The organism is Caldithrix sp. (genome assembly GCF_056497305.1).
The window spans coordinates 1-52,334 of the sequence record NZ_JBSMDE010000159.1; the positions used below are offsets into that span (position 1 = coordinate 1).

General features: G+C 46.0%; 39 protein-coding genes. 10 read left to right on the forward strand and 29 right to left on the reverse strand.

Annotation, left to right across the window (positions count from 1 at the left end; translation table 11 throughout):
• On the forward strand, positions 1-228 hold a 228-nt coding region (locus ACWB0I_RS13175; protein WP_479388534.1), incomplete at its 5' end, for a hypothetical protein.
• A 144-nt stretch (positions 229-372) separates the two neighbouring features.
• Here ACWB0I_RS13175 and ACWB0I_RS13180 read toward each other — a convergent pair.
• The gene (locus ACWB0I_RS13180; protein ID WP_479388535.1) at positions 373-1,179 is read right to left on the reverse strand and encodes an ABC transporter ATP-binding protein; all 807 of its coding nucleotides are present in this window, start codon (positions 1,177-1,179) and stop codon (positions 373-375) included.
• 328 nt (positions 1,180-1,507) lie between these two features.
• Between ACWB0I_RS13180 and ACWB0I_RS13185 the strand changes: the two genes are divergently transcribed.
• The 7 genes from ACWB0I_RS13185 (at position 1,508) to ACWB0I_RS13215 (ending at position 8,960) form a co-directional block, all read left to right on the forward strand.
• Positions 1,508-3,328 carry a carbamoyltransferase family protein gene (locus tag ACWB0I_RS13185; RefSeq protein WP_479388536.1) on the forward strand — a complete coding sequence of 607 codons (1,821 nt, stop codon included), beginning with the start codon at positions 1,508-1,510 and terminating at the stop codon, positions 3,326-3,328.
• Positions 3,321-3,725 carry an SxtJ family membrane protein gene (locus ACWB0I_RS13190; RefSeq protein WP_479388537.1) on the forward strand — a complete coding sequence of 135 codons (405 nt, stop codon included), beginning with the start codon at positions 3,321-3,323 and terminating at the stop codon, positions 3,723-3,725. The genes ACWB0I_RS13185 and ACWB0I_RS13190 overlap by 8 nt, the downstream gene beginning before the upstream one ends.
• Before the next feature lie 23 nt (positions 3,726-3,748).
• Entirely contained in the window at positions 3,749-3,907 is a 159-nt protein-coding gene (locus ACWB0I_RS13195; protein ID WP_479388538.1) for a DUF5989 family protein, read from the forward strand.
• A gap of 60 nt (positions 3,908-3,967) precedes the next feature.
• Complete coding sequence (locus ACWB0I_RS13200; RefSeq protein ID WP_479388539.1) at positions 3,968-5,020, forward strand: adenylate/guanylate cyclase domain-containing protein; 1,053 nt, start codon at positions 3,968-3,970, stop codon at positions 5,018-5,020.
• Between the two features lie 105 nt (positions 5,021-5,125).
• Positions 5,126-5,656 (forward strand): cob(I)yrinic acid a,c-diamide adenosyltransferase, encoded by a 531-nt coding sequence (locus ACWB0I_RS13205; RefSeq protein ID WP_479388540.1) that lies wholly within the window; start codon positions 5,126-5,128, stop codon positions 5,654-5,656.
• Between the two features lie 169 nt (positions 5,657-5,825).
• Positions 5,826-8,315: an adenosylcobalamin-dependent ribonucleoside-diphosphate reductase gene (locus tag ACWB0I_RS13210; protein ID WP_479388541.1), complete on the forward strand. Its 2,490-nt coding sequence runs from the start codon at positions 5,826-5,828 to the stop codon at positions 8,313-8,315.
• A 21-nt stretch (positions 8,316-8,336) separates the two neighbouring features.
• Entirely contained in the window at positions 8,337-8,960 is a 624-nt protein-coding gene (locus tag ACWB0I_RS13215) for a TSCPD domain-containing protein (RefSeq protein WP_479388542.1), read from the forward strand.
• 291 nt (positions 8,961-9,251) lie between these two features.
• On the opposite strand, the gene ACWB0I_RS13220 is transcribed toward ACWB0I_RS13215, so the two are convergent.
• The 28 genes from ACWB0I_RS13220 to ACWB0I_RS13355 form a co-directional block, all read right to left on the reverse strand.
• Positions 9,252-11,180, reverse strand: coding sequence for a FlgD immunoglobulin-like domain containing protein (locus ACWB0I_RS13220; RefSeq protein ID WP_479388543.1), 1,929 nt, complete (start codon positions 11,178-11,180; stop codon positions 9,252-9,254).
• A gap of 286 nt (positions 11,181-11,466) precedes the next feature.
• Positions 11,467-13,383 carry a heavy metal translocating P-type ATPase gene (locus tag ACWB0I_RS13225; RefSeq protein ID WP_479388544.1) on the reverse strand — a complete coding sequence of 639 codons (1,917 nt, stop codon included), beginning with the start codon at positions 13,381-13,383 and terminating at the stop codon, positions 11,467-11,469.
• A gap of 239 nt (positions 13,384-13,622) precedes the next feature.
• Entirely contained in the window at positions 13,623-13,958 is a 336-nt protein-coding gene (locus tag ACWB0I_RS13230) for a P-II family nitrogen regulator (protein WP_479388545.1), read from the reverse strand.
• A 54-nt stretch (positions 13,959-14,012) separates the two neighbouring features.
• Complete coding sequence (locus ACWB0I_RS13235; RefSeq protein WP_479388546.1) at positions 14,013-17,120, reverse strand: efflux RND transporter permease subunit; 3,108 nt, start codon at positions 17,118-17,120, stop codon at positions 14,013-14,015.
• Positions 17,121-17,239: 119 nt separating this feature from the next.
• Entirely contained in the window at positions 17,240-18,184 is a 945-nt protein-coding gene (locus tag ACWB0I_RS13240) for an efflux RND transporter periplasmic adaptor subunit (RefSeq protein ID WP_479388547.1), read from the reverse strand.
• 23 nt (positions 18,185-18,207) lie between these two features.
• Positions 18,208-19,545, reverse strand: coding sequence for a TolC family protein (locus ACWB0I_RS13245; protein ID WP_479388548.1), 1,338 nt, complete (start codon positions 19,543-19,545; stop codon positions 18,208-18,210).
• 198 nt (positions 19,546-19,743) lie between these two features.
• On the reverse strand, positions 19,744-20,208 hold the full coding sequence (locus ACWB0I_RS13250) for a hypothetical protein (RefSeq protein WP_479388549.1): 465 nt from the start codon (positions 20,206-20,208) through the stop codon (positions 19,744-19,746).
• Positions 20,186-20,554: an ArsR/SmtB family transcription factor gene (locus ACWB0I_RS13255; RefSeq protein ID WP_479388550.1), complete on the reverse strand. Its 369-nt coding sequence runs from the start codon at positions 20,552-20,554 to the stop codon at positions 20,186-20,188. The genes ACWB0I_RS13250 and ACWB0I_RS13255 overlap by 23 nt, the downstream gene beginning before the upstream one ends.
• Positions 20,555-21,376: 822 nt before the next feature.
• Complete coding sequence (locus ACWB0I_RS13260) at positions 21,377-23,821, reverse strand: heavy metal translocating P-type ATPase (protein WP_479388551.1); 2,445 nt, start codon at positions 23,819-23,821, stop codon at positions 21,377-21,379.
• 286 nt (positions 23,822-24,107) lie between these two features.
• A complete protein-coding gene (gene upp, locus ACWB0I_RS13265; protein ID WP_479388572.1) occupies positions 24,108-24,734 on the reverse strand; it encodes a uracil phosphoribosyltransferase in 627 nt (208 codons plus the stop codon).
• Between the two features lie 95 nt (positions 24,735-24,829).
• Complete coding sequence (metK, locus tag ACWB0I_RS13270) at positions 24,830-25,966, reverse strand: methionine adenosyltransferase (protein ID WP_479388552.1); 1,137 nt, start codon at positions 25,964-25,966, stop codon at positions 24,830-24,832.
• 74 nt (positions 25,967-26,040) lie between these two features.
• Entirely contained in the window at positions 26,041-27,081 is a 1,041-nt protein-coding gene (locus ACWB0I_RS13275) for a bifunctional phosphoglucose/phosphomannose isomerase (RefSeq protein WP_479388553.1), read from the reverse strand.
• A 9-nt stretch (positions 27,082-27,090) separates the two neighbouring features.
• Positions 27,091-28,866 (reverse strand): phosphoenolpyruvate--protein phosphotransferase, encoded by a 1,776-nt coding sequence (gene ptsP, locus ACWB0I_RS13280; RefSeq protein WP_479388554.1) that lies wholly within the window; start codon positions 28,864-28,866, stop codon positions 27,091-27,093.
• Positions 28,853-29,122 carry an HPr family phosphocarrier protein gene (locus ACWB0I_RS13285; RefSeq protein WP_479388555.1) on the reverse strand — a complete coding sequence of 90 codons (270 nt, stop codon included), beginning with the start codon at positions 29,120-29,122 and terminating at the stop codon, positions 28,853-28,855. The genes ptsP and ACWB0I_RS13285 overlap by 14 nt, the downstream gene beginning before the upstream one ends.
• Complete coding sequence (locus ACWB0I_RS13290) at positions 29,119-29,892, reverse strand: PTS system mannose/fructose/sorbose family transporter subunit IID (protein WP_479388556.1); 774 nt, start codon at positions 29,890-29,892, stop codon at positions 29,119-29,121. The genes ACWB0I_RS13285 and ACWB0I_RS13290 overlap by 4 nt, the downstream gene beginning before the upstream one ends.
• Positions 29,876-30,571: a PTS sugar transporter subunit IIC gene (locus ACWB0I_RS13295; RefSeq protein WP_479388557.1), complete on the reverse strand. Its 696-nt coding sequence runs from the start codon at positions 30,569-30,571 to the stop codon at positions 29,876-29,878. The genes ACWB0I_RS13290 and ACWB0I_RS13295 overlap by 17 nt, the downstream gene beginning before the upstream one ends.
• A 17-nt stretch (positions 30,572-30,588) precedes the next feature.
• Entirely contained in the window at positions 30,589-33,417 is a 2,829-nt protein-coding gene (locus tag ACWB0I_RS13300; RefSeq protein WP_479388558.1) for a S8 family serine peptidase, read from the reverse strand.
• A gap of 225 nt (positions 33,418-33,642) precedes the next feature.
• Entirely contained in the window at positions 33,643-34,437 is a 795-nt protein-coding gene (gene cas6 / locus ACWB0I_RS13305; RefSeq protein ID WP_479388559.1) for a CRISPR-associated endoribonuclease Cas6, read from the reverse strand.
• Positions 34,438-34,613: 176 nt separating this feature from the next.
• On the reverse strand, positions 34,614-35,675 hold the full coding sequence (locus ACWB0I_RS13310; RefSeq protein ID WP_479388560.1) for an Mrp/NBP35 family ATP-binding protein: 1,062 nt from the start codon (positions 35,673-35,675) through the stop codon (positions 34,614-34,616).
• A 133-nt stretch (positions 35,676-35,808) separates the two neighbouring features.
• Positions 35,809-36,468 carry a hypothetical protein gene (locus ACWB0I_RS13315; protein ID WP_479388561.1) on the reverse strand — a complete coding sequence of 220 codons (660 nt, stop codon included), beginning with the start codon at positions 36,466-36,468 and terminating at the stop codon, positions 35,809-35,811.
• Between the two features lie 65 nt (positions 36,469-36,533).
• The gene (gene recN / locus ACWB0I_RS13320) at positions 36,534-38,267 is read right to left on the reverse strand and encodes a DNA repair protein RecN (protein WP_479388562.1); all 1,734 of its coding nucleotides are present in this window, start codon (positions 38,265-38,267) and stop codon (positions 36,534-36,536) included.
• A gap of 2 nt (positions 38,268-38,269) precedes the next feature.
• Positions 38,270-40,654: a two-component regulator propeller domain-containing protein gene (locus ACWB0I_RS13325; protein ID WP_479388563.1), complete on the reverse strand. Its 2,385-nt coding sequence runs from the start codon at positions 40,652-40,654 to the stop codon at positions 38,270-38,272.
• A 19-nt stretch (positions 40,655-40,673) separates the two neighbouring features.
• A complete protein-coding gene (gene ribH / locus ACWB0I_RS13330; protein WP_479388564.1) occupies positions 40,674-41,135 on the reverse strand; it encodes a 6,7-dimethyl-8-ribityllumazine synthase in 462 nt (153 codons plus the stop codon).
• A 20-nt stretch (positions 41,136-41,155) separates the two neighbouring features.
• Positions 41,156-42,376 (reverse strand): bifunctional 3,4-dihydroxy-2-butanone-4-phosphate synthase/GTP cyclohydrolase II, encoded by a 1,221-nt coding sequence (locus tag ACWB0I_RS13335; RefSeq protein WP_479388565.1) that lies wholly within the window; start codon positions 42,374-42,376, stop codon positions 41,156-41,158.
• A gap of 202 nt (positions 42,377-42,578) precedes the next feature.
• Positions 42,579-43,226, reverse strand: a complete 648-nt coding sequence (locus ACWB0I_RS13340) for a riboflavin synthase (protein ID WP_479388566.1) — start codon at positions 43,224-43,226, stop codon at positions 42,579-42,581.
• A 31-nt stretch (positions 43,227-43,257) separates the two neighbouring features.
• Complete coding sequence (gene ribD / locus ACWB0I_RS13345; RefSeq protein ID WP_479388567.1) at positions 43,258-44,352, reverse strand: bifunctional diaminohydroxyphosphoribosylaminopyrimidine deaminase/5-amino-6-(5-phosphoribosylamino)uracil reductase RibD; 1,095 nt, start codon at positions 44,350-44,352, stop codon at positions 43,258-43,260.
• Between the two features lie 413 nt (positions 44,353-44,765).
• Positions 44,766-46,274, reverse strand: a complete 1,509-nt coding sequence (amrB, locus tag ACWB0I_RS13350) for an AmmeMemoRadiSam system protein B (protein WP_479388568.1) — start codon at positions 46,272-46,274, stop codon at positions 44,766-44,768.
• Positions 46,275-46,962: 688 nt separating this feature from the next.
• The gene (locus ACWB0I_RS13355) at positions 46,963-49,200 is read right to left on the reverse strand and encodes a CARDB domain-containing protein (protein ID WP_479388569.1); all 2,238 of its coding nucleotides are present in this window, start codon (positions 49,198-49,200) and stop codon (positions 46,963-46,965) included.
• A 335-nt stretch (positions 49,201-49,535) separates the two neighbouring features.
• Between ACWB0I_RS13355 and ACWB0I_RS13360 the strand changes: the two genes are divergently transcribed.
• Both ACWB0I_RS13360 and ACWB0I_RS13365 read left to right on the forward strand, forming a co-directional pair.
• Entirely contained in the window at positions 49,536-51,404 is a 1,869-nt protein-coding gene (locus ACWB0I_RS13360; RefSeq protein WP_479388570.1) for a DNA topoisomerase IV subunit B, read from the forward strand.
• A 24-nt stretch (positions 51,405-51,428) separates the two neighbouring features.
• Positions 51,429-52,334, forward strand: a 906-nt coding sequence (locus ACWB0I_RS13365; protein WP_479388571.1) for a DNA gyrase subunit A, incomplete at its 3' end; no start/stop codon positions are given.

Sequence of the window (52,334 nt, forward strand, 5' to 3'; positions counted from 1 at the left end):
ACACCTGAGCTGCAAACGCCTTTGCTGATCACAAAACCGACAATTTTAATACACTGCAGGCCTTCATCTTTAAGGCAGCAGAGCCTAAACCAACAACATTTCTGCGCTGGGATTAAAGCAACCACAGAGAGCGCCGAGAAGTCACAGAGAGCTCAAAAAATTAATTTTAATAAAAAATTACTAATTACGAATTATTTTGCGAAGGGGCAACTTATGCCCAGGCGGTGAGGAACCGTGCCGGCATGTCATTCTGAAAATCCCTTACATTGGTAGACCATTCGAAAGAGCAATGTAACTCGTGCTTTAGCTCGAGATCTGCCCTGGCCGGCTGAATCTCCCCCTCGCCAGTGCATCAGAATTCTAAAAAAAGAGTTACTCCCCATTCTCTCCTCTTTTTACATCGTAAGGTAAGATGTAAATCGAATTGGTAAAGGGATTGATATCGATGTACACATTAACGCCGTAAACCTGCTGAATCAAATTGAACTGCAGCACTTCGCGCGGCGGACCGGATTTCAAAATCTGGCCTTCATTGAGCAGCAGAAGGCGATCACAAAACTGAGCAGCCAGATTGACCTCGTGCGTAACCAGAACCACGGTCTTTTTTTCGTTAAGGCTCAACTGTTTCAACAGTTTTAAAATGGCGATCTGGTGTTTTAAATCCAGTGAAGCGGTGGGTTCGTCCAGCAGAACGATGGGCGTGTTCTGGGCCAAAACGCTGGCAATAATCACGCGCTGTTTTTCCCCTCCGCTCAGCGAAGAGAACATGCGTTGTTCCAGACCGTGCAAATCGGTTAGCTCAATGGCCTTCCGCACAAAGGGCTCGCCCTGCGGGTCGCCGCCGATGATTCCCGTAAAGTAAGGGTAGCGTCCCATTTCGATCACCTGGCGCACGGTAAAGGGAAAGGTTAGATCCACGCTCTGCGGCACATAGCCGATGGTTCGCGCAATGGCTTTACGTTTCCAGCTTTTCAGATTTTTACCAAACAACTGGTAAGTTCCCTGAGTGGGAGGGTAGAGCGCAGCCATCACTTTGAGTAAAGTCGATTTGCCAACACCATTAGGTCCGATAATACCGACAAATTCCCCGCCGGCAATTTCCAGATCGATATGTTGCAGCACAGGCTCCTCCAGATAGGCAAAGGTAACCCTGTGCAGACGCATGACCGTTTCTTCCATGGAAATCCTGCCCTGAATGTTTTGTCCATGAACAACTTACTATTTTTTAATGGTTGAATGCAACTGCCGCATCCGCCTGTCATTTCGAATCCCGATTCATCGGGATTTTACACTTGCAAACAATTGGTAAGCGCAAGGTTACTCGAGCTTTAGCTCGAGCCGCGCACTGGCACCCCGAACAAATGTCCCGCCTAAATGTAGCGTAACCTGAACTTCAGCTTGAGACTTTCAATTTCTTTAGAAAATGTTTCAGAAGCTTCTGCCCTGCATTTTAAGGACGCTTCAAATTTATTTTTACGTTAATCCCATTCTTGCGTAATTTATTGCGATGAGTGAGTACATTTTAGGTATTTCGGCCTTTTACCATGATTCGGCAGCGGCCCTGTTAAAAGATGGGCAAATCGTAGCTGCAGCACAGGAAGAGCGTTTTTCGCGCAAAAAACACGATCACGCTTTTCCCCTTCAGGCTATTCGATATTGCTTGCAGGAGGCCAGGATTAAAACGGACAGGCTGGATCATGTCGCTTTTTATGAGAAGCCTTTCCTCAAATTTGATCGTATTCTGGAAACCTATTTAACCACAGCCCCTCTGGGATTGCGTTCATTCCTGATGGCCATTCCCCTGTGGATTTCCGAAAAGCTCTGGATTCCGGATTTAATTCAAAAGAAATTGAATTACAACGGTCCGCTCTATTTTGCAGAACATCACGAGTCGCACGCCGCCTCCGCTTTCTTCCCTTCGCCTTTTAAACAGGCGGCCATTTTGACCATGGACGGAGTGGGCGAATGGACCACCAGCTCCATCGGGCGCGGAGAAGGAAACACAATTGAACTAATGATGGAACAAAAATTTCCGCATTCGCTGGGTTTGCTCTACTCTGCTTTTACCTATTTTACCGGATTCAAAGTTAATTCCGGCGAGTACAAGTTGATGGGCCTGGCTCCTTATGGTCAACCCCGCTTTGTGCAGACGATTTTAGATGAATTGCTGGACCTCAAAGAAGACGGTTCGTTCAAATTGAACATGAAGTATTTTAACTATCTGGGCGGTTTGACCATGACCGGCCGCCGGTTTGCCAGATTGTTTGGCGGCCCGCCGCGCAAACCGGAAGCAGCTTTAACGCAGCGTGAAATGGATCTGGCAGCTTCGATCCAGCGCGTTACGGAAGAGATTGTGCTACGCATGGCGCGTTACGTAAAACGGCTTACCGGTCAGAAAAAGCTCTGCCTCGCCGGGGGCGTGGCTCTAAACTGCGTGGCCAATGGCAAATTACTGCGAAGCGGGTTGTTCGATGACTTATGGATTCAACCGGCTGCCGGAGACGCCGGTGGCGCGCTGGGCGCCGCTTTACTGGTCCATCACCACTATTTGAAACATCCGCGTCAGGCTGATGAAATCCATGATCAGCAAAAGGGATCGTACCTGGGGCCATGGTTTTCAGATGCGCGGATTGAAGCCTTTTTACGAAAAACAGGCGCGCCCTACGTCAGGCTCTCAGATGAACATCTGTTTGAAATGGTGGCCGCTGAACTGGAAAAGGGGAAAGTCGTAGGCTGGTTTCAGGGACGAATGGAGTTTGGCCCGCGCGCCCTGGGCAATCGCTCCATTTTAGGCGATCCCCGCCACCCACAAATGCAGCGCAAAATGAATCTGAAAATCAAATTTCGCGAGAGTTTCCGCCCATTTGCTCCAGCCGTTCTGGAAGAGGATGCCAGGAACTGGTTTCAGATTGACCGTCCCAGTCCTTACATGTTACTGGTGGCGCCGGTACACCCTCTTAAGCGAGTGGCCTCTGAACAACAGGGGCCGGCCCAGGGTCTGGAGCGCCTGCACATCAAACGTTCGCATATTCCGGCTGTGACCCATGTGGATTATTCGGCGCGTTTGCAAACGGTTCACTCCCAAACCAATCCGCGTTTTTACCGGCTGTTGCAAGCCTTTAAAGAAAGAACAGGTTATCCGCTACTCATCAATACTTCTTTTAATGTGCGCGGCGAACCGATTGTGGCCTCTCCGGCCGATGCCTATTACTGTTTTTTACGCACGGAGATGGATCTGCTGGTTCTGGGCAATTATCTCTTACGTAAAGAAAATCAACCCACGCAACAAATCGAGAAAGCCAGAGAGGAGGTGTTTGAACTTGATTAGAACACTTTGGCAAGAGCAACCCACGCGCCGTGTACTGCGCCAATTTGTGTTAACCGTCGGGCTGCTGTCCCTGGCGTTTTTGATCTGGGCCGTTTTTACTGATCATTTGATTTTAGCAAAGATCTTTGCCGCTCTGCTCGTTGTCCTATTGAGTGGATGGTTGATTCGCCCCCTGCTTATCCTGTTTTACCGAATCTGGATGACATTGGGGCATGGATTGGGCTTTATCATGTCGCGCCTGATTCTTTTGCTAATATTCTATTTAATTTTTACCCCCATTGGCTTTGGTCTTAAATTATTCAAAAAGCAAACTCTGGATTTAAAATGGGAGCCCCAAAAATCGACCTATTGGCAAAAGCGCCAGACCACACAAAGTGATTTGACGAAATTGCATTAATCATTACACTAAAAGGAGCCGGAATGAGTAAAATCAAAATTGTGGGAGAATACCTGAAATTTTTAAAATCACATAAAAAGTGGTGGTTGTTGCCCATTGTCTTCGTACTTTTCTTCCTGGGAATAATCATTGTGCTGGCCCAGGGGAGTCCGGTAGCGCTTTTTATTTACAGCCTATTTTAGAGATGATTTTGAAATATTGCCGGCCATTGTTACGTTTTAATCCCAAATAAGGGTAGGCTTATGGATTTAGAACTATTAAAAAACACGCTGATCAAGCTTTTCCACCGTGGTTTTGAAAAAGAAAAAATTCAAAAACTTTTTAACTATCTGGCGCAAATAGATGAAAAACAGCTCCGCAAACTCTATCCGAACCATCTGGCCATTAAACTGGACTTTGATTACCAGGAAACTTTAAAACTGGTGACCTATGGCGTGCTTGACGGTCTGTTTGAGATGGAATGGCAGGTGTTTTGCCCGCATTGCCACAGCCTTAATTTTGAAACGCCCACCTTAAAAAATTTGCGTGTGCATGAACATTGCCAGGTTTGTGGTTCAGAATACGAGCCGGAAGGCGATCACAATGTACAGGTAGTGCTGGCCTTACATCCCCGTTTTTTTGATGAAGTTTTAAAAAAAGACGACACAGAAGCGGAAAAGATCGATCCCCGGCTAAAACCGTTAACGGTGCTTGATCTGCTGGGATACCCGGATTTTAGAGAGCAGTTTAGCGAACAGGTGCCGCGTTTGAATCAGGGCATAAAAATTCGTAGTGTGAGCATCATGTTCACCGATTTAATCAGCTCCACCAGTATGTACGAGAAAATTGGCGATGTCCAGGCCTTTTTACTGGTCAATGAGCATTTCGAAATTCTGTTCAACACCATCATTGAAAAATATGGTGGAGTGATTAAAACCATTGGTGATGCCGTCATGGCTGTTTTTAAAGATCACACATTGGCGCTGGAAGCGGCCCTGGAGATCAAAGAACACGTCGATCACTTCTTTAAAATGCGTTTGCCCCATTTTTCATCGGGAATTAAAATCAGTTTACATGCTGGCCCGGCTATTGTGGTTAACCTGAACGACACCTTTGATCTTTTTGGTTCAACGGTCAATAAAACTGCGCGCCTGGTCTCTTACGCCAAACCGCAGGCCATTGTGACCAGTCAAGAGTTTTTCAATCAGACCAAAAAGGAACTCAATCGTTTTTCGGTGGGCAAGGTTTCTAAAAAAGAGGTGTTGTTAAAAGGCCTGAATGGCAAAGAAGAGGTCTACTTTTTTTATGTGCAGTAATTCAAACACTGTGTGTAATTTGCCTTCCATTCAGGAATTAAAAGGAACCCAGGGATGTAAGAGTCCGGGCCGGGCCATCAGGTCAAACCTTTGAGTAAGAGAACGATGCCATTGGAACAAGGTTTTATTCAGGTTTACACGGGCAACGGAAAGGGGAAAACTACCGCGGCCATTGGACAGATCATTCGTGCTTTAGGCCATGGCTTTCATGTGTACCTGGCTCAGTTCATGAAGAATTTTCCCTATGGCGAACGGAAAATTTTACGTCGTTTTGGTTCGCAAATAATCATCAAAAACTGGGGAAACGATGCTTTTGTATTTCAGAAACGGCCGCCCTCAAACGCCTTGCGGACGGAGATGTTTCAGGGATTGCAGGAAGCACGAGAGGCCATGCTTGGTTTAAAGTATGAGCTCATTGTACTGGATGAAGTGCTGGTTTCCATCTATTTTAAGCTGTTTACAACGGAGCAGATTGTAGATTTTTTAAAACAGAAACCGCGGTCCGTTGAAGTAATTTTGACCGGGCGTTATTGCCCTAAAGAAATCATTGAAATGGCCGATCTGGTGACTGAAATGAAAGAAATAAAGCACTATTATCAGCAAGGCATTACGGCCCGGAAAGGATTTGAAAATTGATGGGTTTGCGTTAAAAATTTAACTTGTTTTTAATCGAATTAATTTTTAAAATGGAGTGTGACAGGGGCGGGGTGAAATCAACATTTTTCTTTTTTTAAGCGCGCGATCTCTCGAATATGGCTCCTTTCGGAAATGAACAAACGTAAAAAAATTAAAAGAGGTGGGCAGCATGTTTTTAGATATGTTTAAACACAAGGGGAAGTTTGTATCTGTAGCCGGTCGGCGCAATATTAAATCCTACCAAAATCTCTATCTGGTTAATAAAAAGAAGATGAACGAAGGGCAGCTTCCTGTTCATCCAGAAAATAAATATTGGGGGGACAATGAACTGGCGCGTAACATCTATGTCAAAAAGTATTTTGTTAAGGATTTGAATAATAATCTGGTAGAACACCGTCCGGAAGACCTTTTTAACCGCGTTGCGTCCTTTGTGGCCGCTATCGAAACAGACCCCAAGAAACAGGAAGAATGGGCCGAAAAATTTTACCGCTACATGTACGAAGGGTATTACATTCCTGGCGGACGGGTGCTGGCTGGTGCCGGGGACCTTTACCGCCTCAAGACCCTGGCCAACTGTTTCGTCTCGCAAATTGCCGGTGACAATATTGAGGCCATCTACCAGTCTGCCTATGAATGTGCGCGTACCTACTCGTACGGTGGGGGCATTGGCGTAGATATCTCCGTGTTGCGTCCTAAAAATTCGGTTGTACATAATGCAGCCGACACATCTACAGGAGCCGTGTCTTTCATGGATCTGTTTTCTTTAACCACTGGACTAATCGGGCAGAGCGGTCGGCGCGGCGCGCTGATGCTAACTATCGATGTCAAACACCCTGACGTTATCGATTTCATCAAAGTTAAAAAAATTCCTAACTGGGTAACCAAGCAGATTGTTGAACAGCTTAAGTGGACCAATCAATTCGATAATTACCAGCTCAAAGAGATCGAAAAACAGGTCATGGAAAACACCCAGGTGCGTTTTGCCAACATCAGCGTCAAGGCTTCTGATGAGTTCATGCAGGCTGTTTACGAGCAGAAAAATTATGGACCGGACAAAATTCTGGTTTACAAAAAATTCAACAAGAGCATGCTGTCCAGCGCCTATCTGGAAGAAACGCAACACTATTCCATTCAAATTCCGGCAAAGAATATCGAAGAATATGAGTTGTTCAAGGTTTTTGGCGATATCAGCTCCTTAAATGATTTCCTTTACAAAAATTACGAATTGATCATTACCGAAACGGACCTGGGCGATCCAAACAAGCGTGATGTGTACGGAGACCTGGTCTTACCCATCGATTCCGAACCCTTTGACCTGGCCTTAAAATACAGCGGCGATTTTATGCTCTACTTTGCCTCCAAACCGACGGGCGAAATTCGTCGGTTGATTAAAGCGCGTGAAATCTGGGATGCGTTTGTCGAGGGAAATTACAAAACAGCTGAGCCCGGCTTGATTTTCTGGAGTAAAATGAGCAAATACTCGCCGTCCAACTATGTGGGGCGGCCAATTTCAGCAACCAACCCCTGCGCCGAGGTGCCTCTGGAAGATGGGGGCGCCTGCAATCTGGCTTCCATTAACCTTTCCCGCTTTGTGAAACAGGGCTATCAGCCAGAGGCTGAGATCGATTGGGGTACCTTAAAATCGGTAACGCGGGCCGTGGTGCGATTTCTGGACAATGTGGTGAGCTGGAACGAAGTGCTCAATCCCTTAGAGAAGCAACGCAAAGCGGCTGCCGAAACGCGTCGCCTGGGGCTGGGCATCATGGGCGCCGCCGACATGCTCAATCAGTTGGGCATTGGCTATGATTCTGACGAAGGCATTGCCCTCCTGGAAAAAGTCATGCAAACCATTGCCGATGAATCTTACCAGGCCTCGGCTGAGCTGGCTGCCGAAAAAGGCCCCTCTCCCATTTTCGATTACGAAAAATATGCCCAGGGTCCTTTCTTTAAAGAAGCGCTTTCAAAGGAAACCCGCGAGCTGATTAAAGAAAAGGGGTTACGCAATATTGCTATTCTGTCGATTGCTCCTACCGGTTCGATTAGTAATATTGCACTCAGTTTCAAAATCGGAGACAAACATTATCTGGGCGTCTCTTCCGGTATTGAGCCCATTTTCGCGCTCTACTACACCCGTCGCTCGGAATCGTTTGGCAATCAGTTTTTCAAAGTGTTCCATTCCACGGTTCAGGCCTATATCGATTTACACAATCTACAGGACAAGGTGGCCAATGCACAGACCGAAGCGGAATTGACCGATTATTTGCCTCCACACTTTTTCCGTACCGCCCATCATGTGAATGCAGAAAAGCGTGTGGACATCCAGGGTAGATGCCAGAAATATGTGGATCACAGCATTTCATCTACGGTTAATCTGCCGGAAACCATTGAGCCCGAGGTCATTTCCAACATCTATTTGCTGGCCTGGAAAAAGGGCTTGAAGGGCATTACTATTTATCGGGACGGAAGCCGCTATCCGATTTTGACCGTGGACGGACAAAAGACAGAATTTCAACGCATGAAAGAAAAATTATTTAAAATTTTGTTGAATGATGCCAAAGAAGAGGTTACATTAAAAGGTGACGATGTGATCCAGACACCCGATGGCAAATTGACTACGGTGTACCACTATTTAAAATCAATGGAGCACAATAACGGCTAAATATGAGGAGTAATGCTTATCATGATTAAGATTAGAGATCAAAAATTTGAAATTAAAGAAGTTAAACACGAAGAACCTTTAGACAACGTAACGGATCATGTATTGGAACGACCGGACGTGGTCAATGCCAAGGTATACCGTTTGCGCAGCGGTTTTGTGAAACACAGCGTGTACATTACTCTGGGTTACATTACTCAAAACGGCAAAAATCGTCCAATCGAAATTTTTATTAATAGCAAAGACCTTACCAAGAATGCAGAATATGCTGTCTTAACGCGTTTAATTTCAGCCATCTTTCGCAAATCGGCCAATCCGGTTTTTATTCTGGAAGAATTAAGCAGCATTCACGATCCCAATGGTGGATATCATAAAAACGGGAAATACATCCATTCTTTTTATTCAGAAATTGCCGATGTGATTGAACGATTCTTCCGCGAAATCGGCTGTATGAATGAGGAAGAAGAAGGCGACCCTTCGATTATTCCTGAAGTCACCAAGGTCCTTAATCCCGAGATGGAACCCAAAACGCCAACCAACACGGAATTTTTTATTTGCCCCGAATGCAATCAGAAAAGTGTAAAGATGGAAAATGGCTGTTTAACCTGTGTCAATCCGGAATGCACTTACAGTAAGTGCGACCATTAAGAATTTTTGTCAAGACCTGAATTTTGTTACCTCCCACATCCCTTTTTCTCCGAAAAGCAGGCTTAGAGGAAAATCAGTCAGTTGGGAAGCCCGGGTTTCCGAACTACGCCTGAAGCTCAACCTGTTTGTCATTTCTACCGCTGCCTCGATTGCGCGAGGAAGAGCGGAGAAATTCTGCTCTAGCGTAAGGGCCAAGCATTTTCCTGAAGATGGTTCCAAAAGTGTATTCCATAGGCGCGGCAGGTATTTTTTTGAAAAATTAACTTTTCTTACAAGACGTTTAATAAAGGTTCATTTAAGTAAGACGATCTTCTTCGTTTTTATTTGTAATTGATTTAATACGTTGGATTTAAATTTGATGCGCACCAGATAGGTTCCGCTGGAAAGCAAAGCATTTCGATCGGATTGCCCATTCCAGGGAAAGTGGTAGGTGCCTTTTGGAACCATTGTTTGTACCAGAGTTTTTACTTTTTTACCATTCACATTAAAAATAGTAATAGTCAATTTACCGGACGCTGGAGTTTGTAAACGGATGGTGGTTTGAGGATTGAATGGATTGGGATACGCACTAACCAGTAACGCGCTGTGCAGAACAGAAGGTTGGCTCTTTGCAATAGGCGTGGCTGTAACCGTTAGCTGCAAGGAATCAATGACCAGTGGTAAATTTGGAATTTGTTGATAATAGGATTCGAATGTCCGAACTTCGGGCGTATTGTACTGGAATAGATCTGCCACAAAACGGGGACTCAGACTCTGGTAATTCAATTTAACCGTTAACACATACTGATTATTTATGTTCAAGCCGCCAATTTTGTAAAGAACGGTGTCACTTCCGGAACCATTGCGATTGAAATCCGCATCGCTAACAGCCTTTCCAATGATGGCCGTGGAATCGTACGCCGGGCCATTTACACTAAATCCCTGCGGCGGGATGCGATTGTCTTTAAGATAACCGGCAGCGCGCAACAGGGTGTAGTTAACGTTGTTGTCCACGTCCTTCATCACCGATTGGTAAATTTGCACCTGTTCCGGTTTGGTAATTATTGTGTAATGCGGTTCGAAAGGTTCGGATAAGTAGCGAATTTCTCCTGAATCGGCATCCCATGCGCCGGATTCAAACAACACCTGTCCCTGTGCATCGTTTAAGCGTAGTTCCAGCCAGGCACGCCGACTGGGGTAAGCGGTTGGAAACTTGTGTCCGGTTTTGTTCTGAACGGCTATTTTGATCAGCAGAGAGTCATTGGTTAACCATTGGTATTGGGCCGATAGTTCCGCGGTTTCATTCTGCAAAATCCGAACGGTTCGCGCGATGGTGCTGTCAATTTGTGCGTCGGTAGCAGTTAAACCCAGGTCGGCACGATTGGCTCTTAATAATTGCAGCATGTAAACGTTACCGCCCACAAAATAATGCAAGGCAAATTTGCTGCGCGCTCCCAGAGAGTTGGGGCGGTTAGAAATGATAACGCTCTCCTCAAGTTCTGGCATATGACAGGTCTGGCATTGTACATTGCGGGCCGGAAAGACGCTGTTTTTCCACTCCAGGTAAGGCGTCTGTTCCGGCGCCTCTCCCACCACATTGCCGTCGTTATCCACATAAGGCGTGAACAGAGTGTGACAGGTGGCGCAGAGCTCCGATTGCAACGTTTGAGCGCCGTAGGTTGGCGTGTAGTTCACATTATTTTGCATGGGGCCCGTTAAAGGATTCTGGAATGGTCCATAAATGAGACGATCATTTTCAATGAGATAATGTCCGCTGAAACTTACCGATTGGCCCAGGTTATCGCTTTTAATCTGGTGACAAACTGTGCAGCTTACTCCGTCCATGGCCAGTGGATCTGTTTTCATCTCGGCGATTGTGTAGCCGGAAGCGCCGTTGTAGATGGCTTCGGTGCGCCCCATGGGCGCATGGCAGGTGGTGCATTTGTCTTCAATGACACTTTGCAAATGTGGATTGGCTTCAATTTCCGCAGAAACTTTTGCCTGCCAGAAAGGATCTCGGGCTGCATTGGCCATCATTGTGGAACGCCATAAAGTAACCGGCGAAACATCATGTCCGTGGGCATCTAACAACGCGCTTGTGTTAGGAGACCCGGGCTGATGGCAGGTGGCGCAATTGCCTGAACCGCTAAACAGAGTAGAGGTTTGCGTGGGCAGGTTCTGCGCCATTAAAGATGTTAATCCCAGCCCTACCATGACTGCAAGAAGAAATAATTTAAGCATATTCCTCCAAAGTCTTTGTGATTTTTACATTTTACACATGGCCAATTGCAGTATTGCTGCCTCCCGAATTTCCTGATGGCTCTTTTTAGACCATACGGAAATAACATTAAATATTATCGATCAATGAGTAAGTATCTTTAATGGCTACGACGACTCCCATTCTTTTCAAAGTAAAGGTAAATTCCGTTTGATTTAAAAAGACAGTTTTCTTTTCTGCATCACACTTTCATTCAAAGTTAAGTACAATGTTCATCGCTTTGTTTTCGAACGTAAAGGCTGAATGTTGCTATTTTTTATCAGATCTGCCATTTTTAAACTTGCCAGCTCTTAACCCGTTTGCAACGGCCAACAATTCTGATGCTTCGTGAAAGAAAACGGCCGTGGCCACAGTCATCATACCGGCGACGGCTGTGGGAATTAAAAAAAGCAAAACAAGCAAGGAAAAGACGATGTTTTCTGTGCTTACAATGCGAACTTTTTTGCCCAGTCTTAAGGCAAAGGGAATCTTTGCCAGGTCGTCGCCCATCAGAGCGATATCGGCCGCCTCAATGGCTGCATCAGTACCGGCAGCGCCCATGGCAAAGCCAACGGTTGCCTGTGCCAGCGCCGGAGCGTCGTTTATGCCGTCGCCTACCATGGCCACGGCCCCATATTGTCGCAGCAGTTCTTTCAGGGCGTCCATTTTATTTTCCGGTTTTAAGCCGGCGCGCACATCATCCACTTTTAACTCTCTGGCAATGGCCTGCGCTGTTTGTTCATTATCGCCGGTTAAAATAGCCACTTTGATGCCCAGTCGGTGCAACTCTTCAATCATTTGAACGGCGCCGGGCCGGATTTCGTCCCGAACGGCCAGCAGCCCTTTTACCTCATGGTCGCTGCCCACGACAATGACGGTTTTAGCCTGTTCGCGCAAAGCTCGCGCCTTAGATTCCAGAGCAGGTATCAGGGCGTTGCTGCCCATCAATTCCGGGCGTCCCACTACAAAAAACTTACCGTTAATTTTAGCCCGGGCGCCGTATCCAGCAATAGATTTAAACTCGCTAACTTCAAGAGCTTTTATGTTTAATTCTTCCGCTTTTTGAACAATGGCTCTGGCCAGAGGATGCTCCGAAAGCCGTTCAATACTTAAAGCGACTTGCAATAGATCCTCTACCGTGCCGTTGGCCGGAATGATGTCCGTAATCACCGGTTTGCCCATGGTTAGCGTACCGGTTTTGTCAAAGGCCATGGCTTTTAATTTTCCAAGATTTTCCAGATGCACGCCGCCTTTGATTAAAACACCATTTTTACCGGCGGTGCCTATTCCAGCGGCCAGGGCCACCGGCGTGGACATAATCAATGCGCACGGCGCTGCGGCAACCAGCAATACCACGGCTCTTGATGCCCAGAATGAAAGCGAAGCGCCTAAAAGGTAAGGGACAATAATCATTAAAAGAGCGCTTACCAGCACCAGCGGAGAATATCTGCGGCCAAACCGTTCGATAAAGGCCTGCGCTTTACCTTTTTGCTCCTGGGCCTCTTCCACCAGATGGATCATTTTGGCCAGGGTATTGTCCTGGAAGGTAGCTGTGGCGCGAATCTCCAGGGCGCCTTCCTGATTCATGGTCGCAGCAAAAACAGGCTGTCCTTCTTCTTTCACCACCGGCGTCGATTCCCCGGTAACCGGCGCTTCGTTTACAGTGGAACGGCCTTTGATGATAATACCGTCCGTGGGAATGGATTCGCCGGGTCTGACCAGAAAGATATCGCCCACCTTCAATGTTTCGGCGGGTACGACTTCTTCTTTGCCGCTGCGCAGCAGGTGCGCTTCTTTGGGCGCCAGGTCCAGCAATTTACGAATGGAAGCTCGAGTTTTGGCGTAGGTGTACTCCTCCAGACCTTCAGCCACGCCATACAAAAAGACCAGAAAGGCCGCTTCGTCCCACATGCCCAAAATGGCCGAACCGATCGTGGCGGCGATCATCAGCATTTCAATACCGATCTCTTTTTCTTCGATTAATTCTTCCAGACCTTCGCGCGTCCAGTGATAACCGCCAAGCGCAATGGCCATGAGGTACAGAACAATCTCCCATGTTTGGGCAATCATGCCTGTGAGGGAAAGAGTAAAAGTCAGTCCCGTAATTGCTCCGGCAATTAGAGCATTACGCATGGGAGGGTGGCTGTACCACTTGCCATAGAAAGCCTCTTTTTCTTGCTTATTCATTTTTGTTAACTCCTTTCGATTTAATTAACCAGTAAATTAAAATTTACCCATGGCTCAATCCCATGCAGATATTGAGCCTGCTTTTTGCGCTGTAACATTCTTTCCCATAGTAGGAAAGAATCAAATGATGAAAGTTTTCTTTTAAACCTCCGGCCCCGTTGAATTTAAAAAATTGCCTTCTGGTCGGCGCATGTGTTTTTTTTAGAACTTAAACGAGGCCAGAAGGCAGGAGAGCTGCTCTAAACAGCAGCCTCTCCGCGTTCACCTGTGCTAATGCGAATGGCCTCCTGTAGACCGCAAATGTAAATTTTACCATCGCCGCGCAAACCGGTGTGCGCCGTTGTTTCAATAGCTTCTACAACGCGATCGAGCAATTCGTCATTGCAAAAAACTTCAATCTTTATGTGCGGTACAAAATCAACTAATTGTTCTTCCAGAGAGGTTTTTGTTTTACGGCCACGGCCAAAACCTTTAACCTCAAGCACGGTCATGCCACTCAAATGTTCTATATGGCGCAAAGCCATGGTAACCTCGGTTAGCTTGTGCGGTTTAATATAGGCGATTACATGTTTCATTTTTTTTTCCTTTCTTGTATTAATCATTTAAAAAATATTGAAAAAGTTTGTACCTCAATCTACCTCCAGCTCGCTCTCAATGTTGATTGAGAACCATTTGTAAATAGCCGGAATGACCAGTAGCGTTAGAATAGTTGAAGTTACTAATCCGCCAACTACAACAATGGCCAGCGGACGCTGTACCTCGCTGCCCACGCCCGTTGCCATCAGTAAGGGAATTAATCCCAGCGCGGTGGTAATGGCGGTCATCAGCACGGGGCGCAGTCGCAAAAGCGCGCCTTTTACCGAAGCCTCATCAATGGGCATGCCATCTTTTAACAGCTTATTCAGATAGGAAACAAGCACCATGCCGTTTTCCAGGGCGATGCCGAACAAAGCAATAAAGCCCACCGAGGCCGGTACCGATAGATTCTGCCCGAATATCCACAGAGCGGCGACGCCGCCCACCAGCGCCAGTGGGATATTAAGCAAAATCAGAAAGGTGTTTTTCAGAGAACCGAAGCTGGAAAAGAGCAGCACAAAAATGATGATCAGCGTAATGGGAATAACCACGGCCAGCCGCTTGTTTGCCTCCTGCTGCAGGCGGAACTGTCCGCCCCAGGTCACCAGATAGCCGGGCGGCAAACTCACATTTTCATCGATGGCTTTTTGCGCTTCGGCCACAAAAGAGCCGATGTCGCGGCCCACCACATTGCTCTGGATAGTGATAAAGCGCTGGCTGTTCTGGCGCGTAATCTGGCGCGGCCCGACGATCTCTTTGATTTCTGCAATTTGAGCCAGGGGAATGTGCGTGCCGTCCGGCGTTTCAATCAGAATTTGTTCGATTTGCTGCGGCGTGCTGCGAAATTCCGGCGCAAAACGCACCAGAATATCGAACCGTTTAACGCCTTCAAAGAGCTGTCCGGCCACCTCTCCGCCCACAGTAGAGCGAATTACCCTCTGGACGTCTTCCATGTTAATGCCGTAACGGGCTATGGCATGTCGATCAGGACGAATCAATAATTGTGGCGTACCGCTGATCTGATCGGGCTGCACATCTGCGGCGCCGGGAACGCGCTGCACCACGCGGGCAATTTCGTCGGCTTTTTCTTTTAGAATTTCCAGATCGTCGCCAAACAACTTGATGGCCAGCTCGGCGCGCACGCCTTCTAATAATTCATCCACCGTCATTTGAATGGGCTGCGTAAAATTGGCCAGAATACCGGGAATCTCTCCCACTTCATGGCGAATAACATCTTCTAATTCCTGCTGCGTTTTTGCCGTGCGCCACTCTTCTTTGGGTTTAAGCAGAATGTACATCTCGGCGCTATTAATTGGATCGGTATGCGCGCCGACCTCCCCACGGCCGATGCGCGTAACCACATGCTCCACTTCCGGCACCTGCATCACACGTCGCTCTACAATTTGGGTAAGCCGTGTGCTTTCGGTTAATGAAATGGAAGGCGACATGGTTAGGCGCAAAATAATGGTGCCTTCCTGAAGTGTTGGGGTGAATTCAGATCCCAATTGGGGAAAGATTGCAATGCCCATCAATAATAGAATAATTGCCAGGGCAATGGCCATAAATCTTTTTTTGATGAAAAACCGAATAACGGGCTCGTAGGTTTTTTGCAAAAAACGGACAACCGCAATTTCTTTGGAATCGCTTTTCTTGCCTTGATTTTTGGGCCGGCGCATGAACAGATGGGAAAAAAGCGGCGCTAACAAGAGAGCGAAAATAAGCGAGCCCAACATGGCCAGCGAGACGGTAAAGGCCAACGGCTTAAAGGTTTTGCCTTCAACGCCCTGCAGAGTGAAAAGAGGTAAAAAGACCACGATGATTATGGAAATGGCAAACACGATGGGCCTGGCCACTTCTCTGGCCGCCCTGGCCACCACGTGAATGCGCGGTTCATCAGACTTCGAACTGCGTAACATGCGGTCGACGTTTTCAACCATTACAATCGTTCCATCCACCATCATCCCAATGGCGATGGCCAATCCGCCAAAAGACATTAAATTGATGGAAAGATTTAAGTAGCGCATGCCGATAAAGGCAAATAAAATGGAAAAAGGAATGGATAGGGCAACCACCACACTGGGACGGATAGAGCCCATAAAGATAATCAAAATTAATGCCACCAGAATAATGCCCTGCAGCAGCGCATTGGTCACCGTAGAAACGGCCGCCTGCACCAGCGATTTTTGCTGGTAGTAGGGAACAATGCGCACGCCTTCAGGCAGAATTTTGTTAATCTCTTTTAGCTTTTGTTCTACCTTGCTGATTACGGTGGAAGAGTTTGTCCCGTAAAGCTTAACCACCATGCCGGCCACAACTTCTTCTATTCCGTCCCGTGTTTGAACGCCGCGCCGCACTGCGCCGCCAATCTTGACTTCGGCGATCTGCTTTAAGTAAATGGGCGTTCCGTCAATAGATTTAATGACGATGTTTTCAACATCTTCAATGTTCGAAACCAGACCCACCGAACGCACAATGAATTCTTCCGCGTTTTTTTCAATGAACTGTGCGCCCACGTTCAAATTGTTGGCCCGGACCTTCTCGATAATGTCCTGCATGGTAACGTCGTAGCGCTGCAGAGCATTGGCATCGACCACCACCTGATACTGCTTTTCCCAGCCGCCAATGCCCAGCACTTCGGTAACGCCCGGCACGGTTTGCAGCTGATATTTGATTAACCAATCCTGAATGGTTCGCAGTTCGGTTAATGAGTACTGCCCGGTGGTGTCTTCCAGGTAGTAAAAAAGGATTAATCCCATGCCGGTCGAGATGGGTCCCATCTGTGGATCGCCGAAGCCTTCCGGGATTTGCTCGCGCGCTTCCTGCAGGCGTTCGTTTACCACCTGGCGAGCAAAATAAATATCGGTACCGTCTTTAAAATAAATATTGACCACCGATAAGCCAAAATTGGACACCGAGCGGATGGTCTCCAGATTGGGCAGGCCGTTCATGGCCGCCTCTACCGGAAAGGTGACGTATTTTTCAATCTCTTCCGGAGCCAGACCTTCCGTTTCGGTAAACACCTGAACCAGAGTCGGCGAAACGTCCGGGAAGGCATCAATCGGCAATTGCTTGTAACTAAACCAGCCTCCGGCCATAATCAGGATGGCCAGCGATAAGACCAGCAATCGATTTTTAAGTGAAAACTCTATTAATTTATTCATTTTGTTTCTCCACTTTAATTAAGAACAACAATTTGTGTCCATACTCAAGACGCAAATTTCTGAATAAAGATTTACATTCTTGATGCTTTACTCTTTCATTAAATTGCTGTTTATCCATGTTAATGTTCTTCGCCAAGCTCGCTTTTTAACAATTCGGCTTTTAATGTAAAACCACCTTTACTCACATACACATCGCCTGCATTTAGGCCGTGCGTGATTTCTACATTGACTTCATTTTCTCTGCCGACTTCAACGGATTGTGGTTTAAATCCCTTTTTTGTTTGAATAAAAATGACCGTCTGATCTTCCAATGTCTGAAGCGCTGTTTTAGGCACCAGAATATCGACTTTTAAGTCATTAGTAGTTATTTTGCCTGTGACAAAGAGCCCTGGCTTCCAGATTCTTTTGGGATTGGGCAAAACGACGCGCGCTTTTGCCGTTCTGGTAACCTCGTCGATGATGGGCGAAATGTAATCAATAACGCCTTCTACTCTGGGCAAGCCAGGCCCTGCAAAAATCAAAACCTTTTGTCCCTTATCAACGTAGGGCAGGTCTTTCTGATACACTTGCAGGTAAACCCAAACGGTATTTAAATTGGCAACTACAAACCCATGACGGCTATCATCTACCACTTCGCCAATGGTCAGATGTTTTTCGACTACAGTGCCGTCAATGAGCGATGTAATCTGGTATTCAACCAGGCTTTCATTGCTTTCTACGATGGCCAGTGTTTCGCCCTTTTTAACATGTTCGCCGATGTGTTTTAACACCTTTTTTACAATGCCCGGAAAACGGGGGTGGATATGAGCCAGATTATCCGGCGGGATAATGATCTCGCCAGGTAGATTAATGTGCATTTGTAAATTGCCAGGACCGGCTGTGCTTAATTCAATACCAAATTCTTTCATTTCTTCTGAAGAGATGGTTACGATTTGCTCATCTTCGTGGATTTCTTCCTCTACGGATGGTTTATCTTCGGTTTTTTCTTCAGGCGCACACTGCCACAGGCTAAAAATGGCAAATATTAAAAGAATGGTTATGCTTAAAAGTTTTTTCTTTTTCATAGGAGTTTCCTCTATCTTTTTTTTTATCTCTCTATTTTAAAGCTTTCCAATGAATTACCGGTAAGCCGTTCGATTTCTGCTCTTAATTGATGATAATTGGCCAGGTTTTGCAAATAGGCCTCTCTGGCAGAAAATAAAGACCTGCGGGCATCCAGTACATCCAAAAAATTAAACTTGCCCAATTGGTAACCGCGATTGATCGTCTCAAAAGCCTGCTGCGCTTTGGGAAGAATCTCGTTTTTTAAAGCCAGAATGGATTGCCGAACGGCTGAAATATTTTGATAGATAGTGGCCAGCTCCGTTTGCAGCTGCAACCGCATGGATGTTTCTTTAAACGATGTTTGTTTGAGGCGTAAAGCAGCCTCTTTAATTCTTCCCTGGTTACGGTTAAAAATATTTAGTGGGAAAGAAATGCCAGCAACAAAGGCCTGCTGGTTCAGCTCATTTAAACGTCGGTAACCGGCTGAAATGGTTGGATCAGGGATTTGGAGCGCTCTGGCCAGAGATAGTTGCGCTTGCTGGAGATTCTTTTCCGAAGTCCAGCGTGCCCATTGAGGATTCATTTTTAGGGCATTTTGTAGCGCTTCGAACGGCGGTAAGTCGCCTATACTCTCAAATTCACCTGCTACGCTGTCAAATGAGGCTTCGGTCGCTCCCCAGGTGGCTGCCAATCGTTGACGGGCCGCCTGTAGCCTGGTTTTACTTTGCTCCAGGGCAATGCGAGCGTTGGCTACTTCCACTTCCGCTCTCGAAAGCTCTGCCGGTGATGTGCGGCCACTGGCTACACGCAACCGAATTTGTTCTTTAAATTCTGTGGCCAGGGTGTAAATTTCTTTGTTTAATCTAATTTGCTTTTGAGCAGCCAGGACATCAATAAAAGCCCTGACGACCTGCGTATAAACTTCCAGTCTCCTGGTCTCGAAATCCCAACCGGCCAGTTCAGTTTGCAAGGCGGCGACTCTGGTGCGTTTGGCACGCTTTCCCGCCAGCTCGATCAACTGCCCCAAGGAAATGGTGGTTTCATTAGCCTTAAATCCAGAGCGTGTTCCACTGCCCCCAAAATTTTCCATTTCTATGCTAATTTCCGGATTTGGCAAGAGTGATTCCTGTAAAGCGTCCGCTTCCCTTGCTCTGATCTCAATTGAAAAAACTTCCAATTGGGGATTGCTTTGCAGTGCCAGTTGCAAGGCGTTTAACAATGTTAAGGCGCCTGTCGGCAGTGGCTGGCTTTGCACCGAAGATGTTTTCGCTGTTAGCTTTTCAATTATCGGCGCAGGGGTAACTCTTTCCACCTGCCGCACGGGAGCGGCGCAACCAGCAACTAATAATAGAGCTGTCATTAACAAAATTAATAATTTCATATTTTCTCCATAGTTTGATCTATCCTGTGTTCAAGGTTCTGTAAACAAATTCCTGACTAAGACACGGACCCAAATCCAGAGTTGCAGGATCCATTCAAATTATACCACAGGTTTTTCCCATCGATGGAACTGTGGCCTGTCCTGTTAATTTTTGTATTTGAATAAAGTGTGTTATTTAAAACCGGAAAATTATTAAAATCAAATAAGAAGGACGACGCTTTTTAGTAAGAAGCCCGCCTTTAAAAGAGGGTTAAATGGGGTGTTTGATGTTTGTGAAACAGTTTCTGTTTGTACATTTTGATTTGGTACAATGGTAGATGGAGTCAGGACTGCTGTTTTCTGATCTTTGGTACGAAACAAATTTTTTTCGTGTTGAATCAGCGGCAGGTCAGCGCAATCTTCCTGGTGATATTGCGCATTATGTTTGAAAAAATTACTGAAAAAGTAGGTGTCGTTATGGCATTGGTCCGTAACCTGACTAAGTTCTACGGCAATATGATCCTGAGCAATACACAAGACGCCACCGGTTACTGAAAGTGGAATGATTAGCGTTTGCAAAACTAATAAAATGCCTAACAGAATCCTCCCCATTCCCGGGAACGTAAGGCGCATCCTCTTAATCGTCCATTTCCATAAGCAATTATTTAATATTTGTTTCTTCATTTACATGTTCCTGCGCTATTTCGATTATCCGCGAAATATGCTCATCTTCCAGGGAGTAGTAAACCATTTTTCCCTGTTTTCTAAATTTAACAATGTGCAAAGAGCGTAAAAGACGCAATTGGTGCGAAATAGCCGAGATAGAAACATCCACTATGGATGAGATATCGCACACGCACAGCTCTTCTTCCAGAATGGCCTGCACGATTCGTAAGCGCGTGGGGTCAGAAAGCGACTTAAAAAATTCGGCCATCTGCCGTGTAATGTCTTTTTCGGGTAAGATCTGATTTACCCTATTTACTTTTTGCTGGTCTACGATTTCTACCGAGCAAACATGATCTGCTTTCATTGTTGTTTACTTTCTCACATCACTTGATCAATTGTTCAAATATAAGTATTGATTTTACCCATGTCAAGTAAAAATCCAGTAAAGCGTAAAATTAATTCGTTTTTACAAAAGTCTCGAGCTGAAGCTCGAGTTACGTTGGTTTGTGAATTATGCTAAAGTGGAAATGATTTATCGGTTTTAGCCCTCCCCCCCTAACCCACTTTCCCGTAAAGTAGGAGAAGGGAAAATGTCGTAAGTGGAGGGGAGTTTTGCTACGGCGGCGATTGTTCGAAACAAAAACATCGGGAATCACCAGTGGCTGCTGGCATCCAGCCTGTGCTTGAAGCCCACTAACTGTCATTTCGACCGATGTATGGTGCGAAAGCGACGTGCAGAGCGGAGAAATCTTTCTCAGGCGTAAGGACGAAGCATTTTCCTGAAGGTTGTTCCAATTAGCGCAACCTCTTTGTGTAAAAGTTAAATCGCTCTTGAGAAAGACTTTTCAAAAAATGCTTCGCTCTTACAAAGGCTCGAGCTGAAGCTCGAGTTACGTTTGCTTGCGAATTGTTTGCAGGTGTAATGGATTCCTCATCCCGCTAAAGCGGGAATTCGTAATGACACACTACAGGCGGGCCTTTCCCCTTCGGAATAACCTGCTTTTTAACAAAATAATTCGTAATTTTAAATTTTTAATTAAAATTCCTCTTTTGCCTGTCCGGCTGCATGACGGGCCTGTCCGGCTGCATGACGGGCCTGTCCGGCAGCATGACGGGCGCCCTTTGCGGTTTTTTAAAGGTTGCGGCTTTGCTGCCTTAGTTGATTAATGGCTGCAACTAAACCGCCTTAAAGTTTTACGCGTTTTAAACGCAAGCTGTTGGTCACCACAGAGACAGAACTAAAGGCCATGGCCAGGGCTGCCGCAGCCGGATGGAAGGTGAGGCCCAACAGCAATTTGAGCAAGCCGGCTGCCGCTGGAATCATGATCACATTGTAACCAAAAGCCCAGACAAAATTTTGCTTCATTATTTTAAGCGTGTTTTTTGAAAGCTGATGGGCCTTTTTCAGGTTCATTAAATTTTGTCCCATGAGCACCACATCGGCCGCTTCCATAGCCACATCTGTGCCGTGACCCATGGCAATGCCCACGTGGGCCTGAGTTAAGGCAATGGCGTCGTTAATGCCATCGCCCACCATTCCAACGCGGCGCCCTTTTTGCTGATACTCTTTAATGAGTTTTGCTTTGCGTGACGGATTAACCTCGGCGTGTACCAGAGAAATCCCAGCTTTTTGAGCGATTTTTTGTGTAGTTTTCTGATTGTCGCCGCTAACTACCGCGCATTGAATGCCCTGTTTTGTAAAATACCGAATGGTTTTCCTGCTCTGTTCTTTCAATTGATCGGCAACGCCAATGCAGCCCAGAATGCGTCCTGCCTGAGCCACAAAAACGGGCGTCCAGGCCGCTTCGGAACAATCCTCAAATATTTTTTGAATCTCTGCGGTCAGAGGAATTCCCTCCCGTTCCATCAATTTAAGATTGCCAACCAGAATTTTGTGATCTTCGATCTGGCCTTCCATGCCAAGTCCCGGGCGTGTTCGTACGTTTTTTGCTTCAGGCAGACGGCCATGTTGTTCGGCTTTTTGAATGATAGCCTGAGCAATGGGATGATTGGACTGGACTTCCACCGCGGCGGCCAGAAATAGCACGGTTTCCTCGCTGGAATCGAGGGCAATAACCTTCTGTACGGCCATGCTGCCCGTGGTCAGGGTGCCTGTCTTGTCAAAAAACAGGTAGTGGAGTTTAACCAGGTTTTGTAGAATGTCTGCGTTCTTGATGAGAATGCCCTCGCTGGCCGCCCGACCGGTGGCAACCATAATGGCCGTTGGCGTTGCCAGACCGAGAGCGCAGGGACAGGCCACCACAACAACGGCAATAAAGTAGAGCATGGCCTGAACAAAACTTGCACCGCTGGCCAGCCAGATCAAGAAGATGACCAGGGCCACGCTCAACACCAGAGGAACGAAAATGGCAGCCAGACGATCGGCCATTTTTTGGATTTGCGGTTTTGAGCCCTGGGCTTCTTTAATCAATTGCAGGATTTGCCCCAGGACGGTTTCTGCGCCTGTTTTCAAAACCTGAATCTGGATCGGGTGCTCAAGATTAATGGTTCCGCCAATAACCAGATCGCCCTGTTTTTTGTTTACTGGCAGGCTTTCGCCGGTCAGCATGGATTCGTTGATGAGGGCCTGGTCATCCAGTAAAACGCCATCCGCAGGAATGTGGTCTCCACTTTTTACCAGGCAAATGTCACCGCTTTTAATTTGCTCGGTTGGCCTCTTTTGCCATTGTCCGTCCACTTGAACAAAGGCAAAATGTGGACGCAATTGCATCAGGCTTTTTAGTGCGCTGGTGGTTTGCAATTTAGCCTTGCCTTCCAGATATCGGCCAAATAAGATAAAGGTGGTAATCATGGCCGCCGTGTCAAAATAGACATGGAGCTCTGCTGATGAAGCTCCAAACAGTCCAGGGAAAAAGGTAAGAAGAGAACTGTACAGGAAGGCAATGCCGGCTCCAATGGCAACAAGCGAATTCATATCGGCGGTACTGGCCTTTAATGCTTTCCAGAAGCCTGTAAAAAATTGCTTGCCGGAATAAAACAGAACAACCGAAGTGAGCAGAAAGGCCAGAATAAGTCGCACCTGGCGGGGAATGGTCAATACAAAAGGGAAAAAAACAGGCATGGTCAGAACAAATACAAATGCAGAGAGGAAGACGCCCACCGCGACCTTTAATCTCAGTTGATGGAAATAGGTTTTCTTGTCATGGATGATCATCTCATCGAGCGATTGAACCCCGCTTTTCAGATCGACGTTGAAACCGAGCTTGCGCAGCACGTTTTCTACCGTTTGTAGCTCAAGCATGCCCGGGATGTACTCCAGCATGGCGCTCTCTTCGATGGTATTGACTTTAAAAGCAATGACGCCCAAAAGTTGATTTACCGCCTGTTCTACCTTTAGAGCAAGGGCCGTGTCCTGAAGACCGACTAAAGGAACAACGATCCGATTGCGCTTTACATCATAGCCGGATTTTTGTACCTGCTCAATGATTTCTCTGGTGCCAATCTCTGGACTGTCAAAGCCAAGGGCGGCTTGTTCCGCGGCTAAATTAACGCTAACCGTGGCCACATGCGGTAGTTGACGCAACCCTTTTTCAACGCGTGCCACGCAGGAGGCACAGGTCATGCCTTCGATGGGGACAAAGGTGTAAAATTTAGATTGATCGGATGCCATTTGGTTTTCTTCCATCTTTTAATAATTTTGGGCAGCTCGTGTTTTCTGTTTTAAATGCGCTTTGTGCCCATTTCGGTTCCAATCGGAAAACATCTTACGCGCCCTAAATTAAAATACTCGTTGAACCGTTTCAATGAAAACGAAGCGCCTGGCAATTTTATTTCGATCATTAAGCGGCACGGACAGAACGCTTTGTTTGTGCGTAACCCGCAAAATAGATGGATGGCTTCATAAGGCGCCGTTAAAAAGTAGAGAAGAATCGGGCCATGAGACAGAGTCGGGAGGATCACTCGGTACCGTACAGTCGGTCGCCGGCATCGCCTAAACCGGGTAGAATGTAGCCGTGATCGTTGAGTTGTCTGTCCAGGGCAGCGGTAAAGATAGAGACATCAGGGTATCGGTCGTGTACCGCTTTAACGCCTTCTGGGGCAGCCACCAGGCAAAGAAAGTTCAATTCTCGAATCCCTCGTTTTTTAAGAATTTCGATGGCCGCCAGGGCCGAACCGCCGGTAGCCAGCATGGGATCCACCAGAATAACAAAAGTTTCGTTCACATTAACCGGCAATTTGAGATAATATTCAATGGGCAGAAGCGTCTTCTTGTCACGGTACACGCCAATGTGCCCCACCCGGGCGTCGGGCAAAAGTTCCAGAATACCATCGATCATACCCAGCCCTGCTCTTAAAATGGGAACCAGGGTCACATCTTTATTGAGCACATAGCCCCTGGTTTTTTCCAGCGGCGTTTCCAGCTCAATTTGTGACACAGGAATGTTTCGCGTAATATCGTAGGTCATAAGCATGGCAATTTCCGAAAGCGTTTGTCTGAACTCCTGACGCTTGGTCCTTTTATCGCGCAACACGCTTAATTTAGCCTGCAACAGTGGGTGTTGAATGATGTGTAAGTTGTTGATCTTTTTCTCATTTTGCACAGGAATTGTTCTCCTTTGTCTCAGACCATTGGTTTAAAGCATACAAAAAAAGCGACTCAAAGAGTCGCTTTAAAAGATTAACCTTTTTTTAAAGTCTCCACCATATCAGTCTTTTCCCAGGTAAATTCATCCAGTTCACGCCCAAAATGGCCGTAGGCAGCCGTTTTTCTGTAGATTGGTCGGCGCAAATCGAGGGTTTCAATAATGCCGCCAGGAGTAAAATCGAAATGTTTCTGAACCAGTTTGGTCAGTTCTTCGTCGGGCATTTTACCTGTGCCAAATGTCTGTACCATCAGCGAAACGGGTTCCGCCACACCAATGGCATAGGCCACCTGTACGCCGCATTTTTCAGCCAGTCCAGCGGCAACCACATTCTTGGCCACGTAGCGGGCAAAATAGGAAGCAGAACGATCTACTTTAGTGGGATCTTTTCCGCTAAAAGCGCCCCCGCCATGGCTGAACACGCCGCCATAAGTATCGACAATAATTTTTCGTCCGGTCAGACCGGCATCTCCCTGGGGCCCGCCGATGACAAAGCGTCCGGTTGGATTGATGAAGTAGGTGATGTTACGTCCTTTTACCATTTCTGGAGGTAACACCGGTTTAACCACCTCTTCGATGATGGCTTCTTTTAATTTTTCATAAGTGACGTCCGGTTCGTGCTGGGCAGAAACCACCACTTTTTCCACGGCCACCGGACGGTCGTTCTCGTAACGGATGGTGACCTGAGCTTTGCCGTCTGGACGTAAAAAGTTTAACGTACCATTTTTACGCACATCGGAAAGACGATGCGTAATTTTATGGGCCAGCAAGATGGGCATGGGCATCAGTTCTGGGGTTTCAGTGGTTGCGTAACCAAACATCATTCCCTGATCGCCTGCACCGGCGCGGTCAACGCCCATGGCAATATCGGGAGATTGCTGGTCAATCGAAGTCATGACCGCGCAGGTCAAATAATCAAAGCCAAATTCAGCGTTTACATAACCGATCTCTTTAACCACTTCACGTACTGTTTTAGGAATATCTACGTAAGTGTCGGTTGTAATTTCACCGCCCACAAGGACCAGGCCGGTAGTTACAAAGGTCTCGCAGGCGACACGTCCAAACACGTCATCTTTTATTACTTCATCCAAAATCGCATCGGATATCTGATCTGCCATCTTATCGGGATGGCCTTCGGTTACCGATTCTGATGAGAATAGATAATTAGGCATTCTTCGCTTCTCCTTGAATGGTCAATTATTTTAAAGAATATTTAATTTAATACAAATTTTCCTGCGCTCCAAATTCAAGACAATTCAGCCATTTTTTGCCGAATGTAATCAACATTCTCAATTTCTGTCGGATCTTTTTTGTAGAGCAGAGCCAGGTAGTAGCTTACCCAATCGCCTAACAAAACCAGAGAAAAAACTTTCTCCAGGCGCGACTGCCCGTCGGCATAAATTTCTACCACCTCTACACCGCGCTTCTTAATAATCTCTTTGGAAATTTCGATGCGTTTTAAAATTCTGGGGTCCACATCTTTGTTTTCCAGAAAAATGGTCACAAAATTGGAAACGGTGTTGGAATCCCATTCCCATCCTACGATCTCATTGTGGTTCATTTCCGGTATTACGCCTGAAATAGCCAGCGCTTTTGCTTTTTGTTCGATTTCATCTTTCCAGCTTTTTGAGACTGACTTCAGGTAGGGAGCCGTTGAGTAAATGACAGGGATTTTGTTCTCTATGGTGTAAGCCAGTGAGCGGCTTAAAATGTGACCGGTAAAGGTCGGGTAGTCGTTGCGTTGATTGAATTCTTTGACAAATTTGACCAGACTGCTTAAATCTTCCTGGTAACTGGTAATGAGTTGAAAGCGGCCAAGAAAGTGGTACAGAGGGAAAAAGAGCAATCCCAGCACATGGCGTGATCGAAACTTGTCGGGCAATGAGATGTAGGAGAGTTTGTTCTCTTTAGCTAAATCTAACATCTGCCCGCCGCTGGTTACTACCAATACCTGAGCCTTGCTCTCCATAGCCATTCTGGTTGCGGCCAGGGTCTCTTCGGTTTGGCCTGAATAACTGGAGGCGATGACCAGGGTGTTTTCATTACAGTAGCCCGGAACAAAGTAACCGCCCACGACTTCCATGGGTACTTTTAAACAATCAAACAGAACATCGTGCAACAGGTCGCCGGCCAATCCGGAGGCGCCAAGGCCTAAGTAGACAATGTTTTTAATTCGAGAAGGATCGATATCCATGCTGGCTTCATTTAATAGTTGAAGGCTCTGTTCAATTTGCAGATGGAATTTTAGTAAAATGCTTTTGTAATCCGATTTGTCTAAGGTGTACATGGATTTCTCCTATTTTAAATATTCTAAATCTTCGATTTTTTCTTTGACAAAATGGCGACATTCCTGTTCAATTTGTTGGGTGGTGTGCAGCGTTTTTACGCGCTGGTACAAGGTCTGGCACTCTTTCAGACTCAAGGAACGAATGATTTTTTTTGATCCGGCAATGGAAAAAGGATTCATGCTAAAATGGCGTAAACCCATGCCCAGGAGCAAAGGAATGGCTTCGGGGATGGCTGCAAACTCGCCGCACAGGGTCACTTCTAAATTCTTTTTCTGGGCTGCTTTAATACTCATCTCTACAAATTTCAAAACAGCGGGATTAAAGGTATTAAAATTTTTAGAAACCATCTCATTGGTACGATCCATGGCCAGAACATATTGCGTCAGATCATTGGTGCCAATGCTGAAGAAATCGACGTAATGGGTAAAGGTTTCAGCCAGAATAGCTGCCGCCGGAGTTTCAATCATCACTCCAAGTTTGATGTCGGGGTCAAACGCAATTTTTTCCTGCTGTAGGGTCTGTTTGATCTCTTCTAAAATCTCTTTGACTTTGAGGATTTCGTCAATCGATGAAATCATGGGCACCAGTATTTTTACCTTACCAAAGGCGCTGGCCCGCAGAATAGCTCTCAACTGTGTTTTAAAAATTTGAGGTCTATCCAGCAAAAAGCGGATGGCCCGCCAGCCTAAAAAGGGATTCATCTCCTCCTGATATTCATGATTGGGCAGCAGTTTGTCGCCCCCCAGGTCCAGCACGCGGATGGTGACTTCGCGCCCTTCCATCTGCTCCACCACCTGTTTGTAATACAGAAATTGTTGTTCTTCGTCGGGCATGCTTTGCTTTTCAATAAACAGACTTTCGGTGCGGAACAGACCAATGCCTTCGGCCTGATTGATGCGGGCATCGTTCACTTCGTGAGCAAATTCGATGTTGGCCAACAAATGCACCCGAAATTGGTCCCTGGTCAATGGGGGAAGATCGATCTCCTTAAACAATCGTTTTTCGAAAGCCTTGAATTCCTGTTTTTTCTCCTCGTACCTGGCCTTTGTCTCTTCCGTTGGGTTGATGATAATGGCCCCGGTGAAGCCATCGAGAATCAGGTAGTCGTCGTCATGTAAAATGTGCGACAAATTATAGCGATTGACCACAGCCGGAATACGCAAGCCTCGGGCCATAATGGCCGCATGAGAGGTTCGGCCTCCTTTGTCGGTTAAAAAACCCAATATTAAGTTGCGGTTAAAATTGACCGTATCGGCTGGCGATAGCATTTCGGCCACGACAATGGCCGGCGCACTTAGCTGATAATCTACATCAATACCCAGCAGAGCGTTGACCAACTTTTGTTTCAGATCAATGATATCATAGGCCCGTTCTCTGAAATAGCGATTTTCCAGATTAATGAAATATTCGCTTTTTTCAGAAAGGACTTTTGAAACGGCCTGGGCCGCAGAGCAGCGCGAACGCTTGATTTCCTGATTAATCTCATTAATTAAAACAGGGTCCTTCAAGAAGGCTTTTTGACTTTCAAAAATTTCTGAAAATTGATCCTGATAATAGATTTCACTACTGCGTTGAGCGTTTTCCAGTTGTTTGTAAACCTTTTGAATGGCGCTTTCAAAAAGGCGTAATTCCTGATTAACATTTTCGACCGTTACTTCCAACTCTGAGATGTTGATCTGAAAGGGGCGAAAAATATAAGCCGGGCCCATACCAATGCCAGGCGAGGTGGGCAAGCCTTTTAACACGATTTCCCGTTTTAGTTTATGAGGCCTATTGTTCTTCATCAAAATTACTCTGAATTAAGTTCAACAATGCGTCAAAAGCCTCTTTTTCGTCTTTTCCCGATATTTCCAGAATGATTTCACTACCGGGTTCGGCAGCCAGCATCATTACGCCCATAATGCTTTTGCCGTTCACTTCAAGCCCGTCTTTGATTACCTTAATGTCGGAATCAAATTTTCCGGCTACCTGAACAAATTTAGCCGCAGGTCTGGCGTGTAATCCGTGTTTGTTGGTAATAACAACCTTTTCTCTGATCATAGTACTCCGCAAATAATTGCTAATATTAAACTCATCAGTACCGGTGTGTAAAATTTCCGCTTCTTTAACCGGATCCAGAAAGACCCTGTTAAGGTAATGACAAACAACAAAAACATTAGCCAGTGATGGGTTAATGCTTCTCTGATATTCCAGGAAATTAACATTCCCAATCCAATAATTGCAATTATCTTGAAAAAGTTCAATAAATTTTCAAAATTTTCGATTTTCAATTTTTTGTAGACCTCAAAACCCAAATTGTAACCATCAATAATCCCTTTTAAACGAATGTAAAGATGCGGGACATTGTACAGGAAAAAGGTTACAAACAGGTAAAACGCTTTTAGGGTCGGGTTTTCGATGAAAGCCATGCCTACCAGACCAAATATCAGAGCAGCAGGTCTGATGACGGCCCAACAGCAACGATCTCCGATGGCTCCCAGAGGACTGATTAACGCGTTTTTAAATTTTTCAATATTGGAAATATCAGACGCGGGTTGCGTATGAAACTCCTGTTCCAGTCTGGCGATGGCGCCGATGGCGTAGGCGGCAAAATAGGGATGCGCATTAAAGAAGGTCAGATGGCGCTTCAGAAAAGACACATATTCTTCTTTGTTCTTGCAGATCTTTCTGCCAATGGGCGAAAGAGCAAAACAAAATCCAATGGACACCATGCTCTTGAAATTCCAGACAGATTGAATAAAAAAGGAACGCCAGAGCATACCCAGAATTTCCCATTTGCTTAGCTTAAAATGTTTATCCGAATATTTCATAAACGACGATTGCTCCTCCGAGTAAAAGCCCGACCAGATACCAGGCTCGCCATTTTTTGTCTTTGAATAAGGTCACGGTCATACCGATGCCACTGCCTAAGATAGCAATGCGTCCGTACATCCCAATTTTGTTCAATTCCTGGCTCAGCAGCCCGGAAAATAGTCCGAATAATTTTGCCATTAAGACAGTCATCACCGTAAAAAATATAAATACAACCAGGGCGTTAAACAACAAAGAGAAAAAGATCACTCGCCCTAATTCAATGATCTGTCCCCTATTTAGATGTTGCGTGAGCCAATTTAAATACCATTCGTTGATTTTGCGAATCAGGTGAACGACCTTTGCGCCAACGAACCCGCTTAAAATTCCGTAGAGAATCATTAAAAATACAATGAACTCAGAAAAATGGGGATATTCACTGGTCAAATGTATTCCCAGAATGGTTGCGGCCATTGAACCGAAATTGCCTTCCGGAATGATAGCTGCCCCAATGGGCATGGAGCTCAACCAGACCAATTGTAATAAGAAACCAAGCTCAAAACCGAGTTGAACATTTCCGCCCAGGAATCCCAGGATAGGACCTGAAAAAATAGGCTGAGCAATTAGCATCTGAAAAGCGGACGCATTATCCAGCATTAATATGGCGGCTACTGCACACAGAAGAATAATTGTTTCCATCTGGGAGCACACTCTGTTTATCTAAGCTCAGCGTTCAATTCCAATGGCACCTGCACTTTAAAATGATATCGGTCTAAAGAGACCAGATTGAGCATTCCGAACAATTGGAATCCGGAAGGTGGAACGGGCAGTGCGCCGTCCACATAAAATGAGGTTTGTTTTTTGGTTCTGGGATAAAAATATTCCCGGTTTCCAATGATGCTCAATTTAGAAAACAGATAATACGATTCTTTAATGGTTGCGCTCCAGTATTGCGCCGTATGACTGGCAAAAGCGGGCACCAATTCCAGGTAGTAATCCCCGGAAGCCGGCGGAACAAAAACGATTTTCTTTTTACGATAGGTTAAACCATCGGCTTTTAATGTTTTGCCTTCATAATTTTTGATGTTAATGGCGAAATCGGTCATTAAATTAAAGACATCGGCCGGTAATTCAATATCAAATTCAACTTTTTCAATTTCATTGCCCACGGTAAAATCTTGCTGGTACAGTGTCGATTCTTCATCAATGGAATAGACTTTGTGCCAGCCAGATAGTTCGCCATTAACCTGGCACAGAACCGGGCGGTCGAAATAGTTAAAAACAGAGATGCTGCCCTTTGGCTTATCCCCATTAGTAACCTGCAGCAGGCGGATGGGTTGAGGAGAGACCTCGAGCCCGCTAAAAGAGATCAAATAGGTACAGTAGGAGGGTTCCTCGCTTCGGAAGTCGGCGTAAAGATCAAGTTCGTAAATGCCATAGGTCAGTTGTTCACCTGATAAGCGTAAGGTTTCCTGTGTTTTAAATTCTGAACTCAATCGTCCATATTGTTCCATCTCTCTGCCCTGAGGGTCAAAAAGATAAGCCCTCAAATTGGCGTAATTATTTCCTTCTGTAAATAACTGGATGGTTGCCGATGTGGCGCGCACAGGAACGTCAAAAAATATGCGCTGTACATTACCCGGCTCTATTTTGAGAAGATCGGATTTTAACGTATAATGGTTCTGCTCGTTGGCTATTAAAGGTTTGACAAAGGTGCACCATAGCTCAAATTCTTTGTTTATTGCTCGGTTTGACCATTCTTTGCGATAAGCGATGATTTTTCCGGTGTACAGCCCCGGCTTTTGTAATTTATTCTTATCAAAATACACTTCTACTCTGGCGGGTTTTTCGCCTTTAATGTATGTGCTTCTCTGATTTAGCTTGATCCAGGGTTGTGTGGCTTTCAGATCAAAAGCGCGGTAAAAGTTATTGCGTTGATCGGCGGTCCAACTGTCTCTGAATTCCGGGTAAATTTTGAATGATTGTTTGTGATGCTGATCCGGGATGTAATCTCCCAATCGCCAGTAGGCAGCTCTGGCCGGGTAGTCTTCGTTCATGGGGTTGAGCGTTTCAATGCGATAATACACAAAGTTTTTGTGTTCCTGTCGCTGAACATACTTTTTGTAATATTTGTACGCTTCAGGAACAGAGATAACGCCGGCGCCCTGGTCGAGCATGGTGTATTCTTGCATTGGTCTGGCAGAATTGATGATGGCTTTCTTAAAAAGGGCACCGATTAAGGGCAGTTCGTCATGATAGGCGGCCGACATGAGTAAAGCAACGGCGCCGGTGGCCTGGGGCGAAGCCATACTGGTTCCCCATTTATTTTCTCTTCTGGAATAGGGAGGAACGGTTGAGCTGGCGCTGCCAGGTGTAAGGATGTCCGGTTTGTTTAATTCGCCACCTCTGGAGCTAAAGGCAAAAACTTTGTCGCGCTTGAGGTTGGCGCCATATACGTCCCGCGCCGATGCCTTGCTATTTAAAGCGCCAACGGTCAAAACATGATTGGCCGCAGCCGGTAAGCCTATGCTCGAGATGCCCGGGCCTTCATTTCCGGCACTCACACAAAACAGAACTTTTTCATTTTCCAGTAACATTTCATCCAGGGTGAATTCCATGGAAGCCTGGCCTTCAATTTCTGAGCCAATACCAAAACTCATATTAAAAACCACCGGCCCATCGTAGTGTTTGGCAAATTCAATTCCGTATTCATACGCTTTTACCATGCTCCCGGTTGTTGTGGCTCCTCCGGCCAGGGTACAATCGCCGATTTTTAAACTGATGATTTTGGCTCCCGGGGCAATGCCGTTTAATCCTTGCTGGCCGTTTAATCGGTAACCGGCGGCTATGCCTGCAACGTGTGTGCCATGGCTTGAGCCATCGTAATGAAAATTGATGCGTTGTTCATCCGGGAAAATATTGATGGCAAAGGTGGCCAGATTTTTACTCTGTTTTTGATCGCGCCCTCTAAATTGCAGGGCCTGATGTTTTTCCTTGTAATTCCAGACGGGTTGCTCATCGTCCAGGTTGCCGTCGCCATCCAGGTCGATATAAGCTATCCAGCCTTCTGTGCTTTTAAAAACCGTAAAGCCAAAATCATCGTCTTCCTTGCCATTGTTATTGATGTCTGGAATGACGGTGTTTTTAAATTTGTCTTCATGTAATACCCCGATGTAATAGATACTGTCAACCGGTTGAAACTGTAACCGGTCGTAATGGAATAAGCGGACATTTCCCGGCGCGCTTAAATATTTTTCATTATTTTCTTCACCAAATTCTGCCTGGTCAAAATAGACATCGCCTTCGCCGGAAAAGTCCTGAGCATCAATAACCTTTACGCCTCCATCGGGCAAAGATTGCAAACCGGGCACCCCCATATCCACTCCGGTGTCCAGAATAATGATGACCACGTCTTTGCCGTTATCCTGAGGATGCTTGGCAATAAAATCTCTCGCACCAATGCGGGAAATATCTAAAAAGCTCCAGTCACTGGCCAGGGTCAGCGTGCTTAAAACTAAAATGAGACTGAGGATTTTTATTTTCATGCTAACGTCCTTTTAATTAATCAAATTATGCCGTAAAAAAGAATTTACGTGAATGAGCATTTTCATGCAAACAATCTTAAGGTCACTGGACAAAAGCGTAAAAATACACAGGGCCATTAATACTCGGTGGGAAAGTATCAATGGCCCTAAGTGGAAGGAAAGAAGCAATAAACCCTTAAAATATGAAATATACTCTAAGCTGGGTTATTACTAAATGAGAGGCCCTCAAAACTTATGTTTTTTATTTTTCTTGACAACTTCTACCATACCAAATCCCATAGCATTCATTTGGCCAATACCCGCATCATATATCATCTGTAAAATTTCCGGCTCCGCTTTGATTTTAAAAGGAGCCAGTACACAACGAACCTGTTCCTGGAATCGGGTATTGCCTTCCAGGGTAATCACCTTGGTGATGCGGTTATTTTTACGCCTGACGTATTCTTTGTCAAATTCGATATTAAAATTGATCCGATCTATTTCTTTTTTGTTTATGATCTTAAATTTGGCCAAAAGGTCTTTTTCCAGCATCTGGTAAAAGTCATCCTGGTCGGGGAAGATGTAACGTTTGAAAGAGTGACCGTTGTTCCCCTCTTTTTTTAATACAGTCATAGGTGAAAGACAGGTAAACTGAGCTTCATTTTCAGAAAATTCAGGGGCGGGAACAAAGGTAACAGAGGCGACCTCAAAGAAGGTGTTGTAAATTTTAACCGCTTTCTGGGCCTTCATCTCTTTGGCCAGGATTCCCAAAAACTGAAAGTAAGGGGAGGAAATGTACCAGTAAAATTCGGGCGAAAGAATACCGAGCATGAACTCTTCGATTTTGCGCTCCGGGATTATGAGCTGGGAAAAGGTAAACACATCGAATTCTTTGCCGGCCCGCTCCGCAGGTAATAAAGAAGAGAGGTAGCGCTGGTATTCATAGGTTAAGTATTTAATGAGTTTAACTAAGTAGTAATTGGTATTTATGGGAAGGACTGTTTTGCGCTTTGGATTCTTGAACGTTACTTTAATACGCATTATTAAATTCTCCTGATTAAAACACAGGAATTTTAATTGCAAAAACAATGCCAATTAAGAAAGATTTTTCTTAACCTCCTTATTTTGTTGAAGTTGCTCCAAAAGCGCCAAAACAATCTTTAGGCCCCAACGTAAAAAATTCCCTGATTTAGAAAAATTAGGTAGGGAAATATTCCCTACCTAGGCGTTTTTTCCAGTTTCTTGTAAATATTATCGGCTATTTTCAGAAAAACTTTTGCCTGAGGACTTTCAGGGTCAAGGGCTACAATGGGTTTGCCGGCATCTCCGCCTTCCCGTATTCTGGCGTCGATGGGCACTTCACCCAACAGATCGGCGTCCACCTGGGCACAGGCTCTGGCCACGCCCCCATGATCAAATATGTCGGTCCGTTCGCCGCAATGGGGGCAGACGAAATAGCTCATATTTTCGATGATGCCCATAATGGGCACATTTACTTTTCTGAACATTTGCACACCTTTGATGGCATCGATCAGGGCCACATCCTGAGGCGTGGAAACAATGACGGCCCCATCCAGAGCCACCGATTGAGAGAGGGTTAGCTGGGCGTCACCGGTTCCCGGAGGCATGTCAAACAAAATGACGTCCAGTTCCGGCCAGGCCACGTCGCTCATCAATTGTTGCAAAGCGCGATGCACCAGCGCTCCACGCCAGATAACGGCTTCTGAATTATCGATTAAGAATCCCAGGGACATTAAATGCACACCATATTTTTCAATGGTCTGAATTTTCTTGCCATCATAGAGCGGTTTTTCATGAACGCCCAGCATAAGAGGAATGCTGGGGCCGTAAATATCGGCATCCAGCAGACCAACGCGTTTTCCCAGTTTTGCCATGGCTACCGCTAGATTGACGGCCACTGTTGATTTTCCCACACCGCCTTTACCACTGGCGACGGCTACTTTGTGTTTAATGTTGGGCAGAAATTTCTCCTTCTCCGCTGTGGCCGTGGCTGTGGTTTTAAATTGTGGAGGCTCCTGTATTTCAGCCTGAACCTCAGAGCGAACATCCGGGTAGGCTTCGTGGAGTTTAGCCTCGACCTCTTCTTTTATTTTTTGGGCAATACTCTGATCGGTACTGCGGACGACCAGTTGCACCTGAATGAGAGAATCTGTGACATTCAGCTTCTGGATAAGACCAAAAGAGACAATATCTCTGCTGTAACCGGGATAATTGACCTGGCGCAGAGTTTCTATGACCTGTTCTTTAGTTAGGGACATTTTATTTCTCCTACTATTTTTAATAATAACCTTAAAATTAATTACATTATTCTTTGTGAAGGGGGAATATAATAATTTTTTTTGACCAAAATCCAGAAAATAAAAAGACGCGCTAAAGGGAACTAATCAGAGGTTAAAAAACGACTTCAATATCCAGAACTTTGTCTTTTTCAAGATTTAACTTTTCGACTTTTGGTTTGTCCAGCTCAATTTCATTGATAATGAGGAATTCGACTTCAAAATCTTTATTTTCCATGTCTTTGGAAATGAGTCTTCCACGGCCGTTGATGACCCCGCCTTTTTCTTCGTCGTAATAACTGATCAGTATTTCTTCATTAATATCCAGAGCATCTAAAATTTCGACCAGTTCGATGGTATTTCTTTGTTCAATAATGATTTCATCCACATCTTCTTCAATACTCATAATGTCACCATCTTCGTAATAAAAATCGATGGTGCCGCCACCGCCTTTAATGTACACCACTTTGTCATCCAGCTCCTGCTTGATGGCGCGCTCCACATTGATCACCTGTCCTGTAAAATAATCCTCTTTGATGTCAATGATGCGAACGGAGATGGGTTTCTCTTCCGGAGTGCCGTCGTATTCTACACGCCGGATATTAACCTTTTTGTTTTTACCTATATTTTTGATGATTTCTTTTACTTTTTCCGGTGGTAGGGCGCCAGGTCTGATTTCAACTTTTTTCTTTTTTTTGAAGAGCCCTAAAAAATATCGTTTACCTCCCTGGTCAAAAAACAAATTTTTTGCAAATGGATTTTTGCTCCTATCCATTTTAGCCTCCCTTTAAATTTAGGCTACTTTAACAAATTAAGGATAAGTCAGAGACTTTGCAAGCATTATCGTTTTAAACCATTTTTCATGTCTTCGGCTTCCATAATCAAATGCCGTGCATTCTCAATGGTTTGTTGAGCGATTTTTTGCCCGCCTAACAGCGTGGCAATCTCTTTAATGCGTTCATCTTCATTCAATGGTTTAATATCGACTAAAGTACGATTATCTTCAATATATTTTGTGACTTTAAAGTGTGTGTGGGCAAAGGCAGCTATTTGAGGCAGGTGCGTAATACACAAAACCTGGTGGGATTGGCTCAACTGAGACATTCTAAGCCCTACAATCTGGGCCACCTTTCCGGAAATTCCGGAATCAATCTCATCAAAAATCATGCTGGGTACGTCATCCATTTCGGCCAGTAACGATTTTAATGCCAGCATGATGCGAGAAATTTCTCCGCCAGAGGCTACTTTGTGCAATGGCTTAAAATCTTCGCCGGCGTTGGATGTGAACTCAAAAACGATCTGGTCGAATCCCCGTTCATTGGCTGTTACTTTTTGTCCATTAAAAGTAAATAAGCCATCGTCTTTCTGGTTGTAATCAAAACGGATTCGGAACTGTGCATTGGGCATGCCCAATTTGTGCAACAGATCGGTGATCTGCTTCTGGAATTGGCCGGCCGCAGTTTTTCTGGCCTCTGAAAGTTGTTTTCCATGCGCTTCCACTTTCTTTATTAAGGCGTCAATTTCCTGTTCAAGAAGAACCAATTTTTCGTCAAAGGCATCCACATCAGCCGTAAAATTTTTAATTTCTTCCAGATAATCGATTAAATCGTTGAGGTGGACCTTTTGATATTTTTTGAGCAGAAATTCCAGGTGGTTCATTCGTGCCTGAATGGCTTCCAGGCGTTGCGGATCGAATTCCAGATCGGACACATATTCCAGTAAAAAGCGGCCCAACTCTTCGACGGCAATACGGGCATTCAGCAGGCTCTCGGTATAATCATTGAATTGTGGATCAAATTGGGCCAATTCTGCAAGCTTATGTTCAGATTCAACGATTAAACTGGCTGCATTGGGCTGGCCCTCGTACAATAAATTGGCCACCGTACTGGCTAACTGATGGATGGTTTCCACATTGTTCAGCCGTTTGTATTCGGCCTGCAATTCATCCAGTTCTTCGGGCTGGAGTTCGGCTCTGGTCAATTCATCGATCTGAAAGCGGTACATGTCCTGCAACTGAACGCTTTTCAATTGCTGTTCTTTGAGTTTTCCCCGTTCTTTCATTTTGGCCTGTAAATCATGGAGCAAGTCTTGAAATTGGGCTACCTGAGATTCTAACCGGCCGAAGGCATCCAGATAGGCGATGTGGTTTTCAGGATGGAGCAGTCGTTGATGCTGGTGTTGCCCGTGAATGTCTACCAAATACGAACTGATGGCGCTCAGCTTATTTAATGAAACGGGCGTGTCGTTTAAAAAGGTACGGGAGGTTCCGCGGGCGGTCATCTCTTTACGGATGATCAGGGTGTTGTCGTCAAATAGATCGATGTCCATTTCCAGCAGCTGGTCTTTAATTTTGGGATCAGCGGGAAGCTGGATTTCTGCTTCAATAATGGCCTTGGAAGCGCCCTTACGAACAAAGTCAGGGCTTCCGCGCTCGCCGCAAAGCTGGGCGATGGCTGAAACCAGAATGGTTTTACCGGCTCCGGTTTCACCCGTGATGATATTTAAACCCTGCTCAAAATGGACGGTTAATTCATCAACCAGTGCAAAGTTTTTAATGGACAGTGATCTGATCATGGTTACTTTCGAATTACAGCAATTTTCCCTGAAACCGATTCACCTTCTTCCGAAATAGCTAAAAACAAATATACACCAGAAGCGACTTTATTTCCAGTCTCATCAAGACCGTCCCAGTAGGCGCGGCCTCCTTCAACAGCCAGGGTACCGTCCCGGAGGAATGTTTTAGGGGTTAACTGGCGAACCAACTGGCCATTTAGGTTCAGGATTTTGACGGTGGAATTGAACATTAAATTCTTAATGACAAATTTTTGCGCAGATCCGTCCATGAGAAAGGGATTGGGGCCGACTTCTGTTTTCTGAAACTTTTGTTCGATTTCGGCAAAAGGACCGCGATAAACCGAAAGGCCGCCTTCTGTGGCAATCAGGGCTTCATTGTTATCGTAGTCCACGTAAACGCATTGCACGTTGTTATTGACCAGATAACTGTTGGAACGGTTGTAGCCTTTCCAGCCGTTGGCATCCCAGGGACTGCGATCTCCGCGTAAAATGCTCAGGCCCCCTTTGGTGGAGAACCACTTGTTATTAAAACGGTCAACAAAAATGTGATGGATTTCATTTTCCAGAGGTCCACTTAAACCCAGATCATCGCCCACGTGTTTGTAAACATTGACTCCATCGTACGAGTTGAGTCCGGCAGCCGTTCCGATCCACAACACACCGTCCTGATCCATAGCCAGACTAAAAATAGTATTGCTAAACAGATTGTCCTGAATATTGAGCTGGTAAACCTGATCGTCGGATTTATCTTGCAGAGAGCTACCATAATCCAGAATGTAGAGCCCATTGTACAGTGTGCCGATGTAAACACGATGGCTGAAGGCATCGAATTCAATACACAAAATTCCGCCTTCTTTGGCTACAATGCCGTCATCAGAGCCAAAGTACACCCAGGAATTCTGATCCAGGGAAATGAAGCCGTTGTTGTCATAGGGGGCAACGGCCAGCAGGTGGTCGTTATGGGCCCAGTAATTGGCAAACCATAAACGGCCTTCAGGACCTTCTTTAATATCGGTGATGATTTCGTAGTTTTGGTCGGGCACTACACCCGCGAAATAATTTTTGTAAATGGTAAACAGACCAACGGGATTGATTTCCCGATAAGTATTGATGTCGCTAAAATCCATGCGCGCAGGGAATTCGTAAGAATGGAAGAAAACGGTGTCTCCTTCGGCGGTAAAGGTTAAAATGCCACCGCCCCAGGAGCCAATCCACAAATTATTAAAACGATCTTCATACAAGACATCGGCATTATTGAGAGTTCTCCAGTAACTGCCCTTAAACTTGATCTTTTGCCAGAGCTGTCCGTCAAAAACATAAATACCCTGTTCCGCCAGAATTTTAGGTCGGCTGGAGGAAGCCCATATTCTTTTTTGATGGTCTTTGACAACGCGACGTAGCAAATTGCTGGGCGGGCCGTCCAGTTTAACCGTTTGCTCATCGGAACTGAGCAGACCATTTTCAGAAAGTCCCATCCAGAGCTGGCCGTCGTCGGTGATGGTCAGGCCTACCGGTTGCTCGGCGATGGTTTTAATCAGCTGACTGCCGTTTTGCAAATCGTATTGAAAAAGGGAATGGCCGCTCAGCACGTAAAGAACGGAATTCTCAGGTAGAGCAGCAAAAGCCTGCACCGGAAGGTATTGGCCGTTGGTGTTTTTGGCCCAATTGGAAACGGTTACAATGTTTCCGGCTGCATCGGCGTAGGCCAGCCCAGAAGAGGTGCCAATCCACAACTTATCCTTTACAGGCAGCAAAGCAGGAATTCTGTTGTTCGGTAGGTTCTGGCTGGTGGTAAAAATGCTCCAGCGCTGAGGATCATTGATGGGAAATTTTCCAAAATCGGAAGGAGCGCTCAATAAGCCCTGATTAGTGCCCAGCCAAATTTTGCCGCCAAAGACAGCGCTAACCAGCACCGAGTCCACCGCAATGGGGAAATTATGGAAGAAGTCTTTAAAAACGTACGAAGACCGGTCGTGAACCAGAACCGCAATCCCCTCGGGCGTTGTGATCCATAGGGTATCGTTTTGCAGGAACAGGTGGAGAATTTCCTTCCCTTCCAGCGCGTATTCGTATTGCCAGGAGTTGCTGTTCGGGTCGTAAATCTGCAGAATGCCTTCAATGCCGGCCACCAGCACCTGCCCGAATTGATCCCGTGCAATGCAATGCAAATTAATGGAGCGCAATCCTTGGACATTGGTGAAGCGTTCGATTTGTCCATCCTGCAGATCGTAACTAAACAGGCCCCCTTGCGAAACGGCCCATATCTTGCCCTCACTAAAAGTCAGATCGCGTACATCGTTCATATTGGTAAGGGTTTGCCAGTCTGCAATGCCCTGGCTCAGGGCCAGTTTTAAAATCAAAAAAAGAAATAATGGTGTTTTGGTCAAGGTTACTCTCCTCGTTACATTACAGTTTAGCCATCAGGTCGGCCATTTCGATGGCCGCCAGGGCCGCATCCCAACCCTTATTGCCCGCTTTTGTCCCTGCGCGTTCAATGGCCTGTTCGATGGTGTCGCTGGTAATAACGCCAAAGATGACGGGCACTTCGGTTTCCAGGGCGCTAAGGGCGATGCCTTTGGAGACTTCGGCTGCCACATAGTCAAAATGAGGCGTGGCTCCGCGAATAACGGCTCCCAGGCAGATAATGCCATCGAATTGACCCGATTTGGCCAGTTTTTTGGCAATTAACGGGATTTCAAAAGCGCCGGGCGTCCAGACGAGCGTGATATCCTCTTCAGCGCAATGGTGGCGCTGCAAACAATCCAGCGCACCTTCCAGTAATTTGTGGCTGATGAATTCATTAAAACGACTGACGACCAGAGCAAACTTTTTACCCTGTGCTGAAAGCTTCCCTTCAATCTTTTTCATTGTCATTTCCTTTAATCTACTTATTTATCTTTTAAAAATAAATGGCCTAATTTATCTCTTTTGGTTTTCAGGTAAAATTCATTAACTTCATTGGGGCAGATTTCAATAGGTACGCGTTCGACGACTTCCAGATCGTAGCCCTTGAGACCGACAATTTTTTTGGGATTGTTGGTCATTAATCGAATCTTTTGCAGGCCCAGGTCTTTAAGAATCTGGGCGCCAATACCGTAATCGCGTAAATCGGCTTTGAAGCCCAGGGCTTCATTGGCTTCAACCGTATCTTTGCCCTGTTCCTGCAGGGCATAAGCCAGTAACTTATTGACCAGACCGATACCGCGCCCTTCCTGGCGCATGTAGAGCAGAACACCGCGCCCTTCTTTTTCGATCATCTGAAGAGAAACGGCCAGCTGGTCGCCGCAATCGCAGCGTTTGGAACCAAAAACATCGCCGGTCAAACATTCCGAATGGACGCGCACAAGGGTGGGTTTGCCATCGGCGATGGCGCCTTTAACCAGGGCCACATGGTGTTCATCGGGGTTTAGCGTGTTCTCAAAAAGATAGAGTTTAAATTGTCCATATTTAGTTGGCAGGTCAACTACAACTCGCCGGCGAACAAATTTTTCACGTTTGCGTCGATATTCAATGAGGTCGGCAATAGTTATTATTTTGAGGTTGTGCTTTCTGGTAAAGGCTTCTAATACTTTACCCCGGGCCATAGTGCCGTCTTCGGCCATGATTTCGCACAAAACACCGGAAGGTTTCAATCCCGCCAGGCGCGCCAGGTCCATGGCCGCTTCCGTATGGCCGGCCCGACGCAATACGCCGCCTTTTTTGGCAATTAAGGGAAAGATGTGCCCCGGGCGGGCCAGATCATCCGGTTTGGTGGCCGGATCGATAATCACGCGAATGGTTTGCGCGCGATCGTAGGCCGAAATGCCGGTGGTGGTGCCATGTTTGGCATCCACGCTAACGGTGAAGGGCGTCTGGTGTTTCGAAGAGTTTTCGCTGACCATGAAATCAAGGTCCAGCTCACGGGCTCGTTCCTCGGTGATGGAAATGCAAAGCATGCCCCGCGCTTCGCGGGTGATGAAGTTGACGTCCTGAGGACGAACCAGCTCCGAGGCCATGATCAGGTCGCCTTCATTTTCACGATCCCGATCATCCACAACCACCACCATTTTCCCGTTGCGAATATCTTCGATGGCCTCTTCGATGGTATTAAATTGTATTTCCTGCTGCATCAAAATTTCCTGCTTTTTTCTTTTAAATTTTCTTATTCCAGATGGATCTCTTTTGTTTCACGTAAAGTAATAAACGTTTTATTTTGTTCTGTTATTGCCAGACATCTTTGCATTTACCTATCAATGCTACTAAAATTGTAATTTTTTCGGAACCAGCCACACTGCTTTCTTTAGCCCACAACCATCTTGCCCTGTCCCACGCCTAAAACCCCAATTTCTTCAGCCAGTCTTCAGAAAGAGAGGGGCTTCGGGCATCCCGATCGCTAAAAGTTAGCAACCGTTCCACATATTTGGCAATGACATCCACCTCGATGTTGACCATTTCTCCCACCTTTTTAAATTTTAGATGCGTGTTTTGAAAGGTGTGAGGAATGATTGAGATTCCAATCCGCTTACCGTTGAGCCGGGCAATGGTTAAGCTAATGCCGTCCAGGGCAATCGAGCCTTCGGGAATGGCGTATTTGAGCAGGGCAGGGGGCAATTCGACCTCCCACCAGTAATTTTCTCCCAATTTTTCCAGACGCGTGGTCTGACCTACGCCATTCACATGGCCCTGTACCAGATGACCGCCCAGACGCTGATCCAGGCGCAGGGCACGCTCCAGATTTACCTTTTGCCCCTTGCGCCAGCTTTTTACGCTGCTTTTGGTTAAGGTTTCGCCCACGGCATCGACGGTAAAACCGGTTTCGCTAAATTGCGTAACGGTTAAACACAGGCCATTAACAGCAATGGAATCGCCAATCTTCAGGTCTTCCAGCACTTTAGCGGCCGTAAGCGTGATCTGTTTTCCACCCTTGATGTTAATGATGCGGGCAATGGTGCCCACCTCTTCTATTAATCCGGTAAACATGTGACAAATTTAGTGATTTTAAGTCCGTTTGTCATTTTTCTTTTTTTGTGTACAACAACGCCACATCACTTTCCAGCTTTTTAATGGCTTTTAATTGCAGAAAATCACCTTTTACCTTTTGAAATGCAGGCAGGCCACGACCCAGTAACACCGGCGCTTCCATTAGAAGGCATTCGTCGAATAGACGTTCGTTTAAAAAAGAAGTGAAAATGGTTTGTCCGCCTTCAACAAGTAGAGAGGCGATTTGCTTTTCTTGCCACAGATAACCCATGATTTCACTTAGAGGCAGCTCATGATTCGGGGCAGCGAATTGAACAACCTGAATACCCATGGCCTGTAATTCTGAAACCTTTGCAGCCGGCGCATCCTTGGCCGTTAATACGATTGTTTTGGACTTAAAGCGATCATGAAACAACTTTGCAGACAGCGGAACGCGCAAACGGCCATCCAGAACCAGGCGCCAGGGTTGTGGGCCCTTAACGTGGCGCACGGTCAGCAGGGGATCATCGGCTAAAATAGTGCCAGCGCCTACCAGCAAAGCCAGATGTCGGGCGCGTAGTCTGTGTACAAAGCGTCCGACTATTGGGCCGGTTAACCAGGTTTGTTGCGTTCGCTCAAGGGCAATAAAGCCATCCAGGCTGCGGGCGATTTTTAGCGTAATGAAGGGCCGGTTTTGGGCCATGTTCAAAAAAAAGACCTTATTCAGTTCTGCGCCTTCCTTTTCCAGCAGGCCAACATCGACCTGGATGCCGGCTTCACGCATCTGCAGTATGCCGCGTCCGCTAACTTGCGGATTGGGATCGAGATTAGCCACGACCACGCGAGCCACTTTTTTACTGATGACCAGGGGCGTACAGGGCGGCGTCTTTTTGTTGGTATGGCAACAGGGCTCTAAATTACAGTAAAGCGTGGCTCCGGTCGGGTCTTCGGTGGCGTTTTTAAAGGCTTCGACCTCTGCGTGGGGGCCGCCAAAATAGTGATGGTAACCCTGGCCGATGATGCGTCCGTTCTTAACTAAAACGGCGCCAACCATGGGATTGGGGCGCACTTTGAACTCACCCCTACGGGCCAGGCTAAAACAGCGCCGCATCATCTGTTTGTCAAAACTGGAAAATTCTCTGTTCATGGCCTGCCATTCTTTTAAATTGAAAAAACAATGTAGAAAATTTGACGACAATTCTCAATAGTGGGCAACAGCCTGTTTTAAAACCAAACCAATGGTTCAATACAGGACGTAACCGTGTGTTTTTGGAGTTTCTGAACGTTCAATGAAAAATCCATGGAAAATCAAACACAGAACGTCCATCTTTGAAAGCAATTTACCGCTGGCAAAATAAACCGGTACAGGTCATATGCCACTATTAAAAATTACGAAATACGAATTATTTTGTGAAAGGGCAAGTAGTGCCCTGAAAGGCGAAGGATCGTACCGAGTGTCATTCCGACCCTGCTTCAGCGGGGTCGGAATCCCTTTCACTGGCAAACAATTCCTAAGCAAACGTAACTCAAGCTTCTGCTCCAGACTTTGGTAAGGGCGATTTAATTTTCTCCAAAGACAAAAGCGCTAAAACGGAACAGGTCTGCTTGGGGATCTTTCCAGGCATCCAGTGGTAATCCGGCTTTTCGACAGGTTTGCTGTAAAAATGTTTCAAGGTCCCAGCCCCACTCAACCGGCACCTGAGGTAAAAGCAGTCCGACATTTGGTCCGCGTTTAATCAGCAGGCCATCGCGCCCAATTTTAATCTCTTTGATGTTACGCACGTGTCTGAATGGCGAAAGAACCGAGATCTCGTATTCCAGATAAGGCAATTCCGCCTGGGAGACTGGTTTAAATCGGGGATCGTTGGTTGCTGCCTGAATGGCTGCATCCCGAACCACCAGATAGAGCGGCTTTAGCGGTGCGGTGTAGCCAATGCAGCCCCGCAATTGTCCATTGATCTTAAGAGTGACAAAAGCGCCCCGATCCTGTTTGATGCTTTCAAGGTCATCTGCAGAAGGCTCGTACAATTTGCCATTTTCAACAGCCGATTTTACAGCCTGCTTAGCAATTTTCAGCAAACGTTCTTGAGCCTTTTTGCCTAAGGAAAAGCCTTTGGTATTTTTCTGGCTCTGTTTTTTTTTCACAAAGACAAAGGCCGAATAGCCTACCACGCGATCTTTATTGCCCATGGAGACATCGCCGGAATTGGCGTACTTTAGCAGAACGGCATCGGTTGCCCCCAGATATTCGGAGGCGATCATCAGGCTTACAATGGGCCCTCCGCCGCACGCTTCCCAGATGCGGGCCTGTAAATTCCGAGATAAATTGTAATAATCCCACTCTTTGATGGCATTCAAAACTTTACGATCTAATTGAATGGCCTGCTCGTAGGGATGGTAATGTGAGAGGTCAGAGCTGGCCACAATAATCGTTTTGTCGTCCCGAATCAGTTCGGCCAGTGCCCGGCCAAGGGAGCGGGCCGTTTCGTAACTTTGTTCGCCCATGACAATGGGCACTAAATGGAAGGAACCCAGCGCTACCTGCAAAAAAGGCAATTGGACTTCCAGCGCATGTTCGCCTCTTCCCTGAAAATTAATGGTGTGCCCCTGTTCCGAAAGTTCCAGCCGATCACTTTTTTTAGCCAGTTTTTCGGCAAATTCTCGGTCGACCGGAATCAGGCCCAGCGGTGTTTCATAATGCGTACCATTGTAGATGGAGGCTCCGCTAAAGTAATCGATATGGCTGGGTGAAATGACGACAACGCGCTCAATTTTTCTACCGATAAGTATTTTGTAAGCGTGTGCGGCCACCCCTCCGGAATAAACATAACCGGCGTGCGGAGCAATAATTCCGGTGATCGGTTCGGATATTTCAGGGACCTGGGCTTTTTCCAATAATCCTTTAACCATGTTACGCAGCGTTGTCGGATTGGAAGGGTAAAAGGCGCCGGCCACAGCCGGTTTTCGGACCCTGGTTTGTGTTTCTCCAGAAACACACTGGTTTACAAAAAACAAAATGATCACCCCCATTAAAAAGAATGAAACCCCCTGTTTAAATTTTTTTTTCATGACGCATTCAATCCCAATGTATTAGATACATTTTACTGCACTAAGGTTAACAAAAACTGAGAGTAAAGTCAATGGAGGGGAAAGAATTTCTGTAAGGAATTGTTTGGAGCCAATTTTGATAATTCAATCCGCTTCCTGTTTCATGAATAATTTGCATTATGTGGGAAGGCACAAACAGGCCATTTAGAATTCCGATTTATTGGGGTGAGTAATCTTTTTATATTGGTATTAAAGTATCGTTATATTTAAACTAAGGCAGCGTAGCCGCAAACAAAAAACTTCTTTAAAAATGACAGGCCGGTGCCCGGAACCTTTTAACTCTTACACTCATATACTCTGAACTTTACTCCTCCAACAGCAGAAGTCATTTCACGAATTAGCCCTCCCCCCCCTCGGTCCCCGTCTTCCAGAATAAAAGTCTGGGAGACGAGGAAGGCTTGGTGGGGGAATTTTCTCACCTGTATTGAAAACACCGTTCACGAACAATGGAAATTCGCTATGTCAGCCCGATGCTCATTAAACAATTCAACAATTCAACAATTAAACGGTTTTACTTCCTCACCCTGCACAAAAATTTTCGTATCCCGCTAAGCGGGATTATAAGTTTTGAAGGAAGTATTCTAATCCTTTTTAATAAGAAGTTTTTCCACAGAAAAATAAAAAGGCCCAGGAATCCCGGGCCTGTTGTTTATTTAATCAACGTCATGCGTATGGAGCCCATGATTTTTCCATTGACTTTTATGGTAAGAAAATAAAAACCACTGCTCAAATCCTGGCCGTTGAATGAGGCAAAGTGCCGGCCGGCATTTTGATACCCTCCGTGCAGGGTTTTAATTTTTCGGCCATTAACATCAAAGACCATCATTTCTACCTGTCCTGCTTGCGGCAAATCATACGCTATTTGTGTAACGGGGTTAAAAGGATTGGGATAATTTTGGGAAATAGAAAATTCGCCGGGCGTCTTTTCTGTATTTTCAGCAATATTAACCGCAGTGCTATCTTCAAACAAAAGAATACGTTTCAATTCTTTGTCATCTGCGTTATCAGCGCTTACAAGAACCGAGTAAAAATAGGCTCCCTGATTTGAATCTGGCATGGCATCGATATGAACGTTCCAGCTATGGTTGTAGGTCGCTTTGGAAGGGATATTGCCAAAAGAATGTAGCGTATCTGCTCCATCGGAGATGGACAACTGAGGCGGGAGGCGCAGTGTGACCTGGGCATTGAGCGCGTCCACATCGCCGCTATTGTAAACGTCAATTTTGATGACAAAATCTTCAAAAGACAGGCTGTCGCCATTGTAGCTTACACTGGAAGGGGCGGTAATAACAGACGGCAAGGGCGGCAATAAATCTTCATTAGCGATTAAACTTCTGGAAGCCGTGTTGTTAGATTCGCTGGATTCAACGATAACATTTTGTTGATCCACTACAACGAAGATGGTATGATAGGCCGGATAAGGCGGAGTCTCCCAATTCAGGCTTAGCATCCGACTCTGACCGCTGGGAATGGAGTCGATGACAAAGACCGAACTAATGGCATTGTTGGCGGTGGGCGATCCATCAAAAAACTGTACAGCAACGTTGTGCGCGGTCAGGTAACCGTAGTTATGAATCGTGGCATTGATGGTAAAGGGAACGCCCTGAATATTGCTCACTGTGTCAGGATCAAAATCGATGTCCACGGTTGAAATGGCCAGATCGGGAAGGGTCAGGCTGTAGTTTAACGGGGCGAAATCGGCGCCATAGGCGCCGCCATAGGAAGTAAAGATGGCCACGTTTTCATCGCTTTTAACCTGATAAATCGCTTTACTGGAATAAAACGAATAATTCTCTCCTTTTTGCAGGGTGCTTGTACTAACAGTGTCCTGTGTGTCCATGTTTATAATCTGGACCGTGTTTTTATCTTCATAAGAATAAACGACAAAATCTCCGGAAATGGCAGGGACCAGAAAATGTCTGCCGATACCTTTGCCGTCGTAGTCGATGTGGCGCGTCAGATAGTAGTAACTCCCAGACCAGTAGGCGTAGGGCGTATTACAAACCGTAACCGGATTATTGCTCTGCACTTCCCAGTACAGATCGCCATCGGTGGCAATGCTGCCGGTTTCGCCATAGTTCAGTGTATCGCTCAACAGCGTGTCGCCTGTTTGCGAATTAAAAATCTGGAACAAGGTGTTGTCTTCATAGGCAACAACAATAACGCCGTTGGCCCAGCCTCCAACATATCCGGAAAAACCAAAAAATTGCTGGCCAATAAAAGTTCCATTATCGCTGGGAATGTAATAGCCCTGATCGGCGTAACTCAGAGCGGAAACCGGTTTGGAAGCCCGAACGCCTAAAAACGTACTGAAAACATTATTCAACTCCAGATGTTCGCCGCGATTTAAAACCGCTGCCGCCGCAGTGGTGGTATCCGTAAGATTCTTTATGGTGACCTCGGTGCCGTCTTCGTAGGCAAAAACAATAAATTTTTCTCCGCCCCATTCTGTCGATGGCATGAAGGTGTTCATGTGCGTGGACATGGGAGAACCGGATTCATCAACCGCAAAATAGCCCATTACGCTACGCGAAACAGGATCTCCCGTCAAAGCTGTGAAAGAATTATTGCAATCGATGTGAAAAGTGCCCGTAGAAATGCTAAACGTATAAAATTCATCCCGATTTAATATGACAGAATCCGTGGCCGTGCCGGAATAGTCGTATGCTACAAATTTTGAGTTGTCAAAATAACTGAACACCACAACGTCGCCAAACGAATATCCTGCCAGAGAATATTGAAAACCTGACTGGATTGCTACCCCCGTCAGGGGCGTTGCCTGACTCATGGTTCTTATGGGCGCATTGTTTGCTTTCCCATAACCTCCCACTTCAGTTTGGGCCAATAAAAATGATGTAAGGAACAAAAGTAAAAATAAAATTCTCATGGTACCTCCTTAAATTGGATGAAAATAACAACATTTGCAATATCGGTAAATTAATTAGAAGCAGGAATGCAATTTTGGATTTATGGATCATAAGGTGTCTAGGATCACAAAAATTCTTCAATTCCAGGGAGTAACGATCAAGAAAATAGAAAATATCAAGAAATTAGACGAATATGAACTAAATACGGTGGTTTCTGGGTGATGACCAACACGTTTTACTCTACTTGTATTTTTTAAAATTTTATTGTACATTCGTACATAAAATAAAGATGGGAATTTTTGATAATGATTTATTAAATTAGAAGATTATTAAAAAAACACAAAGGACCGCTCTAATGGCAACGCCTCAGACAACAGCTCAATACACCGAAGCTTCCATTAAATCATTGGACTGGCGCGAACACATCCGCTTACGGCCGGGCATGTACATCGGTAAGTTAGGCGATGGCTCTTCTGCGGACGACGGCATCTATGTTTTGTTGAAGGAGACCATCGACAATTCCATTGATGAATTTATGATGGGCTATGGGCGTGTGATTGAAGTAAAGGTAACCAAGCATTCGGCGCAGGTACGCGATTACGGACGGGGTATTCCGCTGGGCAAGGTTTACGACTGCGTGGCGCGCATCAACACGGGCGGGAAGTACGACAGCGAAGTCTTTCAAAAATCGATCGGTTTAAATGGCATCGGCTCCAAGGCCGTTAACGCCCTTTCCCGCTATTTTAAAGTGCAGGCCATCCGCGATGGAAAAACCAAAATTCAGGAATTTGAATACGGCGTTCTGATAAAAGATCATAAAATTACAAAGACCGATGAGAAAAACGGAACCTTAATCTATTTTGAGCCCGATCCCGAAATTTTCAAGAATTTTCAATTCAGGCTGGATTTTATTGAAAACCAGATTAAAAATTACGTTTACCTGAATGCCGGCCTTACCATTGTGTTGAACGGGCAGCGGTTTCAGTCTAAAAACGGCTTGCTGGACTTGCTAACCGATAAGCTGGAAGAAGGCGCCGCACGCTATCCAATTATTCATCTCAAAGGCAAAGACATCGAAATTGCCTTAACGCACACCAATCAATACGGCGAAGACTACTACTCCTTTGTCAACGGTCAATTTACGCCGCAGGGCGGCACGCATCAGGCGGCCTTTAGAGAAGGCGTCATTAAAACCATTCGCGAGTTCTACAAAAAGAACTTTGAAGCCATGGACATCCGCGCTTCCATTGCCGCGGCGATCGCCGTGCGCATTCAGGAGCCGGTGTTTGAATCGCAAACCAAAACCAAGCTGGGCTCCACGCACATGGCGCCAGACGGGCCGACCGTTCGTAATTTTGTGGTGGAGTTTATTAAAACCGAACTGGACAACTATTTACACAAGCATCCTGAGACGGCCGAACTTTTACTCAAAAAAATTCAGCAGTCAGAAAAGGAGCGTAAAGAGCTGGCCGGCATCAAAAAACTGGCCAACGAACGCGCCAAAAAAGCCAGTCTGCACAATAAAAAATTACGCGACTGCCGCATTCACTACAACGACATCAAAAACGATCGGCGCTTCGAAACCACGCTGTTCATTACCGAAGGCGATTCGGCCAGCGGCTCTATTACCAAGGCACGCGACGTACAAACCCAGGCCGTTTTTAGTTTGCGCGGCAAACCGCTCAATTGTTTTGGCCTGTCCAAAAAAGTAGTGTACCAGAACGAAGAGTTCAACCTGCTGCAGCACGCTTTAAACATCGAAAACGGTCTGGAAGGGCTGCGCTACAATAACGTGGTCATTGCCACCGATGCCGATGTGGACGGCATGCACATTCGTTTGCTTCTCATGACCTTTTTTCTGCAGTTTTTCCCGGATCTGGTGCGCCAGGGACATGTTTACATCCTGGAAACACCTCTGTTCCGTGTGCGCAATAAGCAAAAAACCATTTACTGCTACAGCGAAGAAGAAAAACAAAAAGCCAGAGAACAATTGGGTAAGGGCGTTGAAATCACGCGCTTTAAAGGATTGGGTGAGATTTCGCCGGACGAATTCCGACGTTTTATTCGCGAAGATATCAGGCTTGAACCGCTGGTGCTGGATAAAAAGATGCAAATTCAAAAACTGCTTAGTTACTACATGGGTAAAAACACCCAGGACCGTCAGGAATTCATTATTGACAATCTACGGGTTGAAAAAGATCTTGTAATGGAAGAATCGGCTTGAACGTTAATGGAGATGTAAGCGAAGATGGCAAAGGGAAAAAACAAAAAGGAAGATAAAGAAATAGAAGAGCGGGAATCTGAAGTTCAAAACGGACCCGTTAAACGCCAGAACGGCGAACTGGAAAGTACCGTTCATGTTCAGGACCTCTACAAGAACTGGTTTTTAGATTACGCTTCGTATGTGATTTTAGAGCGTGCGGTGCCTGCTTTGAACGACGGGCTTAAACCCGTGCAGCGCCGTATTTTGCACGCCATGAAGCGCATGGACGACGGCCGCTACCACAAGGTGGCCAACATTATCGGCCATACCATGCAGTTCCATCCCCACGGCGATGCGGCCATTGGCGATGCGCTGGTTAATCTTGGCCAGAAAGAGCTGTTAATCGACACCCAGGGCAACTGGGGCGACATTCGCACCGGCGACAGCGCCGCCGCCGCCCGCTACATCGAAGCGCGGCTTTCCAAATTCGCCCTGGAAGTAGCCTTTAATCCAGATATTACAGAATGGCAGCGCTCTTACGACGGACGGCAAAAAGAGCCCGTGCACCTGCCCATGAAGTTTCCTCTGGTGCTGGCCCAGGGCGCAGAGGGCATTGCCGTGGGACTTTCCACCAAAATTCTACCGCACAACTTCAACGAGCTGTTGGACGCTTCCATCGACATTTTGCAGGGCAAAAAGGTGCAAATCTTCCCCGATTTTCCCACCGGCGGCTATATTGACGTCAGCAATTACAACGACGGCAGGCGCGGCGGACGTGTTCGGGTGCGGGCTAAAATCGAAATTGCCGACAAACAGAGGCTGGTCATTAAAGACGTTCCGTACGGCGTTACCACTACTTCGCTGATCGATTCCATCATCAAAGCCAATGACAGCGGCAAAATCAAAATCAAACGCGTGGTGGACAACACCGCCGAAGAGGTCGAAATCGTT

Coding starts and splice junctions, on each gene's coding strand:
- ACWB0I_RS13180 (WP_479388535.1), bottom strand. CDS start 1,179: ATGGAAGAAACGGTCATGCGTCTGCACAGGGTTACCTTTGCCTATCTG.
- ACWB0I_RS13185 (WP_479388536.1), top strand. CDS start 1,508: ATGAGTGAGTACATTTTAGGTATTTCGGCCTTTTACCATGATTCGGCA.
- ACWB0I_RS13195 (WP_479388538.1), top strand. CDS start 3,749: ATGAGTAAAATCAAAATTGTGGGAGAATACCTGAAATTTTTAAAATCA.
- ACWB0I_RS13200 (WP_479388539.1), top strand. CDS start 3,968: ATGGATTTAGAACTATTAAAAAACACGCTGATCAAGCTTTTCCACCGT.
- ACWB0I_RS13205 (WP_479388540.1), top strand. CDS start 5,126: ATGCCATTGGAACAAGGTTTTATTCAGGTTTACACGGGCAACGGAAAG.
- ACWB0I_RS13210 (WP_479388541.1), top strand. CDS start 5,826: ATGTTTTTAGATATGTTTAAACACAAGGGGAAGTTTGTATCTGTAGCC.
- ACWB0I_RS13215 (WP_479388542.1), top strand. CDS start 8,337: ATGATTAAGATTAGAGATCAAAAATTTGAAATTAAAGAAGTTAAACAC.
- ACWB0I_RS13220 (WP_479388543.1), bottom strand. CDS start 11,180: ATGCTTAAATTATTTCTTCTTGCAGTCATGGTAGGGCTGGGATTAACA.
- ACWB0I_RS13225 (WP_479388544.1), bottom strand. CDS start 13,383: ATGAATAAGCAAGAAAAAGAGGCTTTCTATGGCAAGTGGTACAGCCAC.
- ACWB0I_RS13230 (WP_479388545.1), bottom strand. CDS start 13,958: ATGAAACATGTAATCGCCTATATTAAACCGCACAAGCTAACCGAGGTT.
- ACWB0I_RS13235 (WP_479388546.1), bottom strand. CDS start 17,120: ATGAATAAATTAATAGAGTTTTCACTTAAAAATCGATTGCTGGTCTTA.
- ACWB0I_RS13240 (WP_479388547.1), bottom strand. CDS start 18,184: ATGAAAAAGAAAAAACTTTTAAGCATAACCATTCTTTTAATATTTGCC.
- ACWB0I_RS13245 (WP_479388548.1), bottom strand. CDS start 19,545: ATGAAATTATTAATTTTGTTAATGACAGCTCTATTATTAGTTGCTGGT.
- ACWB0I_RS13250 (WP_479388549.1), bottom strand. CDS start 20,208: ATGAAGAAACAAATATTAAATAATTGCTTATGGAAATGGACGATTAAG.
- ACWB0I_RS13255 (WP_479388550.1), bottom strand. CDS start 20,554: ATGAAAGCAGATCATGTTTGCTCGGTAGAAATCGTAGACCAGCAAAAA.
- ACWB0I_RS13260 (WP_479388551.1), bottom strand. CDS start 23,821: ATGGCATCCGATCAATCTAAATTTTACACCTTTGTCCCCATCGAAGGC.
- metK (WP_479388552.1), bottom strand. CDS start 25,966: ATGCCTAATTATCTATTCTCATCAGAATCGGTAACCGAAGGCCATCCC.
- ACWB0I_RS13275 (WP_479388553.1), bottom strand. CDS start 27,081: ATGTACACCTTAGACAAATCGGATTACAAAAGCATTTTACTAAAATTC.
- ptsP (WP_479388554.1), bottom strand. CDS start 28,866: ATGAAGAACAATAGGCCTCATAAACTAAAACGGGAAATCGTGTTAAAA.
- ACWB0I_RS13285 (WP_479388555.1), bottom strand. CDS start 29,122: ATGATCAGAGAAAAGGTTGTTATTACCAACAAACACGGATTACACGCC.
- ACWB0I_RS13290 (WP_479388556.1), bottom strand. CDS start 29,892: ATGAAATATTCGGATAAACATTTTAAGCTAAGCAAATGGGAAATTCTG.
- ACWB0I_RS13295 (WP_479388557.1), bottom strand. CDS start 30,571: ATGGAAACAATTATTCTTCTGTGTGCAGTAGCCGCCATATTAATGCTG.
- ACWB0I_RS13300 (WP_479388558.1), bottom strand. CDS start 33,417: ATGAAAATAAAAATCCTCAGTCTCATTTTAGTTTTAAGCACGCTGACC.
- cas6 (WP_479388559.1), bottom strand. CDS start 34,437: ATGCGTATTAAAGTAACGTTCAAGAATCCAAAGCGCAAAACAGTCCTT.
- ACWB0I_RS13310 (WP_479388560.1), bottom strand. CDS start 35,675: ATGTCCCTAACTAAAGAACAGGTCATAGAAACTCTGCGCCAGGTCAAT.
- ACWB0I_RS13315 (WP_479388561.1), bottom strand. CDS start 36,468: ATGGATAGGAGCAAAAATCCATTTGCAAAAAATTTGTTTTTTGACCAG.
- recN (WP_479388562.1), bottom strand. CDS start 38,267: ATGATCAGATCACTGTCCATTAAAAACTTTGCACTGGTTGATGAATTA.
- ribH (WP_479388564.1), bottom strand. CDS start 41,135: ATGAAAAAGATTGAAGGGAAGCTTTCAGCACAGGGTAAAAAGTTTGCT.
- ACWB0I_RS13335 (WP_479388565.1), bottom strand. CDS start 42,376: ATGCAGCAGGAAATACAATTTAATACCATCGAAGAGGCCATCGAAGAT.
- ACWB0I_RS13340 (WP_479388566.1), bottom strand. CDS start 43,226: ATGTTTACCGGATTAATAGAAGAGGTGGGCACCATTGCCCGCATCATT.
- ribD (WP_479388567.1), bottom strand. CDS start 44,352: ATGAACAGAGAATTTTCCAGTTTTGACAAACAGATGATGCGGCGCTGT.
- amrB (WP_479388568.1), bottom strand. CDS start 46,274: ATGAAAAAAAAATTTAAACAGGGGGTTTCATTCTTTTTAATGGGGGTG.
- ACWB0I_RS13355 (WP_479388569.1), bottom strand. CDS start 49,200: ATGAGAATTTTATTTTTACTTTTGTTCCTTACATCATTTTTATTGGCC.
- ACWB0I_RS13360 (WP_479388570.1), top strand. CDS start 49,536: ATGGCAACGCCTCAGACAACAGCTCAATACACCGAAGCTTCCATTAAA.